Raw genomic sequence first — 40446 nt, forward strand, 5'->3', positions numbered from 1 at the left:
CCCATACCAATAAAAGGCGACATTTTGCCTGAAGGCAACATAAAATCAACAATCAGCAGGCGATCGTTAGCTGTCATAGCTTGATAGCAATTTTTAAGAATTGTAATAGCACGCTCATCATCCCAATTGAGGAGGACACGAGAGAGTAAGTAAAGATCCCCACCACGCGGCACCGCTTCAAAAAAGCTGCCTCCAACTACTTGACACCTATCTGCAACTCCAGCCGCGTGCAAAACCTGAGGTGCATCCACAATAACATCTTCGCGATCGAACAAAATAGCTTGCATTTGGGGATTTGCATTCAGAATAACAGCCGTTAGAGTTCCAATGCCCCCTCCAACATCCACAAGCGTCTTAAATCCTGAAAAATCATAAGCTTCAAGCACCGGAAGCAGCCACTCCCTTGTTGTCTCCTTCATCCACTCATTGAAATTTATAGCCGCCTCAGAATTCTGCGTCAAATAGCTATAAAAACTCATCTTAAAACTATGTTCAAAAGCCGTTTCTCCCGTCTTTATACTGTACAATAAATTCCCCCATCCCTGATATAGTTCATCACCCATTGCCAGAACCGTACCTCGCAAAGAATCAGAAGTACCAGTCAAGAGATGCTTGCCCAGAGCATTCAAGCAAAACTTATCATTATCTTCCATAGAAAACACACCAACACTTACTAGCATACGCATCAGGTGATAAATACCCTGAGAATTTACCCCAGCAGCTTCCGCAAGTTCATCAGCAGTCTTAGAACCATCACTCAGAATATCTGCAATTTCCAGTTTAGCCGCCACAAAAAGAGCCTGGGATCTTTTAAATCCATACATCATTTCTAGTAGCACTGACGATGATTTTTCGCCTTCAGGTTGGGCATTTTCTGTATATAAAACCATGAGTTATCCTGTGAATTACAATCTTCAATTATAAGTTGTTGGTATGTTGTTGGGCTTCAGCCCCAAGAGCACTTTGGTATGTTGTTGGGATGCGAGCCCCAAGAGCGCTGAAGCGCAACTACGTACCCTAAGAGCGCTGAAGCGCAACTACGTACCTTTAACTACCTACCTTAATCATCCCATCCTTTTCCATAATCTCTTACCGGATATTCTGTCCATGCACTTCTTAGCCACTCTCTTCCTTGATACTCTAAATACCAATGTACGCTACTTGCTGACCAATCATAAGGAGATTTTGCCCAGCCATGTTTGACAGGATTGTAATTGATGTAATTAATAGTGGTATAATAATGCCTTTCGGAACGAATAGCGCGATCGCTAAATGAACACCACACTTTACCTGTAACACGATCCTCAAGATTCCATTGTCGAGCCAAGGGGCCGTGAATCGAACGAAATAGCACACTTAATTGTGGCATATTAACATGATGGACTAAGAGATGATAATGATTCGGTAAAACTACCCAAGCATTAATTTCGATACCATCGGAAATAAACTTCTCAAAAATTGAATCTAAAAGTTGGTGACGGCGTTCCTGAGTATTAATCCGAGATTTATGCTCAAAACAACTAACTGTAAGATGATAAAATTCAAAATCTCGCACTGGATGAGGTGGAGAATGAGCAGGATATCCCTTAGCCAACCTTTCATTAACAAGTTGCACCCGTTCTTCTAAAGTTAATTTCCGATATTCATACATAAAGGTACGTAGTTGCGCTTCAGCGCTCCAAAAGGTACGTAGTTGCGCTTCAGCGCTCCGAAAGGTACGTAGTTGCGCTTCAGCGCTCCGAAAGGTACGTAGTTGCGCTTCAGCGCTCCGAAAGGTACTCAGAGCTCTGAAAGAGGGCTAAAGCCCAACAACGTACCTAAAACGTACCTAATCAGTACCTAATCAATATATTCTCTAAGTTGTTGGGCCATAACCTGAACATGAGGAGGGTAATTCATAGTAATATGATTTCCCGGCACCTCTCGAACCTCTATCCCTCCCCCAGCCACCTCAATCCATGGCAATTCAGGATTTTTAGGATTAACTTCATTTTGTTCGCTAGCACGAAAAAAGATAATTCGACCCGGATAAGCTTGAGGGATGTAATTTCGCATAGCTTGACCGTGTACTTTAAACAGATGAAGAAAGTGACGAATCTCAGGCAATCCAAAATCGGGAGGAACTACCCTATTAGCAATCTTTACTTGCTCTAAAAAGTAGAGAAGTTGCTCATCTTGCTCAAGCTGTTGGAGGACATCCAAAGAAAGAGACAGATCGAAACCAACACCTAGTATATAAACCAGAATTGCTGTATCATCTTCTGTCGCTAAAACAGGCATTTGACCGGGGCCAGGAGTATCTATCAGAGTTAGCAATTCTACTTTTTGACCGATCGCATTCAGTTGTTGCGCCATCTCAAAAGCAACTGTGCCACCAAAGGAAGAACCTCCTAGGAAATAGGGCCCTTCAGGTTGGCGAATCTGCAAAGCTTCGATATAGCGAGTCCCCATTTCCTCAACTGTAGTACAGGCATCTGTTTCATCAACCGAAGCAGGTGCTTGTATTCCCACAATAGGCCGCTCTGAACCGAGATAACGTGCCAAATCCCGATAAATGTAAACGTGTCCGCCTACCGGATGCACTAAAAACAAAGGTTGTTTCAAACTCCCCCGCCGAATCTCCACTAATAAGGACTCAGAAGCTGACTGGGATTGCCGATTATCACTCGCAGACAACTCGGAATCATCTTTAATTAATTCAGCCAAAGCTGCAATAGTTGATGATTGTAACAGGCTGTGGGGAGACAAGTTTTTTTGCAGTTTTTCGTTTAACTTAGTTATTAGTTGAACTGCCAATAATGAATCCCCCCCTAACTCAAAAAAGTCATCATCAATTCCCACTTGCTCAATCCCCAGAAATTCTTGCCATATCGTAGCAATAGTTTGCTCCATTTCATCTCTAGGAACACTATAAGTATTTTGTAGATTCGGTCGAGAATGGAGTTGTGCTGAATCTACATTTGGGGAATTGTCATCGGACAAAGATCCAATTTTAATCGGTTGCTCGATTCCTGGTGGTTCAATCCAGTAACGTTGGCGCTCAAAGGGATAGGTTGGCAATGGGAGACGATAACGCTGCTCATCAGCATAAAATTGAGACCAATCTATTTGTACTCCTCCTAGCCAAAGCTGACCCAATGTAGTAAGTAAGAAAGCTACATCTGATTTTTGGTCTTGCGGATGGCGCAATGAAGAAAGTATAATCTGTTCAGAAGGCTTATTGTGATGTTGTTTTGCTAGCGTGTTCAATGTCCGTCCGGGACCCACTTCTAGCAATATTTGATTGGGCTGGTTTAATAGCTGTTGTAAACCCTCTGCAAACCTTACTGTTTGACGCAGATGTTGAGCATAATAACTGGGGCTTGTCGCCTCTTCCGCTGTAATCCAATTCCCAGTAACATTGGATATGTAGGGAATTTTTGGTGATTTGAGCTTGACTTTTTTCACCTGTTCGGTAAATGGCTCTAAAATTGGCTCCATCATTTGTGAATGAAAGGCATGGGATGTGTGCAACCTGCGACCCTCTATACCTTTTTCTTTTAGTTTTTGTTCCAATTCATCTACGGCATCGATGGCACCTGAAATCACGCTTAGAGATGCTCCATTGATCGCAGCTAGATCCAGCTTATTGCCGAGTAAGGGTTTGACTTGCTGTTCTGTAAGTGGCACTGCAAGCATGGAACCAGCAGGCAGTTGTTGCATCAATTTACCTCGTGCAGCTACCAAGGATAAGCCCTCTTCCAAGGAGAACACGCCAGCCAAACAAGCTGCTACATATTCGCCAATGCTATGACCAATCATTGCTTGAGGATGCACTCCCCAAGACATCCACAATTTAGCTAAAGCATATTCGATCGCAAATAGTGCAGGTTGTGCGATCGCAGTCTGTGTTAGTTGGTTGGTAGCTGCTTCTGCTTCTGCTGCGCTTGGATAAAGTACGTGGCGCAAGTCAATGCCCAAGTAAGGTTTCAGAATTTCCGAACATAGATCGATCTGTTCGCGAAATGTTGGTTCAACTTGGTAAACCTCCAAGCTCATATTGATGTACTGCGAACCCTGTCCTGAAAACATAAATACGACAGGTGAATTTTTCGACTCTTGGAAGTTGGTAAAAACTCGTTTTAAATCGAGATTCTCAAGGGCTGTAAAACCATCTTGACTGTCATTGCAAACCACTATGCGTCGATGGTTAAAAGCCTTTCTGCCGACTTGCAGCGTGTAAGCCACATCAGCAAAATTTACATCGGTATTTTGTTTCAAATACTTGCTTAAGTTGGCAGTAGCACTATCAAGTGCAGAGCTAGTTTTTGCCGAGATAACTAATAGTTGCGATGGGCGAGATTCTCCTGATGCTTCTGCAATAGGCGCTTCTTCAAGAACTACATGAGCATTAGTTCCACCAATGCCAAAAGAACTAACTCCAGCACGACGGGGTGATTTACCTGCTTTCCATTCGGAAAGTTGGGTATTGACATAAAAAGGACTGTTGGCAAAATCAATCTGAGGATTTGGCTGTTCAAAATGCAAGCTAGGGGGTATTAGCTGGTGTTTGAGAGCCTGGACAGTTTTGATTAAGCCAGCAACACCAGCCGCAGTATCTAAATGTCCGATATTGGTTTTGGCCGAACCGATCGCACAAAAGCCTTTTTTCTTAGTATCCACAGAGAAAGCTTGCGTCAGCGCAGCGATTTCGATCGGATCGCCGAGGGGTGTTCCAGTTCCGTGAGCTTCTATATAGCTGACGGTTTCAGGGGGAATCTCGGCTATTGCTAAGGCATCTGCGATCGCCTGCGCCTGACCGTCTATACTAGGAGCTGTGTAGCCAACTTTCAGAGCACCATCGTTATTAATAGCGCAACCTTTGATTACCGCATGAATATAATCTCCATCTGCGATCGCCTCCTCTAATCTTTTCAAAACCACAATTCCCACACCGCTACCGCTAACAGTTCCCTGTGCATTAGCATCAAAAGCCCTACAGTGCCCGTCTGGAGAAAGAATCATGCCCTCTTTATAAAAATAGCCTGTCTTTTGATTGACGCCTATAGAAACGCCACCAGCCAAAGCCATATCGCATTGGTAATTTAGCAAACTTTGGCAAGCCATGCCGATCGCAACTAATGAAGTTGAACAGGCTGTTTGGACAGTAACACTCGGCCCCTTCAAGTTTAATTTATAAGAAACGCGAGTTGACAGAAAATCTTTCTCATTGGCGATCGTAAGTTGGAAATCTCCCACAGATTCTCTAAGCTGACGATTCGGATAAAGGTTATTCAAAAAATAAGTATTGAAACTCCCTGCGCCTGCGTAAACCCCAATCGCACCTTCGTAAGTTTCCGAGTTGTAGCCCGCATTTTCTAGAGCCTGCCAAGCCGATTCCAAGAAAAAGCGGTGTTGTGGATCTGTGATTTCAGCTTCTCTAGGATTCAACCCAAAGAATGAAGCATCAAACAACTCAATATCTGCTAGTACCGCTCTGGCTTTTACATAGCGAGGATCGCGCACGACTGACTCGTCAATCCCGAAAGATGCTAGTTCTTGTTCGGAGAAGAAAGAAATAGATTCAACACCATCACGCAGGTTTTGCCAAAACTCATCAACATTTTTCGCGCCAGGAAAGCGACCCGCCATGCCGACGATCGCGATACCTTCTAGAGAAGATTGGGTGGTTTTTTCAGAGTTATCCATTTTGATTCTTTCCTGGTAACAATACTTTGGACAATTGATTAGGTACGTTGTTGGGCTTTAGCCCTCTTAGGTACGTTGTTGGGCTTTAGCCCTCTTAGGTACGTTGTTGGGCTTTAGCCCTCTTTGAGGATGGTATGTTGTTGGGCTTGAGCCCTCTTTCGGGATGGTATGTTGTTGGGCTTGAGCCTCCTTCCGGAGCGCTGAAGCGCAACTACGTACCTAAGAGCGCAACTACGTACCTCATTTGGAAAATTTAGAGTTATCGATTTTTATTCTTTCCCTTTAGCGCTTGTTTTTGCTTTTGGCTGTTCATGGCATCTTTTTGTTTTTTGATCCGCTCTTGACTTGACCCAACAGAGGATTGTTCCGCAGCCTCCTCACTTAAATATTTAGCCAAAGAGCTGATGGTTGGATATTTAAACATTTCAACGATTGACACATCTCTGTCCACCACTTCGCGCAGTTGGCTGTGAGCCTGAGCCATCAATAATGAATGACCTCCTAAATCGAAGAAATTATCATCTACACCTACTTTTTCCAAGTGTAATAGCTGTTGCCAAACAGTAGCGATATTTTGTTCTATCTCAGTTTGAGGAGCCACATAAGTTGCTGACAACTCTGGGTTAATAGCCTCAGGTTCAGGCAGTGCCTTACGGTCTACTTTGCCATTGGGTGTAAGTGGGAAATTAGGCAAAAATACAAAGCTGGAAGGCACCATATAGTCGGGCAGTTTTTGCTTCAAAAAGTTTCGCCAACTGCCGAAATCTGTGTGTTCTAGTCCGAGGTTGGAAATAATATAAGCGACTAAGCGCTGGTTGCCGGAGACATCGGAGCGGCTGATAACTAGAGACTCCTGCACATCTGGGTGTTGGCTTAATACCGCCTCAATTTCTCCTAATTCGATGCGGAAGCCCCGAATTTTTACTTGGTGATCGATGCGGCCTAGAAATTCGATATTGCCATCGGGTAAGTAGCGAGCTAAGTCGCCTGTTTTATAGAGGCGAGAACCCGGTTCGTTGCTAAAGGGGTTGGGAATAAAGCGTTCCGCAGTTAGTTCAGGTCGGTTGAGGTAGCCCCGCGCTAAACCAGCACCGCCAATATAGATTTCTCCGGGAATGCCGATCGGCACAAGCTGCAAATGGGCATCCAACAGATAAACTTGCGTATTGGCGATCGGGCGACCGATGGACGGCGGCTCTTGACTATCGGTACATTCGGCGATCGTTGCACAAACGGTGGATTCGGTCGGCCCATAAGCGTTAAAGAATCGACGACCCGGTGCCCACTTAGCCACAACATCGACGGAAACAGTTTCTCCCCCAACAATAATTGTTTGCAATGTAGAAAGCTCTTCAAAAGGAACAACTCCCAAGACTGCTACTGGTAATTCAATGTGGGTAATAGCTCGATCGCGCAATACCTCAATCAAATCAGAACCTGCCAAAAGAGCATTATTGATTGCGATACAGAGAGTTGCTCCCGAACACAAGGCAATAACCCAATCGGAAGTTGCAACATCAAAGCTCAAGGAAGCAAATTGGAGAACTCTGCTGTTCGGTTGTACGTCGAATATCTGAATCTGTGCTATAGCCAGGTTGCATAGTCCTCGATGCCCGACAAGTACGCCTTTTGGCTTCCCTGTAGACCCGGAAGTGTAAATCACATAAGCCAGGTTCTCAGAGGTTAAGCTGCATTCAGGATTTTCCTCACTCTGTCGCTCAATAATTTCCCAATCTGTGTCCAGACAGACAACTCGCGCTTGGTGTTTGGGAAGAGATTCAACTAACCGCCTCTGAGTCAGCAGCACTGGTACTTGGGCATCTTCTAACATCAAGGCCAAACGCTCTGGCGGATAAGCTGGATCTAGTGGTACATAAGCCCCGCCAGCTTTGAGAATACCCAGCAGTCCCACTACCATCTCCAAGGAACGCTCTACACAAATTCCCACCATTACTTCAGCGGTGACACCTAATTTGCCCAGATAATGCGCTAACTGGTTTGCTCGTTGGTTCAGCTCTTTATAGGTAAGTTGTTGGTCTTCAAATACTAGGGCAATAGCATCTGGCGATCGCTCTACCTGCTCTTCAAACAACTGGTGTATGCACGCATTTTGAGGGTAATCGGTTGCGGTATTATTCCACGCTACTAACTGCTGCCGTTCCCACTCAGTTAAAAGGGGTAATTCTGAGATTTTTTGCTCTGGATTAGAGACGATTCCTTCCAGCAGGGTTTGGAAATGTCCAACCATCCGATCGATCGTGTCAGCATTAAACAAATCTATGCTGTACTCAAAACGACCGACTATGCCCTCGGATGTCTCCTGTAATTCCAGGGTTAAATCAAACTTTGCCGTTTCGGTATCAATATCTAACTGGCTCCAATTCAGAATCGAATTAACGCCTGACATTGGGGGTTGGAGAACAAAAGCAACTTGGAACAGCGGGTTTTGACCCAAATTTCGCTCCGGTTGCAGTGCTTCTACCAACTTCTCAAAAGGCACATCTTGGCAAGCAAATGCTTCCAAAGTCACTTCCCGCATCCTTTCGAGCAACTGCCGGAAAGTAGGGTTGTCCTTGAAATCGGTACGCAGTACCAAAGTGTTGACGAAGCACCCAATTAGCTGCTGAATCTCGGGCTGGTTGCGTCCTGCGGTGACAGTGCCTACAACAATATCGGTCTGCCCCGTGTAGCGATAGAGCAAGGTTTTGAACGCTGCCAGCAGTGTCATGTAGAGGGTAACGCCTTCTTTCTGACTCAATTTCGCGATCGCCTCGCTCAAAGTTTGAGGTAGCGCTAGACATTGCCTTGCACCCCGAAAAGTTTGGATTGGCGATCGCGATCGATCTGTGGGCAGTTGCAGCGTTGACAGATTCGCTAGTTGCTGTTTCCAGTATCTCAGTTGGTTTTCCAGCACCTCTGGCTGTAGCCATTGCCGTTGCCAATAGGCAAAGTCCGCAAACTGAACCGGCAGTTCTGGCAGGGGCGATCGCCCGCCCAAAGAAAAGGCGCTGTAGAGTGTCGCCAGTTCCTTCATAAACAAGCTGTACAAAGAAACACCATCGATCGCGATGTGGTGTATGGTCAGGAACAACCTGTAATCAGCCTCGCCCAACCGCATGAGAGTACCCCGCAGCAGTGGCCCTTGGGTAAGGTCAAAAGGCTGCTGCGCTTCCAAAGTTCCCAGCCGCAATGCTTCAGACTCCCGTTCTGCCTCTGGCAATTCCCCAATATTCACCACTGGCAGGATGAAATTAAAGGCATCTTGAATCACCATCACTGGCTGCCCATCCACGACAGCAAAGGTCGTTCGCAAAATTTCGTGACGCTTGATGATTTCGTTGATGCTGCGCTCCAGAGCAGCAATGTTGACGGAACCAGGTAGGCGAATGGTAATCGGTTCGTTATAAAAAGGTAGATCGGGAGCCAGTTGACATAAAAACCACAGTTGTTGCTGGCTGAAGGATAGAGGTAAGTCCCGATGCCGCGAAATCGGTTGAATCGAGGAAGGCTGGGGTGTTGGAGATTTTTGACTGGCGATTTCCAGATTGCGAGCCAGATCGGCGACTGTGGCAGACTCAAACAAGGTACGCAAAGGTAACTCTACCTGGAAAGTGTCTCGGATTCGAGTTGCAATCTGCGTGACTACCAGAGAGTGACCTCCCAATTCTAAGAAATTGTCGCGAATACCCACTCGCTCTAGTCCCAGAACTTCGGCCCAGATTCCTGCCACCACATCTTCCACAGGAGTTTGAGGTGCCACATAATCTTGTCCTAGTTCGGGAATTTTAATGGCAGGCGCTAGTAGCTTCTGACGGTCTATTTTGCCGTTGGGCGTGAGCGGCATGGTTTTCAGGAACACAAAGCTGGAAGGCACCATATAGTCTGGCAACTTATCTTTCAGGAAGTTACGCAACTTGCCCGCTGTCGTGCGTTGCAAAAATTTTAAGAAGCCTTGAGTTTCTAGGAGGTAGTCCATACTCTGCTGAATCACAGCTTTTTCACTCGCTGTGAGAGATAACTCAATTCCTGCCTGATTTCCTTGACACCAAGCGACAGTTCCCTCAAAACATCGCTCTTCGGTATCTCCCGGTAGCACGAGGCGCAAGTGCAGGCGTTTACCTTTTGACCAATTATCTGGCACTCCGATCGCGCCAATCCCACTGATCGATATGTCTTCTGTTTCTAACTTAACTGAGCGATCGCCATCAAATTCTGCTAAACACTCGCTTTTAAAGGGTATTCGTTCTGCGGTGACCTTGGAAACAACATAAGCGGCGATCGAGCGCTTCTGTCCGGGGACATCTTCTTGTGCTGCTACCACTGCTACCTGCACGTCGGGGTGTTGTCCCAGCACCGCTTCAATCTCGCCTAGTTCAATGCGGAAACCGCGAATTTTCACTTGGTGGTCGATGCGGCCTATAAACTCGATGTTGCCATCCGGCAGATAGCTACCCAAATCGCCCGTACAGTAAAGCCGATCGCCTGTATGGGGATGAGTGATGAAGCGTTTGCTAGTCTTTTCCTCATCTCGCCAATAGCATCGGGCTAGACCAATTCCCCCAATATAAAGCTCTCCGACTACTCCCTCTTGACATGGTTCCATCGCTTCGTCGAGCACATAAAAATGCTGGTTGGTCATTGACCCACCGTAAGGGATACTTTTCCAGGTGGGGTCTATTGTTTCGATGGGATATAAAATCGACCAGATAGAAGCCTCCGTTGCACCTCCTAAGCCGATGACAGCAGGGATTAAAGATTCGTCTAGCTGAGAGCTTGAATCAAGGCACTGGCCGGGCTGGACGCCCGCCCTACTCAACTGAGGTTCAATATCTAAATCTAAACTTTCCGACACCCACCTAGAAACTAAATTTTTGATTTGATCTGGCAAAGTCAAAGGTATCCAATCGCCGCTGAGAAGGACTAATCGCAGAGACGAAGATAAATCTTTGCTATGAACAGCGGCATAATCTACCAGCATCTGCATCAATGCCGGTGCAGAGTTCCAGATAGTGACTTGTGCTTGCACTATCAAATCGACCCAGTGAGCGGGATCTGGCGTTGCTGATACTTGAGGGATTACAACAGTTCCTCCTGCTGCCAGCAAGCCGAAAATATCATATACCGATAGGTCAAAGCTCAGGGAAGATAGAGCTAAGACCCGATCGCCCGCTCCCACTTCAAAGCGTTGGTTGATATCGAGTAGAGTGTTGACAGCACCCCGATGCTCGATCGCTACTCCCTTCGGTTGACCAGTTGAGCCGGATGTGTAAATCACATAAGCTAAATTATCCGATGTCACCCCACTGTCTGGATTTTCCTCTCTGGAGCGATCGACAGTTTCTAAATTCCCATCCAAACAGATGACACGCGCTTGATGCGAGGGAAGAGACTCGACTAAATGCTGTTGTGTAAGCAACACTGGCGTTTGAGAATGTTCCAACATAAATGCCAGTCTATTTGCCGGATAATGCGGATCTAGCGGTACATAAGCTCCCCCTGCTTTCAGAATACCTAATAGACCTACAACCATCTCCAGCGATCGCTCCACACAGGCTGCCACCAATACCTCTGGCCCAACACCCACAGTCTTCAGATAATGTGCCAACTGGTTAGCTTGAGAGTTTAAGTCCTGATAAGTTAGCTGCTTCCCTTCAAAAATTACGGCAATGGCATCAGGCGATCGCTCTACTTGGAACTCAAATAGTTCGTGAATGCACCTATCCGGGAAATTATCTAACATTTTATTTTTCCTTATATCGAGGTATACAGAGTTTTTTTTTCTTTGTTTTCGTAACTATTGCTGAGTTAAGCTGATCCAGCCAAAAGGCTTAAATTATTAACAAAAATGCCGTCATACATAAGGGGTTAAACCCCTTTATACAAGCCCATAAACCTAGTCACTGGCATCGTTATATTTTAGTTGCTATTCCTAAACTCACCTATTATATTTCTATAAGGTTCACTTAGCGCTAATGTCCGAAAATTAGGTACGTTGTTGCGCTTGAGCGCTCTAGTTGATACATGAGAGCGCTCAAGCGCAACAACGTACCTTTCTTTAATGTGAAACTTGCGTCCATGACTGATGTAGCAAAACCCTTGAAAAAGGGTATTGCCAATAATCGAAAGACGAAAATATAGAATAATTTTTAACTATCAAATTTTCAGAAAAATTATACCTGCTACCTTCTCCTTATTAAATTTTCTGCTGAATAGGAATCTCAATCACGAAATCCGCTCCCTTACCTCGTGCTGAAATACAAGTTAAGCTCCCCTGATGTTTTTCCACCACAATTTGATAGCTAATAGCTAACCCCAAACCAGTACCCGATCCCACAGGTTTCGTAGTAAAGAAAGGATCGAAAATTTTTCGACATACTTCCTCAGTCATCCCCGCTCCATTGTCCGCAATAGATATCTCCACTTTATTACGGTTTACGACTCTGGTGCGAATGCAAATTTTTCCTTTATTATGCGTCACAAATTCTTTTTTCTGTGCAGCTACTGTGGGACAAACCGCAAATGACTCTTCAATCGCATCAATCGCATTGTTGAGTATATTCATAAATACTTGGTTCAAAAAGCCGGGGTAACACTCTACCCTAGGCAATTTTCCATACTCTTTAACAATTTCAATACCTAATTTTGAGGTGCTGGCTTGTAGCTGATTTTGTAACAGCAGCAGAGTGCTATCGATCCCTTCATGGATATCTACTGGTTTCATTTGAGCCTCATCCAAGCGCGAGAAATTCCGTAGCGACAAGACAATCTGGCGAATGCGCTCTGCCCCTACCTGCATCGAATCAATCAATCTAGGAAAATCTGAAATTATGAATTCGATATCAATATCTTCTGCATAGTTTTGAATCTCAGGAGTTGCATTAGGCAATTGCTGCTGGTAAAGATTCAGCAACCCCAGCAAGTGATCGACATAGTCACTAGAGTGGGTAAGATTGCCATAGATAAAGTTAATCGGGTTATTAATTTCGTGAGCTATACCACCAACCAATTGCCCCAGACTTGACATTTTTTCAGTCTGAATTAGTTGAGTCTGTGTCGCTTGCAATTCCTGTAAAGCAAGTTCAAGCTCAACTGCTTGTTCTCTCAAAAGTCTATTTTTTTCTTGTAACTCCAGCGTCCTTGCTTCGACTTTCTGTTCCAGCCTTTGGTTGTAATCGTCTAATTGCTCGTTGGCTGTTTTCAATTTTTGAGTTGCGGCTTCCAATTTACCATAGAGCATCGCATTTTTAAGGGAGATAGCTATCTGTGAAGAAAGTATCTTCAACAATTCCAGCCTCTCCGTTGTAAAGGCACCTACTGTCAGATTATTTTCTAAATAAATAATTCCAATTAGTTTGCCTTGATTAATAAGAGGCATAGACAAGATTGACTTCGGCTTGGTTTTGATGATGTAAGGATCGTTGATAAATATTCCTGAAACTGCTGCATCATTTAATGCGATATTTTCTTTGGCAATGCGAACATAATTAATCATAGAAATAGGAAGATTGTCACTTGTTTCAAATGGTGAGTCTGAATACAATACAACCGCATCACTATCCACAACACCTGTAGCTTCTATCAAAAGCTTTCCATCTTTTTCTAGAATCAGGCAGCTACTTGTAGCTCCGGCATTTTCCATCACAATTTTAAGTAACTTATTCAGCAACTTATCCAGCACTATTTCCTCAGCCAAGGCTAGAGATGCTTTGTTGACAGTAGACAAATCCAATACCGCCGAATTTCCTCCTGCGACCGATGTTGTTGTCCTATTAATCTCTAGGCCTATGGATTCTCGCTTTAGAATCTCGGAAAATACCAAAGGATATCTAGACTCTAAATCTTTAACTTTGGCATTGGCTCCCCAACGAATATATCCATAGTAAGCCTGTGTCAGATAAATTTGAGCAAACTTGTCTCTGCCCAGGGATAAATAAAACTCTGCCGCTAGTTCTGAAGCTAGTGCTTCTTCCTGAATGTATCCTTGTTCTTTAGCTCCCGTTATAGCTCGGTCATAATAGTCCATTGATTCTACAATTTGCCCTTGAATCCTTGCTTTTTCGGCCTCCACAAGTTCGTACTTATGCTGGAAGTTAAAGGGGGCATGGAATGCCCATTTCTGCATTTGTTGTTGATTAGCTTCTACCAAGCTCATATATTGTTGTTGTTCGGCCTGAGAAACTTGAGGATAAACAGCGAGTAGAGCAAGGGAATAATAGAAGTTATGAGGAGCAGAAACTACCATACCCATGACGTTACCTGCGTGTTCTGCGCCTAAACTGGCGCTGGCAATAGCATTCTTAGGTTCTTTAAATAGATAAGAAAGAATTGTTTTGGCAAGATAGGAAACATATAGCAAAGTTCGATTGTTACTTTCAATAAAAACAGGCAGCATTTGTGTTTCATTAAAACTTTCGCCAATCAACTGACATTTTTCTCCACTTCTATCTTCAAGATTTAGCGTCATTTGGTGGAATATTTTGATGTAGTAGATTGAATAGTCTTGTTTTAGCTTGATTGCCAAATCAAGATATTGTCTTTGCTTCTGATCTACAATGTCTAATCGCTCCCCCGTCAAAAATATGCTCGCGCAATAAACAGTAATACAATAACCAGCATATTCTATATCTCCAGTTTCCAGTCCACTTTGTAGCCCAGAGAGTAAGGGTAACAACGCTTCTTTACCATGCGCTTTCCAATGTATAACCAAACCATAAAATATTTGATGTACTTTACATATAAGCGAGTTCGCATTAAATTTATCCAACAACTTTAAAGCCAAGTTGCCTGCATGATATCCGGCATCTATATCCCCGATTGCCGAACACAGTATTACACTATAAGAGACATACGCAACAGCACTAAGAGGGGAGTTGCCGTGTTCCAGGCAGATTTTAACCAAGCTCACTATAAGCAGGGGCAAAATTTCGGGATTAGCAGCGACAGCAGGAGAAACAAGGGATGTCATTATCCTTAAAGCTGCTATTTTGTAGGGGTCTGTCATTTCTGGGATATTTTCTAAGTCGCTGAGCTTTGGTAACTCAAAAACAAAACCCCCGTCGCCCACTTCATTTGACAAGGAAACACCCAGCATATCCAATACTTGCAGACCCGTATCAATGGCTTTTAACATCTGATTTTGAGCCATATAAAACTGGATTTGGAGCTCGTATACCTTCACTCTTTCGAGCAGAGTGTTTGCTTTTTGCAAAACAACTTCAGCCAGGGTTGCTGACCTTTCGTAATTGGTATTAAGATATTCCGCTTCTACGGCTTCTACATAGAGTGATAGTGTCAGATTGTAGTTGGTCTGCCAACTGTTTTCTGCTAAGAGTTTTAACCCTACTCTTAGTTGTGTGACAGCAGCTTCATAAGCTGACGCTGCTTTGGCTTTCCGACCAGCTATTAAATTTAAGTGAGCCAGGTTATATTTTTCTTCTTGCTCGGTAAGGAATTCCACTCCGACATTTAGCTGGTTAACAATATCAAAGATATTGTCTTCTAGGATGTCTGGATTCATATTCTGTAACAAGAGTTGACCAATTTTCAGGTGCGTAGCTTTTTGCTGCTCAGTAGGAATCAGAGAATATGCTGCTTGCTGCACTCGGTCATGCAAAAATCTGTAGGAAACTTTGTAATTATTAATTTCTAATTGGGTTCCTTGAGTATTGGCTACTACCAAGGACTCATTACTCTGGCACAGTAACGGTATTTTGCAAGCACTTTCTCCCAAAGGCAAAATTAGACCAGTCTGAAGCCCCTCCCATAAAGCAGATGCCGTTTCTGATATAGATTTTTCATTGACTATTGCCAAAACATCCAAATCAAATCGATTCCCAATACAAGCTGCTAACTTTAAAACTTTCTGGGTATCTGAAGGTAGTTTTTCAATGTTTCTGGCGATGAGTTCGACGACATTATAATCGGCGATTCCTACAGTTTGAATCTGTCCCATGTCCCACTGCCATCTGCCAATGCTGAAGTCGAATGTCAACAGCTTTTCTGCGTAAAGGGTAGTGAGTAGCTGAGTTAAGAAAAAGGGATTTCCTTGAGTTTTATTGAAAACTAGCTCAGCTAGTAATTGCCATCTTTGTGTTTCATATCCATCGTTTCCTACAAGTAAACTTTCTTCCTCAAGTTGTTCTTGTTGATCGAACAAGCAAGTCAGAGGAGATGCTGCTGATAAGAAGCTTTCACCCAAAGTATCAGCAACTAATTGACTGACGGTATTAAATGTCAACGGTTGAAGGATGATATTATTGACGATCGATCCAGATGAATAAATACTATCTAAGGTCTGCATTAACGGATGAGCTGGGCTGACTTCGTTATTTCGATATGCTCCAATCACGAATAAATATTTGCTATCTCGGTCAGTTAGCAGCACATGAATCAATTTCAAAGAAGCAGAATCTGCCCACTGCAAATCATCTAAAAATAATACTAGGGGATGTGCTTTTTGGGTAAAAATATGAATGAATTGTTGAAAAACATGATTGAAACGGTTTTGTGATTCGCTTGCCCCTAGTTGAGTAACTTCGGGTTGCTCGCCAACAATTAATTGTAATTCGGGAATAACGTCAATTATGACTCTAGTATTTTGACCTAAATTATTTAAAATCTCCTGTTTCCAAAAATTTATTTTTTCAGAACTTTCTGTTAACAATTGTCGAATTAGTTCTTCAAAAGCTTGAATCAAGGCTCCATAGGGAATATTGCGTTTAAATTGATCGAACTTACCAGCGATAAAATAACCCCTTGCTCTGACAATGGGTTTGTGGATTTCATAAACTAAGCATGATTTACCTATTCCTGAGTAACCGGAAACTAGCATCATCTCGGCTGTTCCAGCACTAACTCTATCAAAAGCATCCATTAGATTGGCTACTTGCGTTTCTCGTCCGTACAGTTTTTGGGGGATCAGAAAATGACCTGATTTATCACACTTGCCCGGAATAAAGTTACAATTTTTTCCACTTTGCTGCAATTGATTTAGACATTGTTCTAGATCGGCCTTGAGGCCATAACCACTTTGATATCTATCTTCAGCAGTCTTGGCTATTAATTTCATCACAATGTCAGAAATTGCTTTGAGAATCTCGCCATTTTGAATTTGAGATTTGGAGTGATTGCTGCTAATTTCTACTTGCCTATTTTGCTCTTTTGCACATATAATCTTCCAGGGCGATACAGGCTGTTTAGCGATATGGCAGTGAACTAATTCCATTGGATCTGTAGCTTTAAATGGCACTTCACCGCACATCATTTCATAGAATGTGATACCTAAAGAGTAGAAGTCTGTGCGGTAGTCAATTGAGCGATTCATCCGCCCAGTTTGCTCTGGTGACATATAGGCAATTGTGCCTTCTAGTAAATTGGGATGGCTGAGTGTTTGGGTCGATCTAGACAATCGCGTAGCAATACTAAAGTCAGTAATTTTTACTTGGAGGGTGGCAGGATGGATGATGATATTTGTTGGTTTAATATCTTTATGAATAATTTGGTTGTCATGCAGTTTACCCAGAGTATCTGCTAACTGAATAGCGATTGATAAAAAATCTTTTAGTTTAAACTTGTGAATGCTCAAAAAATTTTTGAGTGCTTCTCCTTTTGAATCTTCTAATATCAATGCCAGACCATTGCGATGATTTTCTAATCCGTAGGGCTTGACAATACCTTCTAAATTGAGATTTCTAGAGAGTTCGTATTCATGTCTCAATTGCATAATCTCTTCGAGATTAGGATATTCTGCTCTCAAAATTTTGATGATTACAGCTTGTCGATCTTGCTTCCTCTGAGCCCGATAAACTACTGTATTCAAACCTTGGTTAATTTTTTCTATTAATTGGTAGTTAATCTTAATACTCATAAGCATTTAGTTAAATTAAATCTAGTGAGTGAATTATGTTATAATATACCACAGTCAATCTAAAAGTGTGCTTTTTTACACAATATCTGAGAGCTTTTTGGGAGCTTTTTGGGAGTTTTTTGGTTGACTATGTTTGTCATACAAATTATCTTAACGTACTTGGGGTCTGATTAGAATCCGTAATTTCCACATGATTTTCATTTTATTGCTACTACCAAAAGCGATCGCAAGTTTTGCCACCCTCTAAATACCAATAAAAAATTAGGATTGTTTATTGTATAGTTGGTTCGCTCAAACCTGATGTTCTTTTCGTCTGAACAAGTAAGCAAATTGGTATTCCTAAATTCGCGGTATAATTAGAGAACAAAATTAGGCGTTCCTGATTTGGAGTATGATTTGCCTCGGAAATGAGCGAGTAGGGGCAATTCATGAATTGCCCCTACTCGCTCATTTCCGAGATTGCCTAAGCGACTGAATCATACCTAAATTCAGCAACGCCCATAATTTTTTGATGGATAGGGAAACGGCTGATTAACGTTGATAAACGTAGTCTGAAGCCCTAGGGTGCCGATACATAAAAAATCTTCAATAAAAATCGACTTTTTGAGCAGCGATGACCTGAAAAATAGTTGAGTAAACACACTTAAAACTAATTTTTTAGTATCAAAAATTGACACTAATTACGCATTTTAGATCGAGTAAACAGGTTTTTCCCCAAAAGTTGTGCCTCTAGAGAATAATTTTTGTAAAAAAATCCGGTTTCAGACCACCAGTGCGTAAGTCCTAATTGAGAGAAATGATATTAGTTAAGCCACCCCTGGCATGGTGCGTTGCTACTATATGGTTCGATTTGCTCGACATATTGTTGATGGCGGCGCACCCTAAGACTTACTACGAGCGGGTAAATTAAGACTTAATAAAAAAACCCGCACTGGCGGGTTTTTTTATGCGGGAAATTAGCTCGAAGTTTGCTTAAAGCGATCGATAAACGCGATAATTGATCTCGGGGAAGATGTTGTCTATCTCCTGAACCTTCTCCAACCAGCCGGAATCGACTTTGCCTTCTTTGACTTCATCGTACAGCTTGTGGAAGCGCATTAAGTGCGATCGCGTCCGCCGCACCGCATAGGGAACCATCGTCCCTGTACGCATGATAAATGCCCAGTCAGACGATTGAGCTAACAACACTTCCCGCGCAGCTTGGTTCAAAGCCCGCAACTGCAACTCATCCTCTGCTTCCATGTTTCCCAATTCAATCATCCGTTCCGCGGCTTTGTGCAAGTGCGGGTAAATCCAAGCATTGGTATCGTTTAGCCAATATTCGTGGAAACCCCGGAAACCCCAGCTAGACTGGGACGGACGGCATACTTGCTGAGTCGGATTTCCGCGCAAATAATCGGCTAAGTGCGTCATTTCGTAGGTATTTTGGTCGTACCAACTCTTGCGGAACAGGTAGTCTAAGAACCAAGGCCCTTCGTACCACCAGTGACCGAAAAGTTCGGCGTCGTAAGGTGAAACGATAATCGGAGGACGCTGCATGATGCCGTTGAGGTGCTCGACTTGGCGTTCGCGATTAAAGGCAAAGTTGCTGGCGTGTTCGGCTGCTTTTTCCCGCGCCCAATACGGATCGTATAACTGTTTGTCGCCTAAACCCAATCCGCGACCGGTGATTTTGTGATATTTAATCCCGGTGTTTTTGCGCTGGCCGTTGGGCATGATGTAGGGTTTGATGTAGTCGTATTCGGCTTCCCAACCTAAATCTTTGTAAAATTCGCGGTATTCGGCGGCGCCCGGATAGCCGACTTCGGATGACCAAACTTGCTGGGATGATTCGTGATCCCGACCGAATGCTGCTACTCCGCATTCGGTGAAAATTGGGGCGTAGCTACCGTAGCGGGGACGCGGGCGGGCGTAGAGGATGCCGTGACCGTCTGTGAGGAAGTAGCGGAGGCCGGCGTCGGCTAACATCCTCTCTAAGCCTTCGTAGTAGGCGCATTCGGGCAGCCAAATGCCTTTTGGGCGGCGGCCGAAGTTTTGTTCGTAGCTTTCGCAGGCTACTTGTATTTGCGCCCAAACTGCTTCGGGGTACATTTTCATCAGCGGTAGGTAGCCGTGGGTGGCCCCGCAGGTCATGATTTCAAGGTTGTTGCTGTCTTGAAATTGTTTGAAGGCTTTGACTAAATCTCGATCGAACTTTTCCCAATAATTCCGAACTTGGGAGAAGTGGGCGGTGTAATGTTCGGCTAAGTACCTAACGTGACCGTTGTCGCTGTTGTGTTCAATTTCGAGTTCGGCTAGTTCTTCGAGTTTTGCTAAGTGGTCGTCGAAACGGTCTTGCAGCAAGGGGTCGCGCAGCATGGCTACCAAGGGCGGTGTCATGCTCATGGTAATTTTAAAGTCGATGCCGTCGCGCTTTAGCCCTTCAAAGACTTGCAGCAGGGGAATGTAGGTTTCGGCGATCGCCTCAAACAGCCATTCTTCTTCTAAAACGTAGTCGCTTTCGGGGTGGCGGACAAAGGGCAGGTGGGCGTGGAGAACGAGGGCGAGGTAGCCAATAGCCATAATGATTTGGATGACGCCAGTTAGGGACAGCTTTAAAATATTTTAAGATTTTATGCCGAAATGGGATCCACAAAGTTCAGTGTTTTTTTAATGACCTTTGTGTGACAGACTAAATCTTCGCAAATTCTAATTTTGTGCTTGCTGCTGGATTAAGACTGCTGCTGTTTGAGAGTCTACTGGCTTTGAGAAAAAGAATCCCTGGGCGAACTCGCATTTTAATCCTTTGAGTATCGATAGTTGCGAGGCTTCTTCGACTCCTTCTGCTACTACATCCATTCCTAAATTGTGGGATAAAGTCACGATCGATCGCACAATTTCTGTGGGGTCGATGCCTCCTTTGCCGAGGTCGAAGTCGCCTCCCATCCTGCTGACAAAGGATCGGTCTATTTTTAAGGTATTGGTGGGGAAGCGGTGCAGGTAGGAGAGTGATGAATAGCCGGTGCCGAAGTCGTCGATGCACAGGTGTATGTTTCGGGCTCTAAGCTGCACCAGCATGGCTGTGACTGATTCGGAATTTTCTATGAGTACGCTTTCGGTAATTTCTAGCTTTAAACTGTTGCCGTCGAGGTGACTTTCTTCGAGAACTCGATCGATATATTCGATTAAATCTGGCTGAGAAAACTGTTTGACTGACAGGTTGACGCTGACGCTTAAGGGCGGGTTATTTTGAAATAGCTGCTGCCACTGGCGGATTTGCTGGCAAGCTGTGCGGAGTACCCAGCGGCCCAGCGGTACGATCAATCCGGTTTCTTCGGCTATGGGAATAAATTCGTTGGGCGAAACTAAGCCTCGTTCTGGATGCTGCCACCGCACCAGGGCCTCAAAACCGATAATTGTGTTATGGGCGATCGACATAATCGGCTGGTAGTGAATGATAAACTGGGGTGTTAGGGATAAGGGAGGTAAGCCCGATCGGGCTGATTGCGGAGAGTCTTCTTCTCTAGCGGGGTCTCTAATTGATTCGATCGCCCGTCGCAGGTCATTTTCTAGCTGCAACAGCTTCAAAGCATGGGCGTGCATGGAACTATTGAAAACTTCGTGTCGGGCTCTGCCGAGTTCTTTGGCGCGATACATGGCCGTGTCAGCATCGCGCAGCAGGCTTGTCGGTTCCTCGTATTCGCCGGAGCTCAATGCAATGCCGATGCTGGCGGTGATAAAGACTTCGTGTCCGTCTAGCAGGATGGGGGAGGTGATTGTCTTTTGCAAGCGGTTGACTATGTTGGTAGCTTCATTTACGCCGTCGATGTCTTCGAGTAACAGCACAAATTCGTCTCCTCCGAGGCGGGCCACTGTATCTCCGACTCTGAGACAAGCTGTTAGACGCTGCGCGATCGCAACTAGCAGTTGATCGCCGATCGCATGGCCGAGGGAATCGTTGACTACTTTAAATCGATCTAAATCGAGAAACAGCACGGCAAATAAGTAGTCTTTGCGCCGTTTTGCTAGCCTCAGAGCGTGTTCCAGCCGATCGCTAAATAGCGATCGGTTGGGCAATCCGGTAAGGGCATCGTGAAAAGCGTCGTGCAGCAATTGTGCTTCGGCGAGTTTGCGCTGAGTGATGTCGTGGCAGTTGATCACGATGCCCTTGACTGCCGGATCGTGCAGTAAATTGGTGGCTACAGCTTCTACATAACACCAGGAACCGTTGCGGTGGAGCACTCTATACTCCAGGGGGCACTGGCTTGTTTTGGGGTTTTCAATGGCTTTGTGGAGGGTTTGGGCGATCGCCGCGCAGTCGTCGGGATGAACAGTCCCTAGGGCGCTGCGCCCGATCGCCTGGTGGGGCGCGTAGCCTAAAATTCGCTTGACGGAAGGGCTGATGTAGCGGAATATGCCCTCGGCGTCGAGAATGATCGTGATGTCTGTGGCGTTTTCAATCAGCGATCGAAATCGCTGTTCGCTTTGTCTGAGGGCTGATTCTGCCTGTTTGCGTCCGCTGATATCAAGGGCTACTCCGTCTATAATGATGTCCCCGTTTTTGTTTTTGGAAAATCTGGCGCTGTCTTGCACCCACTTGACTTGGCCTGAATTCAACAGGATCCGGTACTGGCGATCGCAGGGCAACAGACTGGCACTCGATGCTGCGACGCTGCTGTCATAGGAACTTTTGTCATCGGGATGGATGATTTTGGTCAACTGTTCGGGGTACGCCATTGCTTCTTCTGGCCCGATCCCAGTAAGTTCGCGCACCCCCGGACTAATGTAGGGCATGGAGGTTGTGCCGTCTGGATGCAGCACGGCGCGGTAGACTGAACCGGGAATGTTGGCTGCCATTGTGGCTAGCTGTTGCTGGATGCCGCGGACTTCGGCTTCAGCGCGTTTGCGTTCTGCGAGTTCGGTTTGGGCTTGTTGGTAGAGTTCGGCTTGGTGGATTGCGATCGCACATTGATCTGCGATCGCTTTGAGTAGCGACAGTTCTTCGGCGCTCCAATAGCGATCGCGATCGCACTGATAGATACTAATTCCTCCCAAAAATGACTGACGGTAAAGCAGCGGTGCGATCGTGACGGTGCGAAACCCTACAAACTCTGCTGATGCTTGCAGGGACGGGCACAGGCCCGATAACTCTTCGATGACGACGGCTTCTCCTGCCGCGAGTTCGGTTTGGTAGTGTTGGGCAAATGTGCAATTTAGCCCGATGAGTCCTTGTTTCTCTGCGGCTTTGCTGATATGGCGGACTACAATCCTGCCTTCAGCATCTGGCTGCAAGATCGCGCAGCCGCTGATTTCGAGAGATTCGTGCAGTTGATCTGCGGTAGTTTGCAGCACTTCGTCGAGTACCAGGGTTTCGCGCATGGCTTGGATGATGCGGTTGACGATCGCCTCACGAGTCGCTTGCCGCTGAATTTGGGCGATCGCGAATTGTTGCTGGCGGCGCATTTTGTATTCTTGGAGCGATCGTTCTAATACTGTTGGCAGCCTAAACAGCCGCCCTTTTAATACAAAATCGTTCATGCCGGCTTTGATGCACTCAACTGCCGCTTCTTCTCCCAAACTTCCCGTTACTAAAATAAATGGTATTTCTTGCCCTAATTCCTGCATTAATTTCAACACTTCTAAACCGTTAAACCCAGGGAGGCGGTAATCTGACAGCACTGCGTCGTACTTGCAATTGTGGATCAGTTGTCTGCATTCTGTTGCTGTTTCGGCAGTATCGTAGTTAAAATTTACTCCCCCCGCTTCTAACGCGAGCACTATTAATTCCAGATCTTCCGCCATGTCTTCGACAATCAACAATTTTAACGTTGATTCTGATACTGTTTTTAGTAAATAGTTTGTCTGAGTTCTATCTAACATACGGTATTGTGGAGTATTAAATTTGTTGTTCGTTTTTGGGCTAGATTTCATTTATTAAATTGAGTATAGTTAAGTTTGTATCACTGTTTTTAGTTAGATTTTTAATGCTTTAGCAATATTAATGATGTTTTGATGACATTGATTTAGCACGTGCAACGGAGGGCTGGCAGAACCGACTGTTACTTATTGAACTGTATAATAGTTTTCAATTATAAATTAAGAACTACTATAGCATCGAAGGCGAAGAGTGACGTATGTCTGGTAATAGGTAATGAATAATGTGCCAGAAAGCTTTTGAACAGCAAGCTTTTCGGTGATTGCCGATTACCTTTTTCCCGATTACCCAAGCGTACCCGATCTTTCTGAGAACTGCTATATACTGGTCACTTGCGAATCTACATTGCTGTTTGAGATTGTTTGCCTAGTTTAAAGTAGAACGTGGCTCCTTGACTAGGTATGCTTTCTGCCCAAATCGTGCCGCCGTGGCGGTGAATAATCCGCCCGACGATCGCCAAACCGATCCCCGTACCTTCAAATTCTCTCTGGGAATGCAGCCTCACAAAGGCTCCAAAAAGTCGATCGGCATATTCCATCGGAAAACCCACGCCGTTATCCTTGACAAAAATCGTTCCATCAGGTAAGGAATCAATAACTATTGTAGCCGGAGTGCGTCCGCGGCTGAACTTGACGGCGTTGCTAATCAAGTTGCTGAACACCTGTTGCAGCAAGGTGGGATCTCCCATCACCGTCGGCAAATCTCCGACGGCAAATTCAACGCTGTCGGGAGTTGGGCCCAGATCTCCGGCTGTTCGGGGTTTAGTCAATTTAATCGCAGTTTGCACCAGGCGGGTGAGATCGATCGGAATTTGCACTAACTCGGTGCGGCCCACCCGCGAAAGAGCGAGTAAACCGTCAATCAACAAACTCATTTTTTGGCTGCTATCATCAATCACTTCCATGTAGTGAACGATTTTAGGATCGTTCAAGATTTCAGTTGATTCTAAGCGTTGTTTCAAAGCATTAACAAAACCTGAAATATGGCGTAAAGGAGCGCGGAGATCGTGGGAAACAGAATAGCAAAAAGATTCTAATTCTTGATTAGCAGCCTCTAATTGCTCAGTGCGTTTCGACAAAGCTTGTTTTGTCTCAACCAACTCAGTGATATCGCGAGAAGTGCCAATTAAAGCATAAACCTCGCCATCGAGATTCCTGAGAGGAATTTTAAAAGTGTCGAAGTAAACAGTATCGCCGGACAATACAAATTTTTCTTGCAAGTGTAGAGTTTCACCTGATTCAAATACCAGCAAGTTTTCACGCACAAATTTTGTGACAACTTCAGGGGAAAAACACTCAGACACGGTTTTTCCTTGCATTTCTTTTCGGCTGTTGAACCCTGCCATTTTTGCCAAAGGTTGATTGACAAAAACCTGACGCATATCTTCGCGTTCTACAACAAAAATGTGATCGGGTAAAGCATCAAAAAAAGTTTCAAGTTCGGCGGTACGCTGGGCAACTTGAACTTCTAAAGTTTCGTAGAGCTGTTTGAGTTCTGCTTCGGCTCGTTTGCGATCGCTGATATCTTGACCGATGCCGATGTGTCGGCCGTCGGAGAGACGAATATTTGCCCAAGTAGTGTCAATTATTCGCCCGTCTCTAACTGTTGTTTTGAAGTCTTTCCAGTTCTCAGTTGCTGCTTGGATTTCATCCAAAACGTATTGGCGGTATTCTGCCTGCGGGTAGCATTCGGCAAAGATATCGTAGTTTTTGAGTTCTGCAAAACTCCAGCCCAGCACTTTTTCCCAGTAGCGGTTTACCCACTCTATTTCACCGCTATGTCCCAAGAATGATAGCATGACTGGCACGTTGTCGAAGATTGTTTGCAGCACTTCGTTTTGCTCTTTTAAGGATTCTTCGGCTTGTTTGCGTTGCGTAGCTGCCGCCACGGCATCGCTGATGTCGAGTATCGAACCGATAATTTGCTGAATTTGTCCCCCTGGGGTTCTTTTGAAAATTGTCGATCGATCGTGCACCCACCGCCATTCGCCGTTTTTGTGTTTGATTCTGTAGTCAGTGTCATTTGTAGCGTGAGGGTTGGTGCTGTTTTCCAGCAACTGCATACTTGCACTTAACTTGTGCAGATCCTCGGGGTGAACTAAGCTAGAAATAGCTTCTGTACCCAACTCTTGCATTTCTTGGGGAGTGTAGCCCAGGATGGCTGTGACGGCTGCATTGGCATAGATATTTTGCTGTGCTTCTGTGTCGTAAATGTACAGAAAGTTCGGGAGGGTTGTAACAATGCTTTCTAAAAGTTGTTGCTGTTTTTGCAGCTCTAATTCAGCTTGTTTGCGCTGTGTCAAATCCAGCACAAAACTCACCCCAACTTCCTGGCTTCCTTCTAAAAATGCAGCGCCTAGCAGCACCGGAACGCGGCTGCCGTCCGAGCAGATGTATTCTTTTTCATAGGGAATAGCTGTGGTGGTAACTGTCATTTCTGCAAGTTTTTGTTCGTCTAGGCTGCGGTACTTTGGCGGTGTCATTTTTAGCCAGCTAATTTTTTTTTCAAGCAAATCGTGTCTTGTGTATTTTACTAGGTTTAAAAAAGCTTGATTTGCGTCGGTAATCTGACCGTTAATTTCCCAAAAAAAGATGCCGATAATATTAGAGTTAACTACGCGCCTAAACCTAGCTTCGCTTTGACGCAACTGAGCTTCGACTTGTTTGATTTCTGTGATGTCCCGGGTGATGCTTAAAACTGTTTCTACTGAATTGTCCTCAGCAAATTCGGGAATTACTCGACTTTGATAGTATTTTGTCCCATCGGGAGTGGGAAAGTCAAATTCGATGGTTTCTTGTTTGCCGGTGCGACAAACTTTGACACACGCTTCGTCCCACAGGTTGCAAATGTGGGGGGACATTCCTAATTCTTTGTTGCTTTTGCCGATAAATTCTGAGGGGGGTTTTCCGGTGGCTCGTTCGACTTCTTTGTTGACGTAAAGGTGGCGCAGTTCTCGATCGAACCGCGCTATGATATCGGTAGCATTTTCCGCTAGGGCGCTGAAGGCCTGTTGGCGCTGGCGAAGTTGTTCTTGAGTGCGGTGCTGTTCGGTGATGTCTGTGGCAAAAGACAGAATTGAAACTAATTTTCCTTCTGCATCGAGCAGTGCAGAATTGTACCACTCGCAGTAAATTACTGAGCCATCTTTGGTAGAGTTGCGGTTGCGGCAAACGTTGCGGGGTTCTCTGCTGTAAAACATTTGATTTGCCGCAGCGCTGACTTGCTCGAAGTCTTCTGGATAAATTATTGAGCATTCGTGCCAGTATTGGCCGATTATTTCTGCTGCACTCCAGCCAAATATTTGTTCGGCCATTGGCGACCACCGCACTACCCGCAGTTCGCTATCCCACTCTAGAACTGCCATTGGCGAGTTTTCTAGGTGAAATTCCCGCTGCGAGTTGGCTTGTTTTATTTTGGTTTGAAGTTGCTGGCGGAGTTCCTTGGCTGCGACAAAGCGCTCGCTGATTTCCTGTGCATTTGCTACGTCGGCTTTGGCTATCTGAGCAATGGTTTCTGCTGTTTGTTTTTCGAGTTCGTTCCAAGCGAGTTCGAGGGCTGATTCCACCTCCTCTAGCTCAGTGATGCTGTTCTGAAACAGTGCGGCACTTTCCACTGGAATTTCAGGCATATTTTTGACAGTTAAGCAAGTGTTAGGTTGAGACTTTTAAATTAAACTTTAACAATTAAAAATGTGTAGTTTATTGTTAAATTATACATTTTTACTTTTTAATTTGTGCGTGGCGCCGATTTTGAGTGGCGGCGGTGCTATTAAAGACGGCAGGTATAGGTTTAGCGTGCAGATCGGCACTTGCGATCGATCGCCCCAAAACTCTCCTCACCCAAGTACGGGCGCACTCTGCTCTGTATATTTTTGCACAGGATTGTGTTCCCGTGGCGTCGAAATAATACTGAGGCAGATCTGTGCGCGAGCCGATCGCGCATCCGTAGTAGAGCATTGGGTGTGCCGATCGCCAGCAAGAAGAGCGCGGCGGGGGAAAACTAACCCAGGGAAGTCAATTATTAGCCACCAGTGGCCCAAATGGTCGATCGATCTTGTTTGCGAACTCTGCCGGTGTGAAGTGAAAACCGTCCCTAGCCGACAAATACTCCCAAGTCGGTTTCGTCAATAAACAGCTAAAATATAATAGACCTCTTGCAAAAATCCTTTTAACCAAATTTTGGGACGGGCTAGAAGCCCATCCCACAAGAAAAAAGATTTTTGTGGGATGGGCTTCTAGCCCGGTCTTTATAGGTCTCTTATGACTGCTGCTACATCAGTTAAAACTCAGTACGAAGCTGTTATCGGTCTCGAAACTCACTGTCAATTGAGTACGAATACTAAAATTTTCTCCAGCTCTTCTACAGAATTTGGTAATGCTCCAAATACTAACATTGACCCAATTTGTATGGGGATGCCTGGAGTGTTGCCAGTATTAAATCAAAAAGTGCTGGAGTATGCAGTGAAGGCAGGGCTAGCTCTCAACTGTCAAATTGCACCTTATAGTAAGTTTGACCGCAAGCAATATTTCTATCCCGATTTGCCAAAAAATTATCAAATTTCTCAGTTCGATTTGCCGATCGCTACTAACGGTTCAATAGAAATTGAACTGGTGGACGAGACAGGCAATTCTACTAGAAAAAAAATCGGAATCACTCGCTTGCACATGGAGGAAGATGCAGGGAAATTGGTTCACGGCGGTAGCGATCGCCTCAGCGGTTCTACTTATTCAATGGTAGATTACAACCGCGCCGGCGTGCCTTTAATCGAAATTGTTTCGGAACCGGATTTGCGAACGGGCGCGGAAGCTGCCGAGTACGGTCAAGAATTGCGCCGGATCGTGCGTTATATCGGTGTCGGCGACGGGAATATGCAGGAAGGTTCCCTGCGCTGCGACGTGAATATTTCGGTGCGCCCCGTTGGCAGAAAAGAGTTCGGCACGAAGGTGGAAATTAAAAATATGAACTCTTTTAATGCGATCGAACGGGCGATCGATTACGAGATCGAGCGGCAAATTCAAGCGATCGAAAATGGCGAAACCATCATCCAAGAAACGCGGCTTTGGGATGAAAACAAGCAGTGTACTTTCAGTATGCGGATTAAGGAAGGTGCGAGCGATTACCGCTATTTCCCGGAACCGGATTTGCCTCCGATCGAAGTTTCGGCAGATCAACTGCACGATTGGAAAGCTCAACTGCCGGAATTGCCAGCAGAAAAACGATACCGCTACGAAACTCAACTAGGTCTTTCTCCCTACGACGCGCGGGTTTTGACTGACGACAAAGCGGTGGCTGAGTATTTTGAAAAGTCGATCGCCGCCGGTGCTGTGGCTAAAGGCGCTGCGAATTGGGTGATGGGCGATATCACTGCTTATCTGAAAAATGAGAAACTGGCGATCGCACAAATTCCTTTCCAACCGCAGGATTTGGCCGAACTGCTGGGGCTAATTGATGCTGGCACGATCAGCGGCAAAATCGCTAAGGATATTTTGCCGGAGTTACTAGCAAACGGCGGTTCGCCTCAGAAGTTGGTTGAAAGCAAGGGTTTGATTCAAATTTCTGATACAGGGGCGATCGATCGCGCGATCGATGCAGTGTTGGCCGCCAATCCCAAGGAGCTCGAACAGTACCGGGCTGGCAAAACTAAGCTGCTGGGCTTTTTCGTCGGCAAGGTGATGAAAGAAACAGGCGGCCGGGCAGATCCCAAATTGACCAATGAGTTGCTGGCAGCCAAGCTTAACAGCCCAGCCTAAGCAGTCGTTAAAGGAGTCGTGTAGCGGATAGAGTGGCGGGCGATCGGTTTTTCCTGAGCCCGTCCTTCCCGCTTCATGGTAACTTTACAATTAAGTATACATTTCTTGACAATATCTTCACATTTAGGGGTATCACCCCTCATGCCTGTTGTGTTATATTCTGTTATGTAGATGCACCCTGATGGCAAGGAGAGTTACTTCCGTAGCTCTCTCTTTTTTTTGTCTTTTTTTTGTGGGACACGGACGTGAAAATACGGATGAGCGGTTTCTGGAAGGTTTCAATCGTGGTATCGTGTAGCGGATAGAGTAGCGGGCAATCGGTTTTTCCTGAGCCCGTCCTTCCCGCTTCATGGTAACTTTACAATTAAGTATACATTTCTTGACAATATCTTCACATTTGGGGGTATCACCCCTCAGTCCTGTCGTGTTATATTGTGTTATGTAGATGCACCCTGATGGCAAAGAGAGTTACTTTCGTAGCTCTCTCTTTTTTTGTCTTTTTTTTGTGACTACGGTCGTAAAAATACGGATCGCAAGATTCTGGCTGGACAAATGCCGAATAATCGCAGCAGGAAAATGCTAAAGACAGTCAGAAATAGACAATAAGAAGCTGGCAATCTTGATATGTAAAGGTTTGAGGCGTTTGGGCTAGCTATACTTCTTCATGAAAATTTTATATAAGATGGTGTCACCCCTCATCCCTAATGTGTTATAGTCTGTTATGTAGATGCACCCTGATGGCAGGGAGAGTTACTTCCGTAGCTCTCTCTTTTTTTTTGTCTTTTTTTGTGGGGCACGGACGTGAAAATACTGATGAGCGGTTTCTGCTTGGAAGAATCCCGAATTGTGGAACCGCGAGGACGCTTGTCACGAAGGAAGATACCTGAAGCAACTGCCAATCTTCAGCCCGCAAGGTTTAAATCGTTGCGCCAGCTATACTTTTTCATCAAAGCCTGACAAACTGGGCTTTGCCCCTCATTCTCAATATGTTATATCATGTTACAGAGATGCACCCTGATGGTCGGGAGAGTTACTGAGGTGACTCTCCTTTTTTTGTCTGAATGGGGAGAATGGGAGAGGGGACAATGGCGAGAGTTGGCCATACTGATTGCCGATTACCCATTAGCAATTACCCATTAGCAATTACCCATTAGCAATTACCCATTAGCAATTACCGCTGGAAGTCGATTAATATCAACTTGAGTTATTAAGTGATTTTGACAGCATGAGCGAACAAGCTAGCGAGCTAATCAAGCAAGGGATTTTGCAATATCAGGCGCACCAATTTGAGGCGGCGCTGGATTCTTGGCAGGAAGCCCTGACGCTGTATCGCTCAATGGACGATAAGCGCCGATCGGGTGCAGCGTTGGGTAATATGGGCGTGGCTTACGAGGCGCTCTTGAATTACGATCGCGCGATCGACTGTTATCAGCAGCATTTGGTGTTAGCGCGGGAAATTGGCGATCGCCGGGGCGAGGCAAATGCTTTGGGAAATCTGGGCAATGCTTGCTGTGCCCTTGAAGATTTTTCTGGTGCTATTGATTACCAGCAGCAGCGTTTGGCGATCGCGCGAGAGACTGGCGACTTTCGCGGAGAGTTGGAAGCTTTGGGCAATTTGGCCCTGGCTTGCGATGCTAATGGAAATTTGCCCGATGCGATCGAGTGTTATCAGCAGCAATTGTCGATGGCGCGCGCCCACCAGGACGATCGCGTTGAGCGCAGTGCTCTCAAGAGTTTGAAGCTGGCTTACAAATATTTAGCCGATTACGAGAAAGCCGACGAGTACCGACAGCAGCAATTGGCGATCGTGCGGGAACTGTTTTTAACCGACAAACATCATGATTTTGTCCAACTTGCAGAAACAGTTGGTTTGAATCCCGTCGAAGATTTTGCCGGAGCTGATTTAAGGAATTTTGACTTGAACTACGCTGATTTGAACGGTGCAGATTTACGCGAAACCAACCTCCAAGGTGCAGATTTGACCTTGGCAGATCTCAGCGGTGCTTTGCTGAGTTCTGCTATTTTAATTGATGCTACTTTGTGCAATGCTAATTTGCGGGATGCTGAACTCAGCAGTGCCAATTTAAGCGGTGCAGATTTGCGAACCAAGCTGCCGAGGGCAAATTTAACCGGTGCAAATTTAACCGGGGCTAATTTGAGCAGTGCTTATTTACCGAATGCAATTTTAGTTAATGCGAATTTGACAAACACTGATTTCAAAAATGCTGACTTGAGCGGTGTTGATTTGAGCGGTGCAAATTTAAACGGTGCAGATTTAAGCCGCGCTGATTTAAAAAATGTGGTAGTGGAGAATGCGAGGTTTGTTGGTTGTTTGGGGATTTCGGAAGGGGTCAAAGTTGAGTTGACGACGCGGGGCGGGATTTTCGAGTAAAATAGGAATGTTGGTAATTGTAGAGGGGAATAAAAGCTATGACTGCCGTAACTGCAAAACGATTCTCGATCGCCGAATATGACCGTTTGGCAGAACTGGGATTTTTTGAATCCGATAACCGATTTGAATTGATTCGCGGAGAAATTATCAAAATGGCTGCTAAAGGTAGGCTTCACTCGGTTTGTAATACTCTTTTAGTTGAGGAGTTAATCATTTTACTGGCAAGACGCGCTCGCGTGCGCGTACAGGAACCGATTATTTTGTCAGATGATACCGAACCAGAACCCGATCTAGTTATTGCCCGCCGTTCTGACAATTATTTATCTCCTCACCCTCTAGCTGCTGATATTTTGTTGGTGATTGAAGTTTCTGATTCTACTTTGAAATACGATCGGATAACCAAGTTATCTCTCTACGCTGAATCTGGGATTGCAGATTATTGGATATTTAATTTGGTAGAGCCTCAACTGGAAATGCACAGCGAACCTTATCAGAAACAAAGAGGTGGTTTCGATTATCGAGTCAAACGAGTGGTTTTGCCAAATGAGGTTGTGGTAATTCCAGGTTTCCCAGAGTTGTCTCTCGATTTATCTGCGGTATTTCCGGCGCAGATGGGTGAGTGAAGCTGAGGAGTGCGTAGGCGCAAGCCGGGGCGCAGCCATCGACAAACTCTTCGGACAATTACTGTTATGAGCTACCGCACTCTATTCATTGCCAATTCTTGAATCGAAAATCATATTATAGAATAACAAAAGCTATGACTTTCGCTACAGCAAAACGATTCTCGATCGCCGAATATCACCGTTTGGCAGAACTGGGATTTTTTGAATTCGATAACCGATTTGAATTGATTCGCGGAGAAATTATCAAAAAAGCTAAAAAAACTACGTTTCACTCGGCTTGTAACTCTCTATTGCTGGGAGAGTTGTGCCTGATTATGGCAAGAAGTGCCTGCGTGCGCGGTCAGGAACCGATAATTTTGCCTCCTGATAGTGAACCAGAACCTGATGTAGTGATTGCACGCAATCGCTTTGATGATTATGTATCATCTCACCCTCTAATTGCTGATATTTTGTTGGTGATTGAAGTTTCTGATTCTACTTTGGATTACGATGGAAGAACCAAGTTATCTCTCTACGCTGAATCTGGGATTGCTGATTATTGGATATTTAATTTGGTAGATATTCAACTGGAAATGCACAGCGAACCTTATCAGAAACAAAGAGGTGGTTTCGATTATCGAGTCAAACGAGTGGTTTTGCCAAATGAGTTTGTGGTAATTCCAGGTTTCCCAGATTTGTCTCTCGATTTATCTGCGGTATTTCCGGCGCAGATGGGTGAGTAGAAAAGATTGTAAAAGTCCTGTTAATCAAATTTCAGGACGGGCTAGAAGCCCATCCCACAATTTTTTTTCTTGTGGGATGGGCTTCTAGCCCGTCCGAATTATTTTTGTAATTCAGGTCTAGTAAAGATGCTACTGCGATCGCCCGAATTGATGGTATAATCCAAAAGTGCGATGGCTACGCCCCGGCTTGCGCCTACGAACTACTCAGCAAAATACCACTATGCCCGCTGAAAATCTCACCTCGCCAGGCCAAAATATCCAGTTATCGGGTATCAGTTGGCAAACCTACGAAACCTTGCTCGCCGAATACATTGACCGGCCGCTGCGGCTGAAATACAATGGTGGCAATCTAGAGATTCTGGAACCTTCACCAGAACACCAATTTTACAAAACAATAATCGGCAGATTTGTGGAAACCCTGGCTGAAGAATTCGGACTGAACATTGCAGCCGTCGGTTCCACAACTTTTAAGCGTCCAGAACTCAGCAGTGCAGAACCAAATGAATGTTTTTACATCCAGAATTTATCTGCAATTAAAGGAATAAAAAGAATTGACACGAAGGAAAGTCCGCCACCTGATTTAGTAGTGGAACTCGATCTCACGAGTTACTCGGAAAATAGCTTGCAAGTTTATGCTGATGTCGGCGTGCCGGAAGTTTGGATTTATAACGGCGAACGCCTGATTATCAATAGATTAGAAAATAGAGCATACGTTTCGTGCGATCGCAGTTTAGCATTTCCCACTGTACATATTTTAGAAATTGTCGGGTTTTTGCAACAGGCGGAAACAATGGATTATTTAGAATTAGTTCAAGCATTTCGGAATTGGGTAAAAAACCAAATACTACCAACCAATTAAGCTAAGGTGCATTATAGGTGTCGCAAACCAACGATAAATTATCACAGATAAAAATTCGATCAATAGTTTGGCTCAATAGTGATAAAATAAAATAAAGCACTCGTCAAAATCTCCATCACAGTCTGGCAGAGCCAGCACTTCTACCGATATGCGATCGCTAGAGTCTCACAACAAATACCCAGATTGCTTGTGGATGCAACTAGAAGCAATTCCAGTGCCATCAGTTGCAGCCCAAACCCAGCAGCTTGACATTCACTTGAGCCTCAATTTTAACGAGCATTGGGAACCGCTGCTGGGCGGCCGCGTTAAATTTGGTCTGCAAGGCGGAACGCTCAAACTAAATCTGGAAAACTGCGAAATTCCGGTAGCATCGCGTCAATTAGTGGGTGATTTTGAGCTGTCGCCCATCGACAGCAGTACAGAGATTTTGTCAACCGAAAGTCAGCGGAAAGTCCGAGACAACGAGAAGGTGGAAAAAATCCAGGAAACTGACTGCACGTTTTGTCATGTTTCCACAATCGGCGACGATACAAAACCCGCTTGGATTTTTTCATTAAAACGGGGAAAACCAATATTAAAAGGTTTGCTAAAAAGTGTTAAACTGGGAGAATTTCCCGCCAAACCATTGCGGATTGCAGCGGCTTTTGAAGTTGCGAAAGAAGATATTTATCTCACAGATGCGGAGGGTTTGTGGCCGCACGATATTACGCCAAATCAACATTCGGTTTTAGAAAGAATCCTGACTGTATATTTAGCAAATAAGCTCCAACCGGCTCTCAGTTGGGCGCTATTGTCTTACAATTTGCCTGCGGTGGAACAGCCTGAGGTGGAAATTATCGCGCCAGCCGAAGCCGAGTTGCAGGAAATGGTCGATCGCATTATAGCTGCTGAAACCGATGATTTTGTAGAACTGGCAACAATCGCCAATCTCAATCCCGCACTGGATTTCGCGGGCGGTAGCTTGCGCGGGACAAGTTTAAGTGCAGTGGATTTTAGTAGTGCAAATCTCCCGGCGGCAAATTTCCGGGGTGCAAACTTAAACGATGCCGATTTCAGCGACGCCAACCTGCAAAACGCCAAATTTGGCGGTGCAGATTTGAGTGGCGCTTTCCTCGGAAATGCAGATTTGAGCGGTGCAGATTTGTACCGCGCCAGTCTGGCTTTAGCAAACCTCAGCGGTGCCGATTTTAGTCGCGCAAATCTGCTCGAAGTTAACCTAACAAATGCTAATTTCAGCGGTGCGAATGTCAAGTCAGCGAGGTTTGGGAATAACTCGGGACTTGCGGAAGATGTCAAGCTAAATTTACAGCAGCGGGGAGCAATTTTTGAGGATGTTTAGCCCGTAAATGCCAGATCCCGTTCATCCATCCGCATCCATCGTGGCACGGGCCCAAAAGCCTGTGCGATAGATCGGTTCAAAAAATATCGCTCGCGTTTCTTAAACTTTTTGTGGCTTTGGCTAATAAATTTACAATTCTGCTGTAGAGCTATTGAGCGATCGCCTGACTCGATTCAATCTTTGCAGGCGAAGCTGTTCTGCCAGTAGCGTATTAATTTCTCCTAATTCTAAATTGACTTCTTGAACCTCCATACGAGTTCGGCGGAGGTTAGCTAGCAAACGTTTAGATGTTTCTGGATCGGGGATGCGCGGTTGTTTATTCATGGCAAGTTGTATTCCATCTTAACTTCTTCAATACTACGCTCCAGTGCCGGAATCCTTGCTTGGGTTCGTGCTATAGCTCGTTCTAGTAATTGTAGCATATCACCAGAGGCAACAGGTTGAGCTTGGGCAATTTGAAGCTGGATAGTAGATAGTTGAGAGTAGGAAGATTCAGCATCATCGGCTGCACTTTTCATTTCATCTAGTGCCGCAATCGTTGCCTCGGTCTCTCCAAATAGTTCAAAAATGGTTAATTCCAAGGCAGAAGCTTCATTAACAATATCTAAAGCCTGCTGTTTTAATTGATTTATAATTTCAGTAGTTCTTGATGGTAAATCAGCCATATTTACACCCCTAAAATAAGTTATTGCAATAAAAATTCAACATACCATAGTGTAATCGATCAACATCCGAAGCAGTTCACAATCATACATACCGAAATCCTTTTCATCCATCAGCGTCCATCGTGGCACGAACCCAAAAGCCCGTGTTCCCGAATCGGTTCAAAAAAGAGCGTGAAGCGAAGCTATCTTCCCGCAAGGGTTCGGTGAAGGGTAGGGAATCGCCCTCAAAAAGAGCGATGGCTACGCCCGGGCCCCGGCCTACGCACTTCACCAAAACAAATTATCCCTCATCCTCCGATTTCACAGGAGCACGCCCAGAAATCACAATAAATCCTACCGACTCAAGAGTTAGGTGCGGGTGGCGAATTCCCGCTAAAACCGCTTGACTCAACAAACTTTCGGTACTAATTTCATCAGCCAAAACTGATTCTAAAAGCTGTTCCGATTTAGAAAGTCGATTCAAACGTAATTGCAATTGATTTACCCGATTTTTGAGTTGAATTGCAGCACTGGTAGCAGAATTATTGCACATTTCGACAAAAGCCTCGCGCCCGCGCAGCAATTCCTCCGATACCACCCGCCCCTTCTGACAAAAATCATCCCAATCCAGGGAATCTACAAAATTGTCAATCAGCGATGTGCGATTTTTAGACAAATTGTAATCCCGATTCGGGCCGCCTTTCCCTTTATAACCCCGCTGCAAAATTGCCAAAACTTCCGCATCTTCTACCACAGACATTTGTTCGCTGCGAGCATCTACATACACAGTTTCAAAAATTGGTAAAAACAGAGCATCAGCGCGCCGTTGCAAAGCTTTTAAGTTGTAATTTTCGATGTTTTGTGCTTGCAAAATTTGAGCAGCAGGCTGCACATCAGTCTGAATTGAATAATTAAACTGAAAGCCAAACCATTCCTTCCCTTCCGCAGCATCCCAACTTTCATCGTGACGCCACATCGCAAAAGCTTGACCCCGATCGTCCCAGCGAACATAGGCGCCCAGTGCATCAATTAATCCCTCGCCAGTTCGATAAAGAACGACATCGGTATTTTGATGAGCAATACGCCGATTGTAACTACCGTATTGCTGACAATAGGGAACTAATTGAGTTGTCAAATCCTTGGAGGGAATTAAGGTTTTTTGAGTAGGTTGATAGCGCACCAAACCAGAGATACTGGGATGTTCGACTTGTTTGAAATGGAGGGCTTGACACAACCAACCTTCCGCCGCCCGCTGCATTTCTTTATGGCGTGCGTCGCAGTTGTCGAGGGATTCAAAATACTGAGATGCGCTGTCATCAAGAATATCAATTTCATCGAGGGCGTATTGTTCATCGATTTTGATTTTCTCTTGTTCGATTTCAGTTTTAATCGATTCAAGTTCGCTTGATAGGCCTTTTGCTCCTTCAGTAAACAACTTTTCTTCAAGTGTAATCAGTTTGGTTTCGGCATAAAACTGAAGGCTGGCGATCGATTTGTTGAAGATATCAAACCCGTTTTTTAAGACTTGAAACCAAGCTTCGTGGGGGCTATCGGGCATATCCGGGCCTGCAAACAAACAAAATTGCACTCCCATTTTGCTACCAATGCGATCGACTCTGCTGAGTCTTTGTTCTAGCTGGTTGGGAAACCACGGTAAATCGAAGTGGACTAACCAATCTATAAATTGTAGGTTGACGCCTGTTTCTGCCGATCGATCGCACACCAAGACAAAACAATGCGGTTCAGTCTTAAACCGATGGAGATTCGCCTCCACATCATCCGCTGATTTGGTCATGTCATGACTGGCGATCGCCTTTTTACCAAAGATTTTAGCTAAATTTTCCGCAATCTCTTGACAAGTCGTCGTAAAACTGGTGAAAATCACAATTTTCGGGAAACGTTCGCCCGGAATCGGCCGTTTAATTTGCTGTTGAATTCTGGAGAGCAAATCGCGAGGATTGCTGTGATATTCGCGCGGAACCTTCAATGCAACTGCGAGAAATCGCAAAATAGCGATTCGTAACAAACCCAGTCGATCGAACCCTTCCTCGACCTTTGACACAGTGTTGAGCAAGGTTTCCAGCAGTTCCCTTTCTTCGGAAAACAGCGCAGTTTTCGTCAAAATTGCGGTGTCGCTTTGTCCGAATTCGCGATCGAGCTCTGGACTAGATTTTTTCTGCAAGCGAGCTTTGATAACCCGTTCCAAAACATTCAACCAAGTACCGGAAGCGCGGAAAAACAGCAGAAAAATTCTCTGATATTCGCTAGATTTGGGAGCAGCAGCGCGCCATTTATCGAGTACAGTTTGAATTTCAGACCACTGTTCGTCATTGAGATCGTACTCGGCTTTAGGTACTGTATCGCGATCGAAAATCACATCTTCCACCGCATCCCGGCGGTTGCGGAGAATGCGGCGGTGCAGGCGGTAGGTATCTCTAACGTGGGTGCGAATAGTTCGGATCAGGCGAGATTTTTCTTCGGTTTCTTTGGTTTTTAGGCTTTTTTCTAATTCCTTTGCCAATGCGATTAAATAATCATCTTTAGCAAAAAGAGTGCGAAGTTGAGCAAGTTTTGTTTGCAAAACAGCAGGCTGTGTTGTCTCTCGGAAATCGAGTAAAGTTCGACCAATTTCTTGACGGTTCTGCACCTGTGCTTTGAAACTTTGTAAATCTTCAACACGGTAGGTTGTGGGGTCTAGCAAGTGCAGCATCGTGAGAAAATCTTGCTCGCGGCCGATGACTGGCGTTGCAGATAATAACAATAAATTTTTGCTTTTATGAGCTAGTTTCTGGCAGAGTTCAAAGGATTGTTGTTGATTGCGATCGCTCGAATTAGCCATGGCTGCGAGTTCTTGCGCTTCATCAACAATCAAAAAATCTAGGTTAGCATTGCGGCTAATTTGATTGATTTCGCTCAAAGAAACAAGCTGCACTCGATCGGCAAAATGAGACAAATAGAATTTATTTTCTAACTCTTGCCGCCACTGTTCGAGCAGGTATTTGGGAACGATTACCACAGCGCGCCCGTTAGCATCGTCTAGCAAGAATTGGCGGAGAATTGTTCCCGCTTCTACTGTTTTCCCCAGTCCAGCTTCATCTGCCAACAAATAGCGCACGATTGGGTCTTCTAGGACGCGCCGCACGACTTCAACTTGGTGCGGGTACAGGTCTATGTTAGCAGAAATTAAGCCCGTCATGCCGCGACTGACGGCGCGCTGTTCGATCGCAGATTGGACAAAAGCCAAACGGCGATCGTGAAAATAGGGAGTTTCTTGGCCTTTAACTGCTAAAATGTCGATCGGATCGGCGATCGGGATATTGCAGCGAACGTAAAGCTCGGCTTCGACAGCTTGCAAACTTTGGCTGTCGGGGAGGTCAATTTCGTACTCTAGTTTATCTTCATCCCAGTCATAAACTCGGCCAATTATCCACCTTTCCTGACTTGTACTCCAGAGGTAGCAGCGGGTTTGACGCTGAAGTCGGGCTTCTTGTAGCAAACTGAGGGGTACAGTTTTGCGGATGCGGTTTTTTACTGAGCAAAAATATTCAACTATGGCATCGGGGTGGGATACCTCGACAACTTTTCCGATTCCCATATCGTTTTTGGGCGATCGAACTAATGAACCAACATCAATCATAATTTTAGCCTGACAATATCTGTTAGAATACACTAACGCCTGAGGGAATAGAATAACATTAGATATGAGATTTATTGCATAAATTTTTGATGGATAGGTAAACCGCAGATATCCGGCAGATTAACACAGATAAACGCAGATAATTTTAAGAATTGATAACAAATGAAAGCAATCTTATCTGTTGATTGAATATAATTACGATCGCCCAAAAATAACGGTGGGATTCCCCGATTCCCATTTGGGGTATTTCTGCATCACACTGGCGTAAATTTCCGAGTCAGTGAAGGCTGTCAACCAAGCTTGTAGGGGAATCCAAGGCTGTTCGTTGAACCAAATTTTATCGGTATGGGCGAATTGACGGACAAAAGGTGCGATCGCCATATCAGCCAATGCTACATTATTACCAAACAAATATTTATTCTTGATTAATTTAGCATTGAGTTTCCCCAGATATAAAGCACATTCATCGCGATGTGCTTGAGCATCAACACCAGCATAACGCTCAGGGTATTTATAACGGTCAAGATGATATTTAAACCCATAATCAAATTGAGAGATAAGTTCCAGCATTTCTGCAACAGAACCTTCCTTTGGCCTCAACCATTTTTCAGGATCGTGTTGTTCCAACGCCCACAACATGATATCGATACTTTGATCGAGTACGCGCCCGTCAACATCAATCAATATCGGTACTGTACCTTTCGGAGATACATCTAACATTTCTTGTGGTTTGTCTCGCAAAACAACTTCCCGCAACTCACACGCGCGATCGCTAATCATCAGCGCTAAACGTGCGCGCATAGCATAGGGACAACGGCGGAATGAATATAAAATTGGATATATTGGTGACATATAGTCATTGGGCATTGGGCATTTCTTGGTACGTAGTTGCGATGCAAGCGCTCTTGGGGCCCAAGCCCAACAACATACCTTTCTTGGTACGTAGTTGCGCTTCAGCGCTCTTGGGGCTCAAGCCCAACAACATACCTTTCTTGGTACGTAGTTGCGCTTC

General features: G+C 44.9%; 19 protein-coding genes (1 of these 19 running past the window's edge). 6 read left to right on the plus strand and 13 right to left on the minus strand.

Features of this window, described 5'->3' with window-relative positions; all coding sequences use genetic code 11:
* The 9 genes from JGK22_RS02430 to JGK22_RS02470 all read right to left on the minus strand — a co-directional run.
* Positions 1–890 carry the 5' portion of a methyltransferase gene (locus JGK22_RS02430; RefSeq protein WP_293204359.1) on the minus strand. The gene continues 154 nt to the left of window position 1, outside the view, so 890 of the gene's 1044 nt are visible here — the first part of the coding sequence; the start codon lies at positions 888–890; the stop codon falls past the left edge of the window.
* A 170-nt stretch (positions 891–1060) separates the two neighbouring features.
* A complete protein-coding gene (locus tag JGK22_RS02435) occupies positions 1061–1651 on the minus strand; it encodes a transposase (protein ID WP_293179913.1) in 591 nt (196 codons plus the stop codon).
* A 188-nt stretch (positions 1652–1839) separates the two neighbouring features.
* Entirely contained in the window at positions 1840–5688 is a 3849-nt protein-coding gene (locus JGK22_RS02440; RefSeq protein WP_293312252.1) for a beta-ketoacyl synthase N-terminal-like domain-containing protein, read from the minus strand.
* Between the two features lie 259 nt (positions 5689–5947).
* A complete protein-coding gene (locus tag JGK22_RS02445; RefSeq protein ID WP_293196954.1) occupies positions 5948–11428 on the minus strand; it encodes a non-ribosomal peptide synthetase in 5481 nt (1826 codons plus the stop codon).
* A 453-nt stretch (positions 11429–11881) separates the two neighbouring features.
* Positions 11882–17554 (minus strand): ATP-binding sensor histidine kinase, encoded by a 5673-nt coding sequence (locus tag JGK22_RS02450; RefSeq protein WP_293312254.1) that lies wholly within the window; start codon positions 17552–17554, stop codon positions 11882–11884.
* Between the two features lie 972 nt (positions 17555–18526).
* Positions 18527–20116, minus strand: a complete 1590-nt coding sequence (locus tag JGK22_RS02455) for a glycoside hydrolase family 57 protein (protein ID WP_293179901.1) — start codon at positions 20114–20116, stop codon at positions 18527–18529.
* 126 nt (positions 20117–20242) lie between these two features.
* On the minus strand, positions 20243–23413 hold the full coding sequence (locus JGK22_RS02460) for an EAL domain-containing protein (protein WP_293219395.1): 3171 nt from the start codon (positions 23411–23413) through the stop codon (positions 20243–20245).
* 395 nt (positions 23414–23808) lie between these two features.
* Complete coding sequence (locus JGK22_RS02465) at positions 23809–27096, minus strand: PAS domain S-box protein (protein WP_293312256.1); 3288 nt, start codon at positions 27094–27096, stop codon at positions 23809–23811.
* 91 nt (positions 27097–27187) lie between these two features.
* Positions 27188–27424 carry a hypothetical protein gene (locus tag JGK22_RS02470; RefSeq protein ID WP_293179892.1) on the minus strand — a complete coding sequence of 79 codons (237 nt, stop codon included), beginning with the start codon at positions 27422–27424 and terminating at the stop codon, positions 27188–27190.
* Positions 27425–27727: 303 nt separating this feature from the next.
* Between JGK22_RS02470 and gatB the strand changes: the two genes are divergently transcribed.
* The 6 genes from gatB to JGK22_RS02500 all read left to right on the plus strand — a co-directional run bounded on the left by gatB (position 27728) and on the right by JGK22_RS02500 (position 35153).
* Positions 27728–29218, plus strand: a complete 1491-nt coding sequence (gatB, locus tag JGK22_RS02475; RefSeq protein ID WP_293190915.1) for an Asp-tRNA(Asn)/Glu-tRNA(Gln) amidotransferase subunit GatB — start codon at positions 27728–27730, stop codon at positions 29216–29218.
* A gap of 1225 nt (positions 29219–30443) precedes the next feature.
* Positions 30444–31610, plus strand: a complete 1167-nt coding sequence (locus tag JGK22_RS02480) for a pentapeptide repeat-containing protein (protein WP_293179886.1) — start codon at positions 30444–30446, stop codon at positions 31608–31610.
* Between the two features lie 38 nt (positions 31611–31648).
* Positions 31649–32233, plus strand: coding sequence for a Uma2 family endonuclease (locus tag JGK22_RS02485; RefSeq protein ID WP_293312258.1), 585 nt, complete (start codon positions 31649–31651; stop codon positions 32231–32233).
* A 134-nt stretch (positions 32234–32367) separates the two neighbouring features.
* Positions 32368–32955, plus strand: coding sequence for a Uma2 family endonuclease (locus JGK22_RS02490; protein WP_293312260.1), 588 nt, complete (start codon positions 32368–32370; stop codon positions 32953–32955).
* Positions 32956–33175: 220 nt separating this feature from the next.
* A complete protein-coding gene (locus tag JGK22_RS02495) occupies positions 33176–33814 on the plus strand; it encodes a Uma2 family endonuclease (protein WP_293199141.1) in 639 nt (212 codons plus the stop codon).
* 148 nt (positions 33815–33962) lie between these two features.
* Positions 33963–35153 carry a pentapeptide repeat-containing protein gene (locus JGK22_RS02500; RefSeq protein ID WP_293190919.1) on the plus strand — a complete coding sequence of 397 codons (1191 nt, stop codon included), beginning with the start codon at positions 33963–33965 and terminating at the stop codon, positions 35151–35153.
* Positions 35154–35282: 129 nt separating this feature from the next.
* Here JGK22_RS02500 and JGK22_RS02505 read toward each other — a convergent pair whose 3' ends face one another.
* The 4 genes from JGK22_RS02505 to JGK22_RS02520 form a co-directional block, all read right to left on the minus strand.
* Positions 35283–35477, minus strand: coding sequence for a hypothetical protein (locus JGK22_RS02505; protein WP_293179877.1), 195 nt, complete (start codon positions 35475–35477; stop codon positions 35283–35285).
* Complete coding sequence (locus tag JGK22_RS02510) at positions 35474–35818, minus strand: hypothetical protein (protein ID WP_293179874.1); 345 nt, start codon at positions 35816–35818, stop codon at positions 35474–35476. The genes JGK22_RS02505 and JGK22_RS02510 overlap by 4 nt, the downstream gene beginning before the upstream one ends.
* Positions 35819–36098: 280 nt before the next feature.
* Entirely contained in the window at positions 36099–39434 is a 3336-nt protein-coding gene (dpdE, locus tag JGK22_RS02515; RefSeq protein ID WP_293312262.1) for a protein DpdE, read from the minus strand.
* 195 nt (positions 39435–39629) lie between these two features.
* Entirely contained in the window at positions 39630–40301 is a 672-nt protein-coding gene (locus JGK22_RS02520) for a glutathione S-transferase (protein WP_293312264.1), read from the minus strand.
* Between the last annotated feature and the right edge of the window lie 145 nt (positions 40302–40446).

Origin of the sequence: Microcoleus sp. PH2017_08_TRC_O_A, from assembly GCF_020738665.1 — a bacterium.
Taxonomy (GTDB): domain Bacteria; phylum Cyanobacteriota; class Cyanobacteriia; order Cyanobacteriales; family Microcoleaceae; genus Microcoleus.

Excerpts from the sequence above, each read along its gene's own strand:
- JGK22_RS02490 (WP_293312260.1), top strand. The coding sequence starts at position 32,368 with ATGACTTTCGCTACAGCAAAACGATTCTCGATCGCCGAATATCACCGT.
- JGK22_RS02485 (WP_293312258.1), top strand. The coding sequence starts at position 31,649 with ATGACTGCCGTAACTGCAAAACGATTCTCGATCGCCGAATATGACCGT.
- JGK22_RS02445 (WP_293196954.1), bottom strand. The coding sequence starts at position 11,428 with ATGTTAGATAATTTCCCGGATAGGTGCATTCACGAACTATTTGAGTTC.
- JGK22_RS02465 (WP_293312256.1), bottom strand. The coding sequence starts at position 27,096 with ATGCCTGAAATTCCAGTGGAAAGTGCCGCACTGTTTCAGAACAGCATC.
- JGK22_RS02450 (WP_293312254.1), bottom strand. The coding sequence starts at position 17,554 with ATGAGTATTAAGATTAACTACCAATTAATAGAAAAAATTAACCAAGGT.
- JGK22_RS02440 (WP_293312252.1), bottom strand. The coding sequence starts at position 5,688 with ATGGATAACTCTGAAAAAACCACCCAATCTTCTCTAGAAGGTATCGCG.
- JGK22_RS02500 (WP_293190919.1), top strand. The coding sequence starts at position 33,963 with ATGCGATCGCTAGAGTCTCACAACAAATACCCAGATTGCTTGTGGATG.
- JGK22_RS02505 (WP_293179877.1), bottom strand. The coding sequence starts at position 35,477 with ATGAATAAACAACCGCGCATCCCCGATCCAGAAACATCTAAACGTTTG.
- gatB (WP_293190915.1), top strand. The coding sequence starts at position 27,728 with ATGACTGCTGCTACATCAGTTAAAACTCAGTACGAAGCTGTTATCGGT.
- JGK22_RS02455 (WP_293179901.1), bottom strand. The coding sequence starts at position 20,116 with ATGGCTATTGGCTACCTCGCCCTCGTTCTCCACGCCCACCTGCCCTTT.
- dpdE (WP_293312262.1), bottom strand. The coding sequence starts at position 39,434 with ATGATTGATGTTGGTTCATTAGTTCGATCGCCCAAAAACGATATGGGA.
- JGK22_RS02480 (WP_293179886.1), top strand. The coding sequence starts at position 30,444 with ATGAGCGAACAAGCTAGCGAGCTAATCAAGCAAGGGATTTTGCAATAT.
- JGK22_RS02495 (WP_293199141.1), top strand. The coding sequence starts at position 33,176 with ATGCCCGCTGAAAATCTCACCTCGCCAGGCCAAAATATCCAGTTATCG.
- JGK22_RS02520 (WP_293312264.1), bottom strand. The coding sequence starts at position 40,301 with ATGCCCAATGACTATATGTCACCAATATATCCAATTTTATATTCATTC.
- JGK22_RS02510 (WP_293179874.1), bottom strand. The coding sequence starts at position 35,818 with ATGGCTGATTTACCATCAAGAACTACTGAAATTATAAATCAATTAAAA.
- JGK22_RS02460 (WP_293219395.1), bottom strand. The coding sequence starts at position 23,413 with ATGTTAGATAGAACTCAGACAAACTATTTACTAAAAACAGTATCAGAA.
- JGK22_RS02435 (WP_293179913.1), bottom strand. The coding sequence starts at position 1,651 with ATGTATGAATATCGGAAATTAACTTTAGAAGAACGGGTGCAACTTGTT.
- JGK22_RS02470 (WP_293179892.1), bottom strand. The coding sequence starts at position 27,424 with ATGCTCTACTACGGATGCGCGATCGGCTCGCGCACAGATCTGCCTCAG.